Genomic DNA, 57671 nt, shown 5'->3' on the forward strand with positions numbered 1-57671 from the left:
TAAAATTGAAATCCGTTTAATCGAAAAACCGCTGTAACTAACTATATTTCAAATATTTCAAAGAGAAATTTTAGATTTTAATGGGACAGCAATGAAATGGTTTATCTTTTTGCTTGGGTTGAGCATCTCTAACTCAGGCCTTTGTCAAGGCATATTCCATCTCAAAACAGACAAACCGCTGTCTATGAAGTTCGAGGTGGTAAACAATGTCGTGTTGGTGCCTGTTAAAATAAATGGCATTTCTTTTTCCTTCCTGCTGGACACCGGCGTCAAGGAGACTATCCTATTTGCTCACGCTGACGACTCGCTGTACCTACACAACCAGAATAAAATGCGGTTCCATGGCATCGGCATAGAAGAGGGGATTGACGGCATCTTATCCACCGGGAATCTAGTAGACGTAGGTGATATAGCGGTAGACTCCCTTCATTGGATCTACGTTGTGCAGGCAGCAGCACTGGACATATCCAGCGATATCGGTGTGGCAATTAATGGTATCCTGGGGTCGAAGTTTTTCAAAAGCTTTGCGGTGAAGTTCGACTATCCCAAACGCCGTCTGACACTATACCCTCCGGGCTATGACTACGACGATGTGATCAAGAAATATAAAGCTGCTCCTTTGGAGTTGGAAAACGACCGCCCCTATATTCAGGCAGATATGCGTAGCGGCGATCTTTGGATAAGCGGTAAAATGTTGGTCGACCTCGGTAATACGGACCCGCTGATGTTATTTCCGTTTCTACTGCCGGGATTCTCGGTTAAGTCTCCATTCGTCGAGGAGTACATTGGGCGGGGGTTCAACGGCGCTATCCACGGTAAAAGAAATAGAATAAAAAGTGTGATGCTCCAAGATTTCACATTAAATTACCCCATCGTTGCTTACCCCGACTCTAACGCCGTTTTTATGAGTAAGCTCGCCAAAGGCCGGATCGGTTCCATTGGCAGCCAGCTGCTCCAACGTTTTCACTTGTTGATTGACTATCATCGGGAGACACTGTATCTAAAGAAAAACCGGAACTTCGCTAAGCCATTTCTGCTGAACATGGCGGGAATAGACATCAAACACGATGGGATGGTATGGTCGAAAGAGGCTGTTACGGCTCCGCCGAAACAGGACAAAAATGACCCTCTGCTTGGCGGCACGGATCGGGGCGTCACCATCAACCTGTCAAACCACGGCCTGCAATACAGCTTTGTCCTCCGTCCTGTGTACAGAGTTGTCGGCGTGCGTCAGAATTCTCCCGCCGAGAAGGCAGGCGTAGCGGTAGGGGACGAGCTGCTCAGAATAAACGGCACCGCTGCGGGCAAGCTATCGTTGTCAAAGATTATGTCTAAGCTACAGTCGCATCCCGGCGACATCCTTCGCCTGACATTACAGCGGGGCGACAACGTTTACCAGACGAGGTTTCAGCTGGTCGACCCAATTCCATACGCGCAATAGTGCTTTGAACAATAAAAAAGATGCAGTCTCTTATGCAGTGACCGAAGCATATGAGACTGCATCTGCTATTTAATTATTCCTGATTCTCCGTCCTGTTAAGGAAAACGAACTGCCCATCGAACACGTCAAGCTGTATAACGGAGTCTTTTGACACTTTCCCTGCGAGTATCTCCTTGGAAAGTTCGTTTAGAATACGCTTTTGAATCACCCGTTTCAGGGGCCGTGCGCCGTACACAGGGTCGTAGCCCAACTGTCCCAGCCAATCGAGGGCATCCTCGCTGGCAGAAAGAGATATGTTCTGCTCGGAAAGCTGCCGTTGCACGCGCTGGAACTGCATACGCACGATATCTCCGATCTCATCCCTGCTAAGCGGCGTAAACATAATGACTTCGTCGATACGGTTCAGGAACTCCGGTCTAATAGATTTCTGCAGGAGTTCAAAGACCTCATCTTTTGTTTTTGCGATCACTTCATCTTTATTCATATCGTCTAACCGGGAAAAGTTTTCCTGGATGATATGTGATCCGGTGTTAGATGTCATGATAATGATCGTATTTTTAAAGTTCACTACTCTACCTTTGTTATCGGTAAGATGCCCGTCATCCAACACCTGCAATAAGATGTTAAAAACGTCGGGATGCGCCTTTTCGATTTCATCTAAAAGCACCACGGAATAGGGTCTGCGGCGCACCGCTTCGGTAAGCTGTCCACCTTCATCATAACCCACGTATCCCGGAGGCGCACCGATAAGTCTCGATACCGCGTGGCGCTCCTGGTACTCGGACATGTCTATCCGCACCATTGCCTGTTCATCGTCAAAGAGGAATTCGGCGAGAGCTTTTGCTAACTCTGTCTTACCAACTCCCGTCGTGCCGAGAAAGATGAACGATCCTATAGGGCGCTTTGCATCACTTAGTCCAGCGCGGGAACGGCGTATAGCATCGGAAATAGCTTCAATAGCTTCTTCTTGTCCGGCGACCCTCTTATGCAGTTCTTCTTCGAGATGCAGCAGTTTCTCCCGTTCTGATTGAACCATCTTGCTCACCGGAATACCGGTCCAGCGGGATACTACGTCGGCAATGTCTTCGGACGTAACTTCCTCTTTTAGCATCCTATTATCCTGTTGCTTCTCGGCCAGCTCTGCTTTCAGCCGTTCGACTTTATCCTGCGCTTCTTTGATCTTGCCGTAACGAAGCTCCGCCACCTTTCCGTAATCTCCGGCGCGCTCCGCCTGATCAGCTTCCAACTTATAGTCTTCAATATGCTGGATTTCCTGATTCACTTCGTCCACAAGGCTCTTCTCAGACTGCCATGCAGCTTTCAGGGAGTCCCGTTCGCTGGACAGGTTGGCGATGGTCTCCGATAACTCAGCCACTTTTCTGTCGTCGTTTTCACGTTTGATCGCTTCCCGCTCTATTTCCAGCTGCATGATACGGCGTTCCAATTCATCAACGGCTTCCGGAACCGAATCCATCTCCAGCCGCAACTTCGATGCTGCCTCATCAATCAGGTCGATAGCCTTGTCAGGCAAGAAGCGGTCGGTAATATAACGCTGTGATAGCTCGACCGCTGCAATAATAGACTCGTCCAAAATACGTACCTTATGATGTGTTTCGTAACGTTCCTTTAAGCCGCGCAGGATTGAAATGGCATCCTGTGTATCGGGCTCATCCACCATCACCTTTTGGAAGCGGCGTTCAAGGGCCTTGTCTTTTTCGAAATATTTCTGATACTCATTTAAAGTCGTCGCTCCGATGGCGCGAAGCTCACCCCGGGCGAGCGCCGGCTTAAGAATGTTGGCGGCATCCATGGCACCTTCACCTCCGCCGGCACCAACCAGCGTATGGATTTCGTCAATAAATAAGATGATCTCACCACTGCTATCCGAAACCTCCTTAACTACCGCCTTCAAACGCTCCTCAAACTCGCCTTTATATTTGGCACCGGCTATCAGTGCACCCATATCCAGTGAATACACCACCTTTGTTTTCAGATTTTCCGGGGCGTCTCCTTTGATGATACGGTACGCAATTCCCTCGGCGATAGCTGTCTTTCCTACTCCGGGCTCACCAACGAGAATAGGATTGTTCTTCGTACGCCGCGAGAGTATCTGCATGACGCGTCGTATTTCTTCATCGCGGCCGATCACCGGATCCAGCTTGCCCGACGACGCATAATCGTTCAGGTTACGTGCATATTTTCCGAGCGCATTGTAGGTTGCCTCGGCATTTTGATCGGTGACGCGGTTGTTACCCCGAAGCTCTTTAATAGCGAGCTTGAGGTCCTTGTCATTTACACCCTGGTCTTTTAACAGTGACGCTGTTTTATCACTGGCTGAGAGCAGACCGAGCAACAAGTGCTCAATCGAGACAAACTCGTCGTTAAACTCTTTTAGGTAAGACTGCGCTTTCTGTAAGACCGCCGCGGTGGCATTACCGATATAGATATTGCTCCCGCTGACCTTCGGAAGAGATGCTATGTGTTTGTCTACTTCCGCCGAGAGATACCCCACGTTTACGTTTAACTTTTTAAGCAAGTGGGCTACGACGTTCTCATCGACCGTCAACAGGGCCTTCAAAAGATGCGCTGGCTCAATCGCCTGGTGCTGGTTTCCCAACGCAATTTCAGAAGCCTTTTGTATGGCCTCCTGTGCTTTGATTGTATAGTTGTTAAAATTCATTGTAAATATCTTTATATTAATGTATTAATATGATGTCCAATATGTTCTGATTCGTTACTTCGATAACAATTTAAATGCCTTTTTGATTTACTGGGCAGTTTCGGAAATTTTGGCATCTGCACTTTGCTGATAAACGACAAAATAGCAGTTATCGCTCTTTTTTACTGATTTTCAGGCAGATTTTAAAGGCAGCCGTATTTTCTGAATATTTTATTTGCAAATTAAGTTGTTGCTTGCGATATTTGCATCACAGAAAAAGAATCAGGTTATCTGTACATAAAGCCTCCTTAGCTCAGCTGGTAGAGCAACTGACTTGTAATCAGTAGGTCATTGGTTCGATCCCGATAGGAGGCTCAAATTTGAAAAGCGGCTAAAAAAGCCGCTTTTTTCATAATCTATTTTTTGCTAAGAGGCGTTGCGGAACATCCGCCGTTCGGAGCTTCGATTTGTAAAGGGCCCAGCAACCCCTGGCTTCTAACTTCTCATTTCTCATTTCTCACTTCTGATTTCTCACTTCTGATTTCTCACTTCTAACTTCTAACATCCAAGGGATCATCCGATTATTAACACAATAATAAATGAAATACAAAGAAATACAGCATTTTTTTGACCAGCAGAGACCTCAAACAAACTGACCAAGGACATTTAAGCAACTCAAAGTTTGGTTTTGTAAAATGACCGTGGTCATTTTACAAAACGAACGTTCCATTTTTTATTTGACCACGGTCATTTTGGGGCATATAGGCACAAAAAAAAACCGGCATCTTCCGATGCCGGCCCAATGGATTAATCCATCGAAGGACGGTCACACGTTTCAAAAAGAAGATTCGCCGTTCTCTTCGGGATAAACGCCAGCCAGCAGAGGACCATAACGCCCGTCGGCGCTGTCAGATGGATTTCCAATCTTCTTAATGGATATATTCTTCATTTTTTTTCTAAAATATTATAGTTAAACATGCAGTTACGGACATCATTTCACTTCCTAACGACGAGTTCTTTTCGTAAACGTTTTCCAACTCCTTGTATGCCTGTCTGTCTCCTACCCGCGATACGGACGAAGATACGATGTCCTTTGAAAGTGTATGTCCAAAATGTCCTCAAATGTCCTCAAATGTCCTCAAATGTCCAAAATTGGTATACATGTCCGTCAATGCTGAGGCGAACATGGGATCTACTTAAGCAGCATCGCTTCTTTATGGTGTAGCAGCTGTTGCACAGTAGGGGATGTGTTCCGCAGAAAAGTTTCGTGATGCGGACTGGGCAACATGATCTTGTAGCTGCGCCCCGCTATCTCAATAAAGAATAGCGCGCCATGTTCGCGCCCCAGCTCATCGATAAGAAGCGTGTATTTTTCAGCAGGAGCCGAGAGCAATTTATGCTCCTTTAATAATTTTAATAGCCTTTCCATACTTAAAACGTTCCCGGATCTTCTCCTTCCTGAAGCACTAAGGTAGCTGTATTCGTGTGTGTACGCAGGCGATTGCTGATACTCGATTTGAAAAGGCTCTCGAGGAAAGTCTTATTGCGTTTTACGACGCAGAGTAAATCCACCCGGTGTGTGTTAATGTAATTATTGAGTGTATTTTCAATAGATTGATCGAAGTCAAGAAAGACAAACTCCAGTCTCTCATCGCTGAATCGCTTCTGCCACCGGTCGGCCATGGCTATAATCTCAATGTTTTTATCCTTATGAACATGCACGCACTTCACCTTTACACCGAATTTTATCGCAATAGCTATTATTTCCGTTAATGCGGACTCATCCCGCTCACGGAACAATGTGGTAAATAGTATTTCTTTAATACCCTGATATTTAGCCTCCTTCGGAACAGAAAGAACGGGAATTTTAACACCGCGGATAACTCCCAGTGTATTAGAACCAAAAATCTTATCCATAATACCTTCGGCCCGATTTGTCCCCATAACGACCAGGCTTATTTTCTCCTTTTCGATGATGCGCTGCACATTTACCACGACAGACCCTTCCTCAAAGAGAAACGTAATCGGAACGTCAGACCGGTCTTGCTCCTGCGCGATCTGTCGCAAAGAAGCGGTGTGTTTTTTAAAATGCTCAAATTGGTGCAGTTCATAATTTTCGTAAACTTCCGGAACAAGTTCCGGTTGTCCGGCATGCGTGGACGATAGAACGGGCTGCATATAGGTGTTCAGCACATATAGTTCTGCATCCATTTCTTTAGCCAGGTGCAGCGCATAAACAAATGCATTGTCTGCCGCCGCCGAGAAATCCGTTGGAAATAATATCTTTCTCATAACCGAAAATTAAGTTATTTAAATTTACTCATTTTCCGACGTATAAACAACCAAAATGACATAAATCATTTTTCGTACATCCGTGTAGCGTTTGTTGCAGCATGCCCGTTTTTTAATGAAAAAAAGTATATGGCGAAATTCTAGTTCTGCTGTTCTGGTATTTTGGAGATTATTTCGTTAATTGGTGTACAGAACAGACGATTATAAGTGAAGATTGTTCATAAAATCTGGAAGAGAGAGCAGCCGATGACCTTACGAAGGGCCTTGGAGGACTGCGTTTTGGACAAAACAGAACGGGGAAAATCGTTTATATACAAAAAATATTATGGCTATGTTATGGCCGTTGTGCTTCGTTACATTTCATTGGAAATGGAAGCAGAAGAAGCGGTCAACGAAAGCTTCGTTAAGGTTTTCAGAAAAATCGGTACGTTCGACATGCATGCAGAAGAAGATATTCTGGAAAAAACTTTTCGATCGTGGCTCGCGCGGATTGCCGTTAACACCTCCATTGACCTGTTAAGGGCAAAGAAGCCAACCAGCTTCTTTGAAGATACCGCCGAGGACGAACTAAAATCGCATGCGACCGTATTGGCTGACAGGTTAGATGCAGAGGATATTCTTAAGCTGCTGGAGAGAATACCCGATATCCAACGCTCCATATTCAACCTGTTTGAGATCGAGGGATATTCACACGAAGAGATCGGAGAGATGCTTAATATACCGGAAAGTACCTCAAGAACGTACCTTACACGGGCGAAGCAACGGCTTCGGAAATTGTATTTGGAAGAGTTTAGTATTTCGCAGAACATACTTTCTTAGTTGCGGACAAACATGAAAAAGGATAACACAGGAGAGCTAATTGATGTCATCAGACAAGTACTGAAGGAGGACCGGGAGCTGCCTTACAAAGAGGGGGCCTGGGAGAACTTCCGTCATAAGTATGTCCCGTCGAAGGGCAGGCGTCTTTCTCCAGTATGGCGGGCGGCAGCGGCTATGGCCGTTGTGGCATTGGGTGCACTAACCACCTATCAGCTCGCTACAAACGATAGCCCGCGATCCACATCTCCTGGAACACAGACGGAGCATCGACTATCTTCCCACGGTCGGCCAGCTGCTCCCGACCACACCAATAGAGAAGCACTAGACGGAGCGGACGGTCCGCAGGAAGACGCTAAAACGCAGCAGTTGCTTGCGCAACGGCCGTTCGAAACGATGTCCGACCGCGAGCAGGTTAGTGAAATGAAGCGCGCGTATATACACCATGAGCTTGCTAAAATGCAGCTTGCAGAGGTGACCACGGCTATCCGGCCGGAGAGCGGGTCGCGAGCCCCCCTTATGACATCTGCCCCACCTCGCGCAACATCGATAGGGGGAGATGCGCCGGTGGCCGTGTTCCGCAACGAGTTAGGAGATCAATTTGCCCTCGCCCAGAAAGCGACACCAGATGCCGCAGGGCGGGGGGATGTGGAGCAAAATATCCGTCCGAGGAAGTTAAACCTCTCCAGAAAACTCGAACTTGGCGCTTTCCTGAGCCCGTCTACCACCGAACGGAATTTCAACGTAGGGGGAGGGGTACTGTTCGCCTATCAACTTAACGATAAGCTGGCCCTGCGGACAGGTGCATCATTCAACCAGTACGAAGTGGGGATGTTGGCTTCCGAGGTTAATGTCGGTGGCCCGGAAATGCACACGCCGAATGCACCGGGAGGAGGAGCATCATTGATATCGAAAGATGTTCCTTATCGGGCCAACTCATTGCTGATGCCGGACTTAAACTCGGTTACGGGAAAAGTGCAGACGTTAGACATACCACTGGAACTACGGTATAATCTTTCAAGGCAGCTGTATGCGACCGGGGGATTATCCTATGCAGTAGTACTTTCTCAGGAGCGCCTTAACCACTATACCGAATATACGGATGCCCCCATCTACTCCAGTGCTTCCGACTCGAACGCACCGACCAACAGCCCGGTAAATACGGTGAGCACCACTGTGGCGGCTTCGGAAAACAACGTTAATACCAACGGGTTCGGCGGGTTTGTAAACTTCTCCATCGGTCGGAAGACACAGTTAGGTAAGTCGGTAAAACTCTCCGTTGAACCTTTCGTTAAACTGCCCGTAGGCCAATTCAAAAGAGCGGACATGAACTACACCAACGGAGGAGTGAAGATCATCACCCATTTCTGACGCGACGGGCCGATTATTATAAACGGTCTATACGGATCCAACCCATGCCGGCTGCTATAGCGCCCTGCACGCCTGGGTCTCCGTCCTCGAATACCAAACAGTCTTTCGGGTCCACGCCGAGGTGCTGTGCGGCCAACAGAAAAGGCTGAGGAGAGGGCTTACCCTCCGGCGTATCTCCGGCGCATACCAGTGTCTCAAACTTACCTGCAACATCGATGACCTCTAAGGTGATTGCCAGCGTACTCCGCGAGCCGCCCGAAACAATGCCGATTTTCTTTTTTCCAACATTTGCAAACAAATGGGCTAATACATAGTCAATCGGTTTGGTCTCCCGTATGAAACGTTCGATAAATATGGCAGACTTCCTTTTAGCAAAGGGATGTATGTCGAGCGGTACGGCATAACGCCTTCCTATTTCTTCTGCGACGGCCACCGTTGGCCAACCGGCTAACTCCTCGATAATCTGCTCGTCGAGCACAATCCCGTATTCGGCAGCGGTGGCCACATATGCGGCTTTATGTGCGGGCATATTATCGGCAAGCGTGCCGTCTACATCGTACAGTAATGCCTGAAACGGTTCGGATTTTTCTTGTAAAATTTGAAATTTTCGCTGTGACTCTGGACTCATCCGGCAAAAATAAAAAATCCCGGCTAAAGTCCGGGATCTTTTATTTCCGTTGTTTTCTCCGTTCTTTCTCCTTCATTATGAGTGCAAGCTCGCGGCCGGTCTGTCCGCCGACGGATGTATTCTCCTGAGCCCTCCGGAACAGGTATGGCATGACTGCCTTAACCGGGCCATAGGGCATGTATTTCGCAACGTTGAAGCCCGACGCCGCAAGATTAAAGGATAGGTTATCCGACATCCCGAGCAATTGAGCAAAGAAAATATGCTCATTTTTGGGCGAAATGCCGCGCGAAACCATTTCTTCGGCCAACAATTTTGAGCTTTCCTCATTGTGTGTTCCTGCCATCAGTCCGATACGGTTAATATGATCGAGGCAAAAGCGGATAGCTTCATTGTAATCGTCGTCCGACGCCTGTTTAGTGGGCTGAATGGGCGAGACGTATCCCTTTTCGGCGGCCCGTTCACGCTCGATTTCCATATAGGCTCCTCGTACGACCTTGGCGCCCAGGTAGAAATTCTGCGTCTGTGCATACGCAAAATCCGCCTTTAGCGAGGCTAGTTTATCCGTCCGGTAAAGCTGATAGGTATTGTACACGATAACCTGTGTCTGGTTATATTTTTCCATCATCTCGCGGGCAAGGTCGTCTATAGTATCCTGAATCCAGGAATGTTCAGCGTCGACCAACACCTTAATGCCAGCGTCATGACAAGCCCTACAAATCCGGTCGACACGATTGTACAGCCGCTGGAATTCCGCTTTCTCCTCGGCCGTAAACGGTTGCTTTGCATCCGATTTGGCCAGCAGATCAAACCGCCCGAGTCCAGTAGGCTTAAAAACGCAGAACGATATCAACTTTTCCTGTTTTGCATACGCTACCGTACGCAAAATTTCCTCACACGTTTGATCGAAACTATCTTCCGACTCCTCGCCTTCCACCGAATAGTCTAAGATTGTCGTAACACCGCCCAACCCGAGCTCTTTAATCGCGGGCGCACATCCAGATATGGACTCGCCTCCACAAAACTGCTTGTAAATTGTATTGCGGATGATACCCTGAATGGGCAAACCTATATTTAACGCAAAAGTGGTTATGGGGGTTCCGATTTTTATCAATGTGTTGCTGGCGACCATTTTAAAGAGCCAATAGGCTTTTTCGAGGTCTTTGTCGCTCTTGTTCCGAAAAGCTATTTCCGTATTATTAAAATCCAGTCTGAGCTGGCTGTTAGCAGAAATCATATGTTCAAAAATTAATGGCCAAAATTAAATATTTATTTTGAATAGCGTTATATTTACAAACTGCTAGAGGGCATTTATTTGAAAAAGATGCAAACGTTTTCATTAGAAGGAGAGTATATTCAATTAATTCAGTTATTGAAGGCTATGAACTGGGTAGAACATGGCGCGATGGCCCAGTGGGTCGTCGAAGAGGGGCTTGTGAAGTACAACGGACAAGTCGACTACCGCAAGCGGCTGAAAGTCAGGGTCGGTGATATCATTGAATTCGACGGGCAGCAGGTTAAAATTATTTAAAACACAACATGACAAAACAACTACCAAGCCTTGGTTACTCCGTATACTTCGAGAAGGATCTTGCCTCCTTGGAAACATTTATCGGGCAGCGGTCTTACTCACAGCTGCTGATACTGGTCGACCGGAACACCAACGACCACTGTCTCCCCATTTTACAGGCAGCGCTCCCCAACCTTACGGATTATGATGTTATCGAGGTAGACCCTGGAGAGGAAAACAAGAATATCGATTTTTGTATCGGCGTATGGAAAACGATGCTCGATTTTGGTGCCGACCGAAAGGCCCTGATGATCAATCTAGGCGGCGGAGTCGTTACCGACATGGGTGGATTCGCAGCCTCTACGTATAAGCGGGGGATCGACTTCATTCAGGTTCCTACAACGCTGCTATCGCAGGTTGACGCCTCGGTAGGGGGAAAGACAGGCATAGACCTGGATAATGTCAAAAACATCATCGGCACGTTCGCGCAGCCACAGGCTGTTTTTATCAGCTCCGATTTTCTAAAAACACTGGACGATAGACAACTACGATCTGGATTCGCAGAAGTCATTAAGCATGGTCTTATCCGTGACAGAGAACTGTTTTTGGAAACACAGACGCTTGATCTGGATAAGGATGACTTAGACGACATTATTTTCCGTTCGGTGTCAATCAAAAATGAAGTTGTCACACAGGACCCTACGGAGAAAGGCCTTCGGAAGATATTAAACTTCGGACATACGATCGGGCACGCCATCGAAGGGTACTCCATGCTGCACGATGAGAATCCGCTTTTGCATGGCGAGGCTATCGCCGCCGGAATGATCTGCGAGGCATATCTTTCGAAAGCAGTAAACGGACTTACCGAACAAGATCTCCAACAGGTGATCCAAGCGTTTGACAGCCGGTTTGAGCGCTACAACTTTTCGCGCGATATCTATGGCGAACTGCTTCTGCTGATGCAAAACGACAAAAAGAATGAATCCAATAAAGTCGGGTTCGCTTTGTTATCAGAAATCGGAAAGTGCGACTACAATTGCTATGTGGACGAAAAGTTAATAACGGAGAGCCTGGACTATTATCTAAACTTAAAATAAACAACATGAAGCACTGGTCATTTCTTATCGGTTTATCCTGTCTGTTCTTTTCCGTTTCTGTCCAAGGTCAGCCTAACGTATTAATATTTACGAAGACGACAGGGTTCCGTCACGAAAGTATTCCAAAGGGCGTGGAGACCGTACGCCGGCTTCTTCGTACCGAGCAAATCAGGTCCGTACATTCGGAGGATGCAACGTACTTCTGCGCAGATAGTCTTGCCAAATTTCAGGCCGTCATCTTCCTGAGCACAACAGGCGACATCCTAAACGCGGAGCAAAAGCGTGCATTTCAGACGTTTATTCGTTCGGGCAAAGGGTTTGTCGGGATACATGCGGCATCCGATACTGAGTTTAACTGGCCTTGGTATGGACAGCTGGTGGGCGGCTATTTCGCAAGACATCCTGAAGTACAGGACGCAAAATTGGAAGTAGTGGATAACGCGCATGCGTCGACACAGCACCTGCCGAACGTATGGATACATAGAGATGAATGGTACGACTTTAAAAATGTGCAGCCCGGGCTGCACATCCTGATGACATTAGACGAAAAAAGCTATAAGGGCGGGGGCATGGGCAATTTCCACCCGATTGCCTGGTATCGGGAGTTCGATGGCGGCCGCACCTTTTATACAGGGCTGGGACATACGAACGAATCCTATGATGTCGAGAACTTCCAAAAACACCTGATCGGAGGTATCAAATACGCGCTGGGGTTACACTAATATTCCCTTCATAATGAAATAAAAAGCTGAATCTGAACGGGTTCAGCTTTTTTGTTGAAAAAAGTTTAAAGGATATTTTTAATTCGCAAACGATTCCGTAACTTAGGTGTGACAAGACTATTGCTAACATTTGTAAACTAAACAACTATGACGTAAACGACATTTACCTATGTGCGCTATTATGCGAGAAAATCAATCTAATCACGTAAATTTTGTAGACAGACTCCTATGACGTAAAAAAAATTTACCTATCTACACGATTTTGGGAAGAGTCAGTCTAAACAAGTAAACTAAATTGTAAACTAAACATCTATGACGTAAACAACATTTACCTTATGTGCACTATTGTGCGAAAAAGTCAATCTAATCAAGTAAACTAAATTGTAAACCTTTTTTCAGCTTCAGACCATGAAAAAAACTATTTTTTTTTCTGGCAGATATTCTTTTGCCCCAAAAAAACAGCTGAGCCGCACCCTGTGGGTCTCAGGAGCCGTGCTTCTTCTCGGGAATAGCACGCTAGCTAACCACCTTATTTTTAATCATGATCCCTTGATTATGGCGGCCCACCGGCAGCAGGAAGTTATCGTACGCGGTACGGTGGTCGACGCCGGCACCAAAACACCTTTGGCCGGTGTGACCGTCAAAATTGCAGGGAAGACCACGGCGACGTCTACAAATCAAGACGGTAGTTTTGAGATCAAAGCAGCCGTTAACGACGTGCTTGAGGTCAGCTTCATCGGCTATCAGACCAGTACCACCACGGTGGCTTCGAACACCACCGTGGTGCAGATCGACCTTCAGGCCGACAACAGCAGCCTGGAAGAGGTTGTTGTCACAGGATATGGAGCACAGCGCAGGAAAGATCTTACCGGATCCGTCGCCGTCGTCAACGTGGATCAGCTGAAGAGCCAACCCGCGGCATCAGCAGTAGAAGCATTGCAAGGACGCGCAACGGGCGTACAGATCGTCAACGATGGCGCCCCTGGATCGACACCTCAGATCAAAATACGGGGATACAGTACAATCAACAACAACGAGCCGTTATATGTCATTGACGGCGTGCCATTTGAAGGAAAGCTCAGCTGGCTAAACCAGAACGACATCGAGTCCATGCAGGTGCTCAAGGACGCCTCGGCAGCATCCATCTACGGTTCCCGCGCCAATAACGGTGTCGTCATTATCACCACAAAAACAGGCAGACAGGGAAAACCTCAGATATCGTTTGACTCCTATGTAGGTCTTCAGACCCCCCGTTACAACACGTTCCCTAAAATGATGACGCCGCAGCAGGTATACGATCTGAACAATAGGCTGAACGGAACAAACCTGACGTTGCCGGATTATCTACTAGCTGGCGAGATCGGCCGGGAGGACATCGACGACATCACTCCGGCAGACTACGACATGTCCAGATATAACTATTCCAGGGATCCCGCTACGTTCTACCAGATCACCAAAGCAAACAAGGCCGGAACTGACTGGTTTAGGGAACTGTCGCAGAACGCTCCGACACAAAGCTACCAGCTGAGTGCCACAGGCGGCGGCGAAAATGCCACGTACGCAATGTCTGCCGGACACCTAAAACAAGAGGGTGCCATTATCCATTCAGGGTTCGAACGTTTTAACGTGCGGGCCAATACGCAATTCAAAGCGTTTAACGGGAAACTCCGCCTGGGTGAAAATCTACAATACGGTTACACAAAAGGTTTCGGCGTAGGCGTAAACCCCAACACGGCGGGCGGCTACATGGAAGAAGGAAGTATCCTCGGCTTTGCATTCCGAATCCAGAACATCATCCCCGTTTATGACGAAGGTGGCAACTTTGCCGGCTCCAAAGGCGGATGGGGAAACGGACAGAACCCCGTGGCTATGGCCTACCGTGGGAAGGACGACGTCAATAAAAGCAATATGTTTTTTGGAAATGCCTATGCCGAGTACGATCTAATTGAAGGCCTGACACTGAGAACCAGTTTCGGTATAAAATATGAAAACTATACCGGAATGGATATCACCTATCCGAATCCTGAGTTTTCAGAAGGGTCGTTTAACAACAGTCTCCGTGAATACGCCGGCTATAACACGGAGTGGACATGGACAAATACGCTAAACTGGAAGAAAGTCATCGATAAGCACAATCTGAACATTCTCGCCGGTACGGAAGCTATAGACAACCGCTCCCGCGATCTTTCCGCAAACCGGAACGGATTTTTTATCTTGAACAGTCTCGATTACTTTTATCTGAACGCCGGTACGACCAATTTCGGAAACACCGGAACCGGTGCCTTAGGAGCCTTGTTTTCAATCTTCGGAAAAGTAGACTATAGCTTTGACGACCGCTATATCCTTAGCGCTACGGTACGTCGGGACGGATCATCCAACTTCGGTCAGAACAACAGATTCGGGGTGTTCCCCGGCATCAGTGGCGCGTGGCGGTTGTCGAATGAAGAGTTCCTTAAGTCGGTTAACTGGATCGCAGACCTGAAGCTTCGTGCGGGGTACGGGATTACAGGTAATCAGCGCATTCCTTCTTTTCAGTACATGAACCGATATGCTTCCATCATCAACGAGTCGTCGTACCCGATTAACGGGCCGGTCAAAACCGGAATCTGGCAACGATCGTATGCCAACCCCGACGTGAAATGGGAGCAGGTCAATGCACTAAACTTAGGTATCGACTTCACGCTATTCAACGGCGATTTCGATGGTGCCTTCGACTACTACGATAAGAAAACAAAAGACATGTTGTTCCGCGTTCCTTTGCCGGCGGCAGCCGTCGGTCGCGCAGAGTCGCCTTACGTCAATGTGGGCAACATGCGTAACAGAGGGGTTGAGCTATCGCTCGGCTATCACTACGGACAGCGGCAACAGAAGCCTTTCACATTGGATCTTACGGGAACAATTTCCCGAAATGTCAATACCGTGGAAGCGCTGGCTCCCTCGGTGTCTTCGCAGATATATGGAAACTTCCGTAGTATGCAAACGACCATCCTCAAGCCCGGGGAGCAATTCGGCGCGTTCTACGGATACCGCGTCGCGGGAATTTATCAAAGCGATGCGGATGTATCGGGATCGCCATCGTACGACGGCGCGCGGCCCGGTGGACTTAAATTTGCCGATATCAACGGAGACGGGGTGATAAACGATGCCGACAGGACAATAATCGGCTCTCCTCATCCTGATTTCATTTACTCGCTGGCTGTGAATGCCGCGTATAAAAACTTCGACCTTTCTATGTTCTTTTATGGATCCCAGGGAAATCAAGTATACGACGCGACCCGCTATTTCACGGACTTCAGTGTCTTCTCCGGACAGAAAAGTGCGCGTCTCCTTGACGCATGGAGCCCCACCAATACCGGAAGCGATGTGCCATCGCCGACCGTCAATGCGTCTGCTTTTGAATACGCCTCGTCGTCTTACTATATACAGGATGCAAGCTTTTTGAAGCTAAGAAATGTGCAGATAGGGTATAACCTGCCCGTACAAAATGTGTTCGGACAGAATACCTCGGTAAGCAGGCTCCGCTTCTACCTGGGGGTAGCGAACGTGTTTACGATCACGAAATACGATGGACTGGATCCCGAAGTGACCGCAACGCCAAGTGATTATCCGGCATTAGGCGTGGACTTTGGTGTTTACCCTCAAGCCCGTCAATATACGTTCGGCGTTAGTTTAGGCTTTTAACTTTAACAAAACGGATTATGAAAAAGAAAAATATCTATATAATGCTGGCTGCAGCAAATATATTATTCGGTAGTTGTGGAAAGGAATTTTTGGAAAAAAATCCCCAGGGCGAATTACCTCAGGACCAGATACGGAATAATGAGGGCGTAGAAGCTATTTTGCTGGGCGCATACGGTATATTAAACGGCAATGTAAGTGGTACGTGGGGGAATTATGCCTCCGCGCCGAGCCAGTGGCTATTTGGAGAGGTCGCAGCGGATAATGCGCACAAAGGTTCTGAAGAAACAGACCAACCGAACATGAACCTGATCGAGCTGCTGCGCCCCAACCCGGCGAATGACAATCTCTCAACAATGTGGCAGATCTACTACGAAGGGGTTATGCGCTGCAATGCCACAATCCGGGTATTGAAAGAAGATCAGGCGGGACAGCCTACCATCAGCGCCGCCCGCGCCGTCGAGATCGAAGCTGAAGCAAAGATGTTGAGAGGACATTATTACTTCTATCTTTGGCGTATCTTCCGTAACATCCCCTGGATAGACGAGAACACCTCGCTCGACGATGCGAAGGTGGTAAAAAACGACACCGATATCTATCCAAAGATTATCGAAGACATAAAATTTGCATCGGAAAACCTACCTGTATCAAAGATCAACGGAGAGAAAGGGCGCATGGATAGATACATTGCCAAAGCGTACCTGGGCAAACTGTATCTATACGAAAAGAAGTTCGAGCTTGCGCTTCCGCTTTTCCAGGAGGTTATCGCAGGCAAAGACATCACGGCAATGCCCTTCGAGAACAACTTTAACGTAGAGACGGAAGACGGCCCTGAGGCACTCATGGTGTCGAAGCATGCCATTAACCCCAACGGTTCTGGTGACAACGCGAATGTGGGAGATATGCTTAGCGGTTTATATGGGACATCACCAGTCGGATGCTGTGGTTTTTATCAGCCTTCGATAGATCTCGTGAATGCCTATAGGGTAGACGAAAACGGCCTGCCATACCTGGACGGCTCCTACAGAACAAACCCCTATAAGTCGGACGCAGGCCTGGAAGGAGCTGCCAAAACAAACTACAAAGTGGATCAGTCGTTACGGGTAGATCCCCGTCTGGATTACACTGTTGGGCGTCGCGGCGTTCCTTATCTTGACTACGGCATTATGCCCGGCGATGCCTGGATCCGCTCGTCGAGCTATGCAGGGCCCTTCGTGGGTATCAAGACAATGATCTATCGAAGCCAGTTTGCGTCGCACGCCGTTCCCGGTGAGGCGTACATAACAGGACTCGACGTAAATATCATGCGCCTTGCCGATGTGATATTGATGGCCGCCGAGTGTGCAGTGGAACTGGGCGACCTCAACATGGCACTGACCTATGTTAATGCCGTCCGTGCGCGGGCATCGAAGCTGCCTCATAAACAGATCGACGGGAAAGATGCCGCCAACTACCAGGTGAAACCATACCCGGTTTTTCCCAATCCGGAATATGCGCGTAATGCCGTGCGTATGGAAAGACGATTGGAACTCGCTCTGGAAGGGCACCGCTTTTTCGATCTGGTACGGTGGGGTATAGCAAAGCAGACAATAGAAAGCTACTCTTCATTTGAAGGCTCTTTATTACCTGCATTTAAAGGCATTGTATTCAATCCGCATAACGCGTATTTTCCAATTCCGCAGATCGAAATAGATAGAAGCAGCGGCACGCTGCAGCAAAATACGGGGTATAATTAATACCGCCTTTTTGAAGACCGAAAGCTCCTGCCGCTCTGTTGGTTCCGGCAAACAGAGGAGGCAGGAGTTTTTTTAGTTCCTTACCGGCAACAAGCATCTATCCCATAGCGTAGTTGTGGCCTTTTTTGTACATTTACAGGATGAAACGGATCCTTGCTTTATTTGTGCTCTCGGTGGCCCCTTACATTCTTCAGGCGCAACCTGTGGACATGACTCCCTTGAAGCGCGAATTTGAGTTGTCGCCAGTGTTAGCGAAGCACTTTTACGGCTTCTGCTTATACGACCTGGATAGCAACAGATTTCTATTAGGAATAAATGAAGGAAAGTACTTCACGCCGGCATCAAACACCAAAACCTTTACATTATTTGCCGCCCTTAAATACCTTGGCGATTCTATTCCCGGGCTTCACTACGTAGAACGGGGAGACTCCCTAATTTTCTGGGGGACAGGCGATCCGACTTTTCTACATAGTAAACTGGAGTCTGGGAAGGTGTTTCAATTTCTGAAACAAAGCAACAAGAAATTATTTTATAGCACTGAATCACAATCAGATGAGCCCTTTTACAGAAAGGGATGGTCTATCGAGGATTATCAGGAATACTACCAGCCGGAAGTGCGTACATTCCCGATATACGGCAACGTCGTTACATTTAAAGAACGGGGAGGAAGCCTCGCCGTCACGCCATCGTATTTCGAGGAGTTTATAAAGACATCGGATAACGGAAACGCGGAAGCATTTACGCTGACCCGTGCATTCGATACCAATACCTTCTTCAAAAGCCGGGCCGTTCCGCCGCGCGGATATGTAAATGAGAAGCCCTTTAAAAACGATGTCGCACTCTTTATCCGGCTACTTCGGGATACGCTAAAAAAAGAGATCCAGACGATAAGCTATGGAAAGCCATCTACCTACAGCACCGTTTATAGTAATGACACGAGAACGGTACTCCGGGAAATGATGCTTCCAAGCGATAACTTTTTAGCGGAGCAGCTTCATATGATGATCGCGCTGCAGCGTTATGGGAAATTCAGCACGGCACAGCTGCGGAAGGAAATGGACGCGGCTTATTTTTCCAGTTTTACGGACCCTATTGTGCTCGAAGACGCCTCAGGCCTGTCGACTTATAATAAAGTCAGCCCGCGCAGCATGGTCGAACTTCTGCTATTATTAAAAGGGATGGTAGCCACCGTGGAAGAACTCCGCCATTTTTTTCCGGCCGGAGGTGTCGACGGCACCTTAAAGCGCGCGTATTCACTCAATAACGGCGAACCGTTCGTCTGGGCAAAGACGGGGACTATCAGTTCGGTACACAACCAAAGTGGTTTTATCAAAACCCGATCGGGGAAAAATTTAGCCTTTTCCTTTCTCAATACCAATTTCCTCGGATCCGAACGTCCGATTCGTCAGGAGATGGTCCGTATCATCACTTTTATACGGGAACATTATTAGCTAACGGAGCCGCTACCTGTTGTGACAGACGACATATGCTTCAACGGGGATGAATATAGGTACGGTCAAACATTTAGAAATGGTTTCAATTTTTACTTAACATTACTATATTCGCTTCGATTATGCAGGTCATCCGGAAAAACGACAAACGACTGATTCGTTCTTGGTCCATGTACGACTGGGCTAATTCGGCCTACAATTTGGTAATCACGTCCACAATCTTTCCAGCTTACTACACCGCCATAACCACCACGGAGGAGCGTGGCGACGTCGTTGTCTTTTTTGGGGTGGAGGTCATCAATACCGCATTATCCAATTTTACGCTGGCGTTGGCCTACCTGATTATGGCGGTCTGCTTGCCGTTCTTATCGGCTTACGCCGACGTGCAGGGCAGGAAAAAGCAAATGATGATGTTTTTCACCTACTTCGGAGCCTTCTCGTGCATGGGGCTGTTTTTCTTTAAACTGGAGACGCTAGAGCTGGGCATTATCCTTTTCGGAATGGCAGCAATGGGCTACATAGGTGGTGTATTGTTCAATAATTCATACCTACCCGAGATCGCTACGCCCGACAGACAAGATAAGGTCAGCGCGCAGGGATTCGCGTACGGGTATGTCGGCTGTGTTACGCTACAGATTATTTGCCTTATTTTTATCCTGAAGCCGGACTGGTTCGGTATCACGGACGGCTCTTTCGGACCGAGGCTGTCCTTTTTATTGGTAGGCTTATGGTGGGCAGGTTTTTCCAACATCCCCTTTAGGGCCCTGCCAAATAACAGGCGGTCAGAAATACGCGCGGCTAAGAACCTCGTTAGAACCGTTGTTATCGAGTTTAAAATTGTACTTCGGAAGATCAAGAGACTACAACGCATCCGCCGTTTTCTGCCAGCTTACTTTTTTTACGCCGCAGGAGTGCAGACCGTTATGATTGTTGCCGCCGCATTCGGGGCTAAAGAGCTTCAGCTGGAAAGTTCCAAACTTATCATTACGATTCTGTTGATTCAGCTCGTTGCGATACTCGGCGCCATCCTGATGTCCAGACTGTCTTCCGTATTCGGAAATATTAAAGTGCTGATTTCAGTGGTTTTGGTATGGCTGGGTATATGTGTGGCGTCATTCTACATTACGACGGAAATCCAGTTTTACATTCTTGCCTGTATAGTGGGGCTGGTTATGGGCGGCATCCAGTCGCTTTCCAGATCGACGTATTCTAAGCTTCTTCCTGAAAATGTAAGCGACACGGCGTCGTTCTTCAGTTTTTACGATGTGACGGAAAAACTGGCCATCGTTATGGGGCTTGTGTCCTTTGCCCTGATTGAACAATTGTCGCATAACATCCGTTACTCGGCATTGTTCTTGTCTGTATTTTTTATTATCGGAGGCAGTCTGCTTCTTCGGATGCTTCGATTCAACAAAGCCTTGACACCATGAATGTAGAACTTTTTATTCCCTGTTTTATAGACCAGCTGTATCCGGAGACAGCATTTAATACGATCAAGCTATTAAAAAAAGCCGGGTGTAACGTGGTTTATAATCCGAAACAGACCTGCTGCGGGCAACCGGCATATAACGCTGGTTTTTGGAACGAAGCCAAGCAGATCGGACTAAAGTTTCTGACGGATTTCTCGGAGGATTGCTATATCGTGTCGCCCTCGGCCTCATGTACGGGCATGGTAAAAAATGGATACGACGACCTATTTACCAACTCGACCGAACACAACCGCTGCCGGAACATACAATCCAACATCTATGAACTTAGTGATTTTTTGGTAAATGTGCTTAAAAAAGATTATTTTGGGGCGGAGTTGGTCGGTACCGCGGTTTATCACGATTCGTGTTCAGGCCTCAGGGAGTGCAACATCAGGGACGAGCCCCGGCAGTTGTTGGCCCATGTGGGTGGACTTGAGGTTCTTCCTATGCGCGACCAGGACGTATGCTGCGGCTTTGGAGGTACTTTTGCCGTGAAGTTCGAAGGGATATCGGCGGCTATGGCCGAGCAGAAAGTACAAAATGCATTAGCGGTAAAAGCCGACTATATTATATCGACGGACAGCTCCTGCCTGCTACAGCTGCAGGCCTATATTGACAGACAACAACTTCCCATAAAGACAAAACACATCGCAGATGTGTTAACGTCGGGGTGGGCAAATATTTAATAAAAGCTAACATATGAACGCAAGAAGAACTTTTTTAAAACAGCTAGGCCTAGCTGCGGCAGGCGTAGCGCTAGCTCCATCCGTAGAGGTGTTTGCAGCAAAAAAAACATGGTTTGACATCTCTTTGGCAGAGTGGTCTCTACATAAGACGCTCTTCAAGGGCGACTTAAAGAATATTGACTTCCCCGAATTAGCTGCGAAGAAGTTTGGCATTTACGGCGTCGAGTACGTGAACCAGTTCTTTAAAGATAAAGCGAAAGATATGACCTACTTAAAGGACTTGAACAACCGGGCGAAGGATAATGGTGTAACGAACGTACTCATCATGATCGACGGTGAAGGAAATTTGGGCGACGAAGACAATGCGAAGCGCGCCAAGGCCGTCGAAAACCACTACAAATGGATTGACGCAGCGTCGTTTCTTGGCTGTAAGTCTATTCGCGTAAATGCGGCAGGCAATGGCGATCCTGAGGACGTAAAGTCACGCGTCATAGAGAGCTTAAGCACATTGGCAGAATACGGCCGGAAGGATAAAATTAATGTCATTGTCGAAAACCACGGCGGCATCTCTTCACATGGCGATTGGCTTGCAGATGTTTTGAAGAAAGTAAACAAGAAGAACTGCGGAAGCCTTCCGGACTTCGGGAACTTCTATGAGTACGACCGCTATCAGGGTGTAAGCGATCTGATGCCATTTGCCAAAGGGGTGAGCGCAAAGTCCCACGATTTCGACGCCAATGGCAATGAAACACAGATAGACTACGAGCGGATGATGAAAATCGTCAAAGAGGCGGGATTTAAAGGCTATATCGGAATAGAATACGAGGGGTCCAAGCTCTCGGAAGTAGACGGTATCCTTGCTACCAAAAAACTGTTGGAGCGATTCAAAAATAGCTAATACTACTTGGGTCCAGCATACAACAACAGTGTTCTGCGAAGAGACTGTGGAAAGCGTCTTTCCGCAGAACACAATAAAACCAATTGACAGACAGTGTTCGCTGCCTACCCGCGTCGCGCTAATGCCTGACATCTAAATTATGTATCCACGAATAACTAACAACTAACAATATGATTGAACAAAAAGATGAACTTTTAGTGAACCATCTCGCCAAGCAGGGCGTAGACGATAAAATGGTAATGGGACACCCTGCAGGGCTGTTCGTACTCTTTTTCACCGAGATGTGGGAACGCTTTAGTTACTACGGTATGCGGGCTCTGCTCACGCTGTTTTTGGTAAGTTCGCTCGCCGATGGGGGGTGGGAATGGACAAGAGCTGACGCATTGAAACTTTATGGCTGGTATACGGGATTGGTCTATTTAACTCCGATAATCGGAGGTATCATCGCCGATAGGCTTATGGGATTCCGTAAAGCCATCTTTGTTGGAGCGCTGATCATGACCTTAGGTCATGCCTCCATGGCGATGGAGGGCTTTTCCCAAAGCTTCTTTTTCTTGGGGCTAGCACTCATGATTATTGGCAACGGCTTGTTTAAACCCAACATTTCTTCGATGGTAGGGCAGATATATCCTGATAACTCTGCAAAAAAAGACGCCGGGTATACGATTTTTTACATGGGAATCAACTCGGGAGCGTTTTTAGGGATGCTGTTGTGCGGGTATATCGGCGAGAAGGAAGGGTGGCATTTAGGATTTGGTTTAGCTGGTATATTCATGTTTTTCGGAATGCTTCAGTTCTACTTTGCGAGAAAATATTTCGGCAGGATTGGTGAGGCTCCAAAAGAAGCCGGTACCGTCGAGCAAACGACCACTGAGGATGACGCTGATGCCATACCGGAGCACGTACGAAGAGATCGACTGATTGTTATCGGTGTGCTGATCCTGTTTAGCACGTTCTTTTGGTTAGCCTTTGAGCAGGCCGGAGGCTCAATGAACATATTTGCCGCCGACTACACACAGCGGGTGCTCACGGGAAATGCAGCAATCACCTTTAAATGGGTAGACGCCGCTTTAACACTCTTCCCTTTAATTATCCTCACAAGTGTGCTGTTCGGACTCTCAAAAAAATTGCTTAGCACGTATCCCAAAACCATTATATGTACTTTTATTAGTATGATCATCATATGGGTCTTAGGGGTGTGGAAGATTCAGCGTGAGTTTACAGCTTTGGAGACAGAGGTCGCAGCATCATGGTTTCAGATATTGAATTCGTTTTTTATCATCACGTTAGCAACAGTATTCAGTAAGATCTGGGAGAAAGTATGGAACCCATCGGGCCCGATCAAGTTTGCACTTGCCTTACTTTTGTTGGGGACAGGTTTTGCTGCGCTGGCTTACGGCTGTAAGGATATTCCTCAAGGTGCGCAAACGGCCTCTGTGAGTATGGTTTGGCTCATCCTGGCGTACTTCTTCCATACGACAGGGGAGTTGTGTCTATCACCGGTAGGTCTATCTTATGTTTCTAAACTGTCGCCGAAAAAACTTTTAGGATTGATTTTCGGTCTTTGGTTTGCATCATCAGCAATCGCAAATTTTGCGGGAAGCATGTTGGGCTCTACCATAGATTATATCAGTACCCAATATTCCATGGCTCACTTTTTTGGCATCTTCGCCGTCATACCCGGCGCGGTTGCCGTCATTCTGATCCTTCTTTCGCCTAAACTTAAAAAAATGATGCACGGTATCAACTAAGACGAAAAAAGACGAAAACAGGAAATGCTCGTAAAGATGTTACGAGCATTTTTTGTTTGTCAGCCCTAAATTTTCGTGGATTTGCTTAATTTTGGCAATCTAAAATTAAGCGTATGAGAGAAAATTCTTCGGCTTCGCCTGTTCGTGAAGCGAATGAACATCGGGTTTTGGGGCATCCGGCAGGTCTGTTTATTGTCTTTTTTACAGAAATGTGGGAGCGTTTTTCCTTTTACGGGATGCGGGTGCTGCTTATACAATTTCTTACTGCCTCCGTTATAGGCGCGAACCCCGGATGGGGGTGGACTGCCGAACAGGCGGGCGCTTTATACGGTACTTATGCGATGCTTCTTTACATCACACCGATCTTCGGTGGTGTCATCGCTGACAAATACATCGGCTCCCGTGCCGCAGTAATCATTGGGGCGGCCATCATGACCTTGGGCCATGCGTCAATGGCATTCGATTCCTCACTTATGTTTTTTATCGGACTGGGCTGCCTGGTGGTAGGAACCGGCTTTTTCAAGCCAAATATGCCGGCAATCCTTGGGGAAATGTACAAATTGCTGCCGGAGAAAAAGGACAGTGCATACACGATTTTCTATATGGGTGTCAACGCAGGTGCATTCTTTGGGATGATGCTGTGCGGATATCTTGCCGAGACGCAGGGGTGGCACTGGGGGTTTGGACTAGCGGGAGTGTTTATGCTTTTGGGAACGATACAATTTTGGCTGGCGGGCCCGCTTTTGGGGACGCTGGGGATTCTTGATAAATCCAAGCAGGGGACAGCCGATTCTGCAGGAGCCAGTCTGGAGCCGGGAGAGACAAAGCACAACCCTTTTACTACGTTAGATGTCGTCCTTATGATCGTTGTGGGCATCGTCGGATTGGTCTACGCCTTCAACGATCCACTGTCGAAAAACAACGTCCTTGACGTCTTCGCCTTCCTGGATACGCCGTCCTTACGCGGCCAAAATATTATGGTTATTGGCGCGCTGATTCTTTTTCTGGTGCTCATCGTAAACAGAATACGCCGCTACGCCAAGGTGGTGCGTGACAGGATGTACGGCGTGATTCTCTTAGCCGTTTTTCTGATCTTCTTTTTCATGAGCTTCGAGCAAGGCGCCACCTCGTTGGTCCTCGTTGCGCGCGACTATATCGATCGAGAGCTGACGGGAGGCAGCCTGATAGCTTTTAACGTGGTCAATACGCTCCTGACGGTTGTCCCGCTGATCATTATCTCCTGGGTATTGATTAAGCTGGCGATAGCCACATGGACAAAAATTGCGCTGTCCAATATTATTCTATTCCTTTGCTTTGTTTTGATCTGGGCTGCAGGGATATGGATGTTGTATAACGAGTTTACGGCCGAGATCTCCGCCATAAAAGTTTCGTGGTTTTCGACGCTCAACTCGTTTTTTATCATCGCATTGGCGTCGTCCGTATCTAAGATCTGGGAGTCCAAATATAACCCTCCGGCAGCCATGAAATATGGCTACGGCCTCATCTTGGTGGCGATAGGCTACCTGATTATTGCCTGTGGCTCGATAGGCGCAGGATCCGGCGTCAAAGTGTCGATGATCTTTCTCGTATTAACCTATCTGTTTCACACGCTCGGCGAGCTGTTTATTTCTCCGGTAGGCCTTTCATATGTATCGAAGCTTGTGCCTGCCCGCATGCTGGCTTTTATGTTCGGTATGTGGTATCTGGCAATTGCTATCGCCCAGAAACTGGCCGCGATATTAGGAGGGCAGGTAGAAACCATCCAGGAAAATTATTCGCTGAGCCACTTTTTCTTCCTATTTACCGCGATTCCCGCCATCGGCGGAGTTTTGGTCATGGCACTTAACCCATTGATCAAAAAACTCATGCACGGCATAAAATAAACAACTACATCAAGAAACACAATTCGTATAAATGTCAAAGCAGATTACACTAGAAGATATTCAGAACTTCGAAGGAAAATATCCAAAACAGCTGTGGTACCTCTTCCTTGTGGAGATGTGGGAACGCTTCTGTTTTTACGGTATGCGTGGCGTACTTGCTATATTTATGGTCGACCAGCTACTCCTAACGGAAAAAGACGCCAATTTAAAATACGGAGCTATACAGGCATTTGTCTACGCATTTACTTTCGTGGGCGGTATCTTCGCGGACAAAATACTTGGTTTCAAACGGTCCTTGACCTTCGGGGCGGTCCTGATGGTTTTAGGAAATGGGTTGATCGCCATCGATCCTCATCAATTTTTTTATTTTGGAATAGCATTGACCATCATTGGAACCGGTTTTTTTAAGCCTAACATTTCGTCGATGGTGGGCGACCTTTATAGAGAGGGCGACTCCCGGCGGGATGCGGGCTTCGGTGTGTTTTATTCGGGTATTAATGTCGGAGCTCTTTTAGGCGGCGCGCTATGTGTATGGCTGGGCAAGGAGCATTCATGGAACCTCGCCTTTCTGGCGGCAGCCATCGTCATGCTCATTGGCCTCCTTATCTTTACGTTTACCAAAAAGCATCTCGGCCCGATCGGAAACAGTCCGCTGGTACATCTTTCAAAAGCTGCAAAGATACGCCGTGAAGTGATGGTGTATGCAGGAGCGCTCATCTGCATTCCGCTGATCTTCATCATGGTAAACAATACCCGCTATACAGACCTATTCATGTATATCGTAGGTCCGCTGGCTTTGGTATACTTCCTTTTCCAGCTTTTGCGGGAAAAGGAGAGAAGCGTTAGGCAACAGTTGATTGCGGCCCTAATACTAATCCTTTTTTCGATCTTGTTTTTTGCCATCTTCGAACAGGCCGGCGGCTCGCTCGCACTATTTGCGAACAACAACTTACAACACGATCTATTGTTTTTTCAGATCGATCCCAACGTGGTGAATAACGGGGCAAACTCGCTTTTCGTTATCGTGTTCAGTCCGCTACTCGGATTGCTGTGGCTGGCACTGGCCAAGAAAAAATTAGAACCGAATACGGTTGTCAAGTTCGGATTAGGCTTTCTCTTTTTAGCTATCGGCTATTATATTTTCTTTGGAACGCGGCTATTCGCCGACGCCACGGGGAAGACCTCTCTTGAAGTCTTCACGTTGGCATACCTGGCGGTAACGATTGGCGAGCTCTGCCTGTCTCCGATCGGACTGTCTATGATTACGAAGCTATCGCCGAGACACTTAGGCGGAATGATGATGGGATTGTGGTTTCTGGCGAGTGCTTACGGTCAGTATGTGGCTGGCCTGCTCGGGGCGGGGATGTCGTCGCCCGACGAGAATGCTTCGCTTTTTGACAAGTTAATCGCGTATACGGACGGCTATCAGCAGCTTGCGATATACTCGCTCGTAGCAGGTGTGGTTCTTGTGGTTCTTTCGCCAGCCGTCAGAAAGCTGATGAACGGCGTAAGCTGATTCCGCCTTTTCGTGGTGCCAGCATATAGCCCCCAATTAAAATAGGTAACGCGTTCTCTTTTTTGTATCTTTATCCTTAATAGGTTTAATTTTATAGCCCGTGGCCGACAGCTTAGTCATCATTCCAACGTATAACGAAAAAGAAAATATCGAGAAGATCATTCGGACGGTCTTTTCGCTTGCGGTTCCTTTCGACATTCTTGTCGTCGATGACGGCTCGCCGGACGGAACAGCAGCAATAGTAAAAAACCTTCAGAACGAATATGGCGGGCAACTTTTTATAGAGGAGCGGAAGGGTAAGCTCGGCCTCGGAACGGCTTATCTACACGGCTTTCAATGGGCTCTTGGGCGCCACTACGGTTATATTTTTGAAATGGACGCCGATTTCAGTCACAATCCGCTGGATCTGATCCGGCTCAGGGAGGCCTGCCTAAAAGGGGCGGACATGGCGGTAGGTTCGCGGTATATCAAAGGGGTAAATGTTGTAAACTGGCCCATGAGCCGGGTCCTTATGTCCTATTTTGCATCGGTATACGTGCGGTTTATTATGCGGATAAAGGTACAGGACGCCACAGCCGGATTCGTTTGCTTCTCGAGAAAAGTGCTGGAAAAAATTCCACTTGAGCAGATTAGGTTCGTGGGATATGCTTTCCAGATCGAGATGAAATTTAAGGCTCTTCAATATGGCTTCCGGATTGAGGAAGTCCCTATTATTTTTACAGACCGTACAGAAGGCGTTTCAAAGATGAGCACACGTATCTTTCGGGAAGCGTTCTTTGGAGTCATCCAGCTAAAGGTAGAAAGCTGGTTTAAAAAGTATAATTAATTCTATTGGCTTACGTTAAAGAAATATGATGAACGAGTATCTTGATCCGAATCCGGAAAGATTGAATCCTGTCGACAAAGACATCGAAAGAGCGCTCCGTCCACAGGTCTTTGAGGATTTTACGGGGCAGGAGAAAATATTGGAAAATCTGTCGATCTTTGTCAAGGCGGCTAAACTACGGGGGGAGGCGCTCGACCATGTTCTTCTACACGGCCCTCCGGGGCTGGGGAAGACGACTCTTTCCCATATTATCGCCAACGAGATGGGGGTGAACATTAAAATTACCTCGGGGCCGGTCCTCGACAAACCCGGCGACCTGGCAGGGCTTTTGACCAACCTCGAAGAGGGAGACGTACTCTTTATCGACGAGATTCACAGATTAAGTCCGCTCGTCGAAGAATACCTGTATTCCGCGATGGAAGATTTTAAAATCGACATCATGCTTGAAACAGGACCAAACGCCCGCTCTGTTCAGATCTCCCTTAACCCGTTCACGTTGATAGGTGCAACCACGCGGTCGGGCTTATTGACATCGCCCCTCCGGGCACGTTTCGGAATTAACTCCAGGCTGCAATATTACGACGCGAAGTTGCTGACAACCATTGTATTGCGATCGGCTACCATCTTACAAACGCCGATCAGCGAAGAAGGTGCCTACGAAATTGCGCGGCGGAGCCGGGGCACCCCCCGTATAGCAAATGCACTGCTGCGCAGGACGCGCGACTTTGCCCAAATAAAAGGAAACGGTTCTATCGACAAAGCCATAGCGCAATATGCGCTGAACGCCCTGAATGTGGACGAACATGGCCTGGACGAAATGGACAACCGCATCTTAGCTACAATCATTGATAAGTTTAAAGGGGGGCCGGTCGGACTTAAAACGATCGCGACCGCGGTAGGTGAAGATGAAGGAACAATCGAAGAGGTCTATGAGCCCTTTCTTATACAGGAGGGGTATCTCATGCGTACATCCAGAGGCAGAGAGTGCACCGATCTGGCTTACCGGCATTTGGGAAAAGTCAATCTCAATAAAGGGAATACGTTGTTTTAGCAGCGGCGGTCCGTTTCGCCGATCGGATTGACACCGCGTGAAGCGGCCCGCTATCATCCGGCGCCCTGAGCCGGCGGGCGTATCCTTTTTAACACGCGCTGCGCACGGCTGGTCAAAGCGGGCGTAGGGGTTGTGTTTAGCAGGAAATGTATCTGCGCCGCCAATTCATCCCTGACCCAGTCATGGCGGCTGCTTAAATTACTTAAGATATCAAGGCAGTTTACCACTACTGCAACAGGACATGACGGATCAATAAGCCACTGAAAGCATTGTTCGATCCATACGGCCTCCTGCGCTTGTGTGTAAGGGATCGTGTTGCGGCGATCCGTGGAAGCCATACCGATCTTGGTGAAGCTACGTATGGCGCTCCAATTTTTTTGCTCTCCCAGGCGTGTGGTCAGGTCGCCGAAGACAGACGGTATCTGCTCAGGTGCGTTCAATAGCACATGCTCCAGCATCCATGCTGCCCGGAACGCCACTTGCCTGTCTGTATGAAACGCATACCCGAGAAGGGCATCAAGGGTTAGGCCATGCTGCTGTATAAAAATAAGATTGAATTCGGCCGGCTTGAACCGGCGTATATCTTCTTTGAAGAAGTGTGTCCATCGTGCGTGCTTATCCTTCTCCATAAAACTTCGGATTAAAGTTGACCAAAAACAGCTGCTGCGTCGCCCGTGTGATAGCGGTATACAGCCAACGTAAAAACTCGGTATTTAACATATCGTCGTTCATGTAGCCCTGGTCGATAAACACGCACGGCCATTGTCCCCCCTGCGCCTTATGGCAGGTAACGGCGTATGCAAATTTTATCTGTAGGGCATTGTAATAAGGATCCTTCTTTATGGCCTCCAGCCGGTCTTTTTTCGTCGATATATCATTGTAATCTAGAGCTATAGACTCATACAGTTTTTGCTGCTGTTCATATGGAAGGTTAGGCGAGTCGACGTAAATGCTGTCGAGGAGGACGCGGCATACAACCGGTTCGGGTTCGTCGTTGTCCATAAACTCCAGGGAGATATCGGCAAAACGGAATCCGTGCTGCTCATGTACGTTGCTGACTTTCCTGACTTTTGCCAGGTCGCCGTTGGCTATAAAGCCCGTGCTCTTTTCGTCGTGCTGCTGTAACCAGTAGTAATTGTTCCGGACCACCATGATAAAGTCGCCTCCGGTGATCTCCTCTTCCCGGAACAAGATCTGATTACGTATATGCTGGTTGTACATGTTTGCCGAGCGGTTTGATCGGCAGATAACCATCGTGTTTTCTATTCCAAACCGGTCATAGCTGTAATGAAGTCCCTCGATAAGCCGATCGCCGTTCATCCGGAAAATATCCTTGAATCCCTGCGTGTGAAACTGCGGAAAAGCAAGCGCATCGTCCTGGTTTTCAAGATCGATATCGTCTCGCACACGCGTCGCATTAAATAAAATACCCGATTCGCGGTGCTGACGCACAACTTCCCGCAGCTCGTACGAATAGGTGTGCAAATGGTATTTGGACGACAGGTAACCGACATCCAGGGCTGGGCTTTGGATCATGCCTACCGGGGGGAGCTGCGCGCTGTCGCCGACGAACATCAGACAACAGCTATTTCCGGACTGTACGAATCGGATTAAGTCGTCGAGCAGACTATTCGAAAAAAGATCCGCATTGTTGTCGGATATCATAGAGGCCTCATCGACAATAAACAACGTATTCTCATGTACATTATCCGCTAATGTAAAGTCGAGGTCTACCGTCGAAGCCGACTTCTTGCGGTATATTTTTTTGTGAATGGTAAATGCCTTTTTCCCGGAGTAGTGGTTCATAACCTTTGCTGCACGGCCAGTAGGTGCCAATAGCACCGTTCTTTTGCCCAAGGCAGGAAGTGTCTTTACCAAGGCGCTGATTATCGTTGTCTTTCCGGTACCGGCGTATCCCTTCAGCACAAAACAGGACGAGGATCGAAACGTAGTCAGAAAGCCTTCCAGCAGCTCAAACACCTGTAACTGTTGCCGCGTGGGCTGCCAATCAAACTGTCCGATAAGCAGGTTTCGAATATGCATGGCCAAAGTTATTCAAAAGGTTGGTCAAATCAATTTGAAAAGCTAATTTTGTTTACTTAAAAGGATACCACCAACCGCTGGCAATATGAGCAAGAAGTACACGTCGAAGAATTTCCATTTACACTATATACCGCAATATACGCTGTTAATAAAAACAGATTTCCTGGTCGACACTCTGCTTGTGCTGGACGAAAGCAATCATGTACAGGTGCTCTATTCGTATCCCGCGAACCAGCCTGATGGGGATGCCATAAAACTTCTCGGTCTTCCGTTTCAACATATATTTATCAACGTCCCTGTCCAGAGCCTGGTGTTCATTCCCGACGATGTATTCGACGACAACGATAAACCGCTGTACCAGGAGTTTTTGCTGGATGAGCAGCCGGCAAGAACATACGAGTATCGGATACCGAACTTCGATATCATGGCTTGTTATCAGTTTGACCTACTATTGTACAACCGTTGGCGTGCCATCTTTCCAAACGCAAAATTTGTCGCCGACTTCCAGTGGATATTGGGTGGTGTACAGTCTCACATTCCGCTTCAGGGCGAAGTAGTTGGCACACATTTCAGAAATACCCAGCTGGAACTTTTTGTCTTTAAGAATGGCGCATTTCAAATGTATAACATCTTCGATATCGATAATGAAAACGACCTCCATTACTTTATGTTAACGACCTTTAAGGCATTGGGCCTTTCGGCCCCGGTGCAGAAAATCCTGGTGTCGGGAATAGCACAAAATCATAGCTATGCCGAGGCATTACATCGCTTTTCCGAAAAGGTAGAGTTCATGAAAGCAAAGACGCCAATGTATGTAAGCGATGAGGAGATACGAAAAGATGTGGATTCTTTTAATCTTATGCTTGATTATCCGTTATGCGTATCATAGGAGGACATCTTGGCGGACAGCGTCTGACACCGCCATCCAGCCTGCCGGTCCGACCGACAACGGACATCGCGAAGGAAGCTTTGTTTAATATCTTAGAAAACCGGCTGGATATTGAGAACTGTACCTGTCTCGACCTTTTTACGGGCACGGGCAACATCAGCTTCGAGCTGTCGTCGCGGGGAGCAGTCGCTATTGATGCTGTGGACATTCATTTTAAATGCGTACAGTATATCAAAGAAACTGCTAAAAAACTGAATATAAATAATATACAAGCAAGAAAAGCAGACGTGCTTAAATTTATTTCTGCCTGCCGGACTTCTTATGATTTAATTTTTGCAGATCCTCCATACGATCTTCCGCAACTGCCGGGGCTAGCTAATGACATATGGAAGGCGGGCATACTGAACGCCGGTGGCATAATGGTTATTGAGCATCCGTCAACACGCGGCATGGCCGATTCGCCTATCTGGGTTGAAACAAGAAAGTATGGTTACTCTTCCTTTAGCTTTTATCAAAACGATCACTAAACATCGACACTCATGAAAATTGCCGTTTTTGCCGGTTCATTTGATCCTTTCACTATTGCACACGAAGATCTTGTGCTACGGGGACTAAGCTTATTTGACAAAATAATTGTGGCGGTCGGCGTCAACAGCGCAAAAAAAGGGCTGTTGCCCCACCATATACGGGAGCAGGCTATACGGGAGGTGTTTCAATCAAACGAAAGGGTAGAAGTCAGGCAATTTTCAGGACTCACGGTATCGTTTTGTGAACAGGTGGGTGCCAGCTACATGTTGCGGGGCCTCCGTAACACGAATGATTTCGAGTTTGAGAATGCGATCGCCCAGAATAACGCACAGCTATCACCGGCAGTAGAAACTTATTTCCTTATGGCGAAATCGGGCTTAGCTCATATATCGTCCACAATCGTCCGCGACATCCTCGGCAATGGTGGCGACGTATCGGCATTGGTTCCCCGCTCGCTGTTGCCCTATCTATCTGCAGGAGAAGACTAGGTCCGCCCCACCTTTACCTTTTTTCCTTTTATTTTCTGGCCGTTGGCCAGTTTAATAACGGCCGCCGCGATGGTCCTATCGATTGCCACAAACGCCTCGCGGTCTTTTACCTCAATTAAGCCGATCTGGTCTTTTTGTACGTCCGGTAGGTTAAGTAAGAAACCAACGATATCGATCTTATTGATTTTGTCTTTTTTACCGCCGGTCAGATAAAGTGTAGCAAACGGAGAGTTTGGCGGGAGTGGATAGTCGCCTTCCAACGAAATGGATTGCGTGTCGGAGGACAGGTAGGGATATTCCTCTTCGGGCTTGAGGATGACAAATACTTCTCCGGTGGCCTGCATACGGGCCGTTCTACCGTTACGGTGTATAAAAGCGTCTTCCGTATAAGGCAGCTGATAATGAATAATGACATCGACATGCGGTATATCCAATCCGCGTGCAGCCAGGTCTGTGGTGATCAAAATACGGTTTGAGTCGTTCCTGAATTTGAGCAATGCCAACTCACGATCACTCTGTTCAAGTCCGCCGTGAAACAGATCATGAATAACGCCTCTGTCATCGAGCAGGTCGCTGATGTGATCGACCGCGTCGCGATGGTTACAGAATACGATTGTTTTCTTTTCTCCATTGATACATAACAAAGAGAAAAGTGCCTTAAGCTTATGCTGTGCAGGTGCAATAACTTTCTTAATGAATAGGCGGGGAGCTGCTGCGCGGTTGTCGGAAAAATCGACAGTGACAAAATTTCTTATCCCCGTGAACGCCGGAATTTCTGTCATTTTCGTTGCCGACGTCAAAATCCGGTTTGCTAAGCCACTTAGCTGCTCCACAAGGTATACCATTTGCCCATGAAAACCAAATTCGAGCGATTTGTCAAACTCATCAAGCACCAAGGTATGAATCGAAGAATAGTCGACATGCGCACGTTCGAAGTGGTACATCAGGCGTCCGGGGGTACCGATCAGTACCGCCGGCGGATGCGTCAATTTCCTTTTCTCTGCCTTGGTGTCGTTTCCGCCATATACACATACTGTTCTGTGGGCGGGGAGCGCTTTCCGCACGACCTGTTCAATCTGCAAGGCCAGTTCGCGCGTAGGAACAACAATGACCGCCTGCACCGTGTCCGTGTCGGGCGACAGTAGCTTTCCCAACAGAAGCGTAAAGGCCAGGGTTTTTCCGGTTCCGGTAGGTGAATGAAGCACGAAGTCCTTGCCGGACTCGTATTGTTCCAATACGGCGCGCTGCATGTCGTTGAGGTCGGCGATCTGCAGCCGCTGTAAAATCTGTTGTTGTTCCATTGACCAAAGATACGCATTAATCGCGGAAATGAATATCCATGCTAAAACGTTAAAGAACGTTAAAACAGATTAGACAAATCTTCCTGGCATAAGAGTTGATATGATATTAGTAATTCATAATTTAGGTTAATAATTGGTTAGTTAGTAGAAAGGCTTCAATCTCCCCGGTTGAAGCCTTTTTTAATATGTGGGTATCCGGACACTCAAGCCAACTACTTCCATAAGGATAGGGAAAGCTGGTCGCTTCACAAATAAAGGGGTGCCAGTAGAACGGCACCCCTTTAACAGAAAACTCTTGGAGTAGATTAGAAGTAAAACTGTACGCCTATACTAGGAGCCAATGAGTTTGCATTTAATCCAAAGGTATTTGTCGTCCTGTCTAAAGTTTTATTCTTGTCAGATTCAAAATATAAACCCCTGACTTTTAGCTCGATTCCTACTTTGCTTGTGGGAAAGAAGGCAAAACCGGGAGCCAGTTCGACACCGTATCTCTCAAATTTAGCTTCGCTCTCGATGTTAGTTGTCGTGGTAGTTTTTCCCCATGCCATCGGTACGGATAATTGGGAGAAAAACCTAAACTGTCCATCGCCAATATAATTTCTTACGAAAGGAGCTACCTGGAAAGCATTCGACTCTTGCGTAAAATCAGGATCGCCGGCCCTTTCCGTTTTGTTCCAGCTGTATCCTATACCTGTCCCAACAGCCCAGTTGTCGCTCACGAAGTAGCCCGCTGTCGGATTGATAGAGAAAGAATTCCCTTTGTTATCTGTATCTTTCACTTTAGAGGTTTCAAAGCCTACTTGTCCACCTACAATAAATTTACCCTTCTCTGTCTGTGCTTGAGAAGCGAAGGTTAATGCTGTTACAGCTGTTAGAGTTAAGAATAATTTTTTCATAATGCTTGAATAAATGTTTATTAAAAAATATTGACTTTTCGTCAATTATATTCAGACCGTTCAATATATATGCCAACTAAGAGGGAAGTTTGTCATTAAAATGTTTGTTTCGTCAACTATTTAATATTCAACAAGTTTACTATTACGTATAAAAAAAGCAGATTATTTAGCGTGACAATACGGCAATCGGGCTGCCATACTATGACAGTCGTCTAATTGGTATAGCAGTTGATGATGTAGATTTGTCAGTGGCACGGATGTCTGTATGGGGTGCGAGTTTTGATTGGCAGCGCCGATGATACAGTCGGCAATAGCGGGGTGCGCAAGGAGAGAAGGTAGCATGTAAAAAAGGGAAACCGATGGCTTCCCTTTATATTGGCAGGATGATAACCCCGCTGTGGTTTCTATTTTTATATATAGTTATTCGAAGTATTCTTTGATACGTTCAAAAAACGACTTTTCGCTCTTGCCTGGCTGTGGTTTGAAATTAGCCGAGTTTTTCAGCTTCTCCAATAGCGAACGTTCCTCCGGAGAAACAACCTTGGGTGTCCAGACGTTCACGTACACCAACTGATCGCCCTTGTGGTAGGAGTTTACTTCGGGAACACCTTTTCCTTTCAGGCGTAATATTTTACCTCCTTGTGTTCCGGGATCAATCTTTATCTTCGCCTTACCGTCTATCGTAGGAATCTCTACGCTGGTTCCGAGCGCTGCATCTGCAAAATTAATATATAGGTCGTAAATTACATTGATACCGTCCCGTTTCAATGTTTCGTGCGGTACCTCTTCGACGAGAATAATCAGATCGCCCGGTATACCTCCGCGGGGGGCCGCATTACCTTTTCCGCTCATGGATAATTGCATTCCTTCGCTGACGCCCGCTGGAATATTAATGGCAATTGTTTCCTCACCTCTTTCGAGTCCTTCGCCCTTACACGACGTACATTTTGACGTAATCTCCACGCCTTCGCCGTTACAGGTAGGACAGGTGCTGGTGGTCTGCATCTGACCAAGTATCGTATTCGTTACGCGACGGACCGACCCGGACCCGCCACAGGTACTACAGGTATGGTAAGAAGCTTTATCTTTAGCGCCCGTTCCGCCACACGTACGGCAGTGCACCTGTTTGTTTACCTTTACCTTCTTTTCAACACCTTTGGCTATTTCTTCCAACGTAAGTTTCACCTTGATACGGAGATTTGTTCCCCGTTGTACACGGCGTCCGCCGCCACGGGATCCACCTCCGAAGAAGCTTTCAAACGGACTTCCTCCACCGAAAATATCACCGAACTGGCTGAAAATGTCATCCATGTTCATGCCTCCGCCTCCAAAGCCGGCACCTGAGTTTCCTGCGTGACCGAACTGGTCATAGCGTTGACGCTTCTCGGGGTTACTTAATATTTCATATGCTTCTGCGGCTTGTTTAAATTTCTCTTCCGCATCCTTATCGTCAGGATTTTTATCCGGGTGGTATTTGATCGCCAGCTTACGGTAGGCTGATTTTATCTCCGAAGCGTCTGCTGTCCTCGAAACCCCCAAAATATCATAATAATCTCTCTTAGCCATCTTCTTATTGACCTATTACTACCTTTGCAAACCGGATAACCTTATCATTCAGGAAATATCCTTTTTCAACTACATCTATCACCTTGTTCTTCATATCTTCCGAAGGTGCAGGAATCGCCGTAATAGCTTCTTGATATTCAGGATCGAACGGTTGACCGATAACATCCTCCATCTCTTTCAATCCTTCCTGCGCGAGTGTTTTCTTGAACTTCTGGCTGACCAGCTCCACGCCCTGTTTTACGGATTCGATTTCCTGCGCGGTCTGCATGGCACCCAATGCTCTGTCCAGATCGTCCAAAATGGGCAGAAGTTTACCCAACACGTCCTTACTGGCCGACTGAATAAGTTCAACGCGTTCTTTTGATGTTCTTTTCTTATAGTTATCGAACTCAGCAAACAGACGTGTATACTTGTCGTTCGCGAGTGCCAGTTCTTGCTGTAAACGCTGCTCTATGCTTTCTTCCGAATTTTCAACTTCTTGCTCCGCAGGCTGGTCGGCCTGGTTTAGATTTTCATCCTGAATATTGTTTTCCTGTTCGTTCATCATTTCTTAATATATACCTACGTTATACCTTTCGTCAAGGGTTCAATAATATTGCCAGTATGCCACAAACCGACACCCTGTCAGTTCATCCGCAGATAAACCATCAAAATGTCGGCTTTGAGGATTTTATGTCAGTACGCTAAATAGTAACGTTGTCGTACAACGCCGTGTCGGCTGTCTTGATGATCCTGGCGGGCATATTTTTGATAATCTGATAATCGTGCGTCGCCATTAGGACCGCCGTTCCTGCCGACGCGATGTCCCGCAGCAACAACACAATCTCTTCTGAGGTCGCAGGATCCAGGTTCCCGGTGGGCTCATCCGCCAAAATAATTTCCGGGTTATTAAGCAACGCACGGGCGATAACGACGCGCTGCTGCTCACCTCCAGAAAGCTCATGAGGCATCTTGCGAAGCTTCGAGCGCAGCCCAACTTTCTCAAGCACATCGAGCATCCGGCTCTCAATTAGCCCCCGTTCCGTCCATCCCGTGGCCTTTAACGCGAACTCGAGGTTCTTCTCTACCGTACGGTCGTTTAATAAATGAAAATCCTGGAACACAATGCCCAGTTTCCGACGAAGATAAGGGACATCGTTCTCATGCAGCTTTTTCAGATCAAATCCTGCAACCATACCTTCACCGCTACCGATATATAAATCGCCGTAAATAATCTTTAGCAAGCTACTCTTTCCGGTGCCGGACTGACCGATCAGGTAAATAAATTCGCCCTGACTGATATCCAGATTAACGTGAGAAAGAACCAGATGTTTCTGTTGATAAATATCTACGTTTTTTAATTTAATAACCGTGTTTTCTACCATAGTATACGTCTATACGTCAATTTTCTTTATCTGACCAAAAGGCATTTCCTTTACGATCCGCATAATGTAATCAGCTTTATCTCCGAGACCTATTTTCTCCAAGGACTTATCGGGCCTGTCCACCCGAAAATATGCTAGCAAGGTAAACGCTTCGTCCCTCAACTGTACGTAGTCAGGGATTTTCGCCACACCTTTTACTTTAATAACATACATTGAACAAAGTTAAACTTTTTTGTCAAACCAGCCACGTTTAAATTACTTATCCGCGGCATGAGCAAAAAGAAAGCGGAGAACATCTACACCATCTGCATAATCTGTCAGACCGGGACACTGGCTGTTACCTAAAGAAAACGTTGGAATAGCGGTTTCTATTGTTGCTTCCGTAACTAAACATTGAATATGCCCGGCGTCGGCGGACAGCCGTGAAGCCGCCGCATCCAAATTTTCGTACTCTTCGAAAAAGACGACACCTAAAGGGGAAGCCATTCGGGGATCTTCTTTCAAGAGCAGGAATCCGTTGTCGAAATGCCGGTCTTTATTGATTAAATAGATAGATTTGTTGTAGTCGTAATTATTGCGGTACTTGTGATGGTTGCCAACGTCGCTGAAACCTTCTATAGCTTCGAAAAAACGGGACATATCATATCCCTGGGGCACAAGAAGTTTAGAGACAGACCTGCAGCCTAAGCCGAAATAGTCGAAGATATCGTATCCAAGCCGCGTCAGTGCCTCTTTGTCTTCTTCGCCGGTCAACAACGCCACCGAATTCCTATTTTTCCGTATGATATGGGGCTTCTTTCCAAAATAGTATTCAAAGTAACGCGAGCTGTTGGTACTTCCGGTTGCAATAATGAGGTCGAAGTCCGAAAGGCGTTCTACAAGCTGGATTTTCTGAGCAAAGGCGGGGGCGATCTGCACCAGCTTCTCTAACACAAAAGTAGTCAGACCGGCGTCGTCTGACGATACCTTAATCTGTGCATGGAAGCCGGACAGCAGTACGCACATGATGTCGTGAAACCCTACCAGCGGGACGTTCCCCGCTAAAATCAGACCGACCACGCGCGCCGACGAGATATCGGGATACGAGGATAACCAGCTTTCAAGTTTTTCTTCCGTTAGGTTTTCACATATCGCTCGCACCTGTTTACGAACGTTATCTGGAGTATACCAGGGATTTTTAACCGCTGCTATGGCTAACCTGTCGCCGATTTCCCTGCTGTCGGAAAGCAAAAAATCACCGAGGGCAACAAAAGCCTCTATTCGTTGTTTCTTTGTCAAAATGTTTCTATTTAGAATGGTTCTGATATTTTTTTCAAGTATCTTTGCGTGTCTATAAGAAATTACTACTAACTTTGTATAGTATTGAAAATATAGACGGGACAAAATTAGGTTATTTATTATAATTGTGAGGTTATAAATGGCAATTAAAATTACGGATGAGTGTATAAATTGTGGAGCATGCGAGCCCGAATGCCCAAACAATGCGATATATGACGCGGGTGTAAGCTGGAAGTTTTCGGATGGAACAGCTTTAGACGGAGTTATCGATTTTGGCGACGGAGTGACGTTGGACGCCAATGCACCGCAGGAAGCAATTTCCAACGAGGTTTACTATATAGTGTCAGATAAGTGTACGGAGTGTGTAGGTTTTCACGACGAACCGCAATGTGCGGCCGTATGCCCGGTAGACTGTTGCGTGGAAGATGAAGAAGTTGTGGAGACAGAGGAAGAACTTTTAGCTAAAAAGGCATGGTTGCATGCGGAGTAAAAGCCTGAACTGTTTAAGATAGACAAAACACTGCCAAAAGCGGTGTTTTTTTTGCATATAACGTATTTAATACAGTATCCGATTTGGGATACAGGCCGTTTTTTCTATTTTTGTTTCTTTAAGAAACAAAAAACACAATTAAATGCTAAAAAAACAAGTAGGTGTTATTACCCTTTTTACTGTTTCGATCGCCATTATTCTTACCTTAATCTATGAATTTAACTGGTTTTCCATCCATCCTGATTTTATGATGGTTGTCCGGTGGGTCGTCGCGGCAGTTTTAACGTTAAACGCCGTTGCCCGCAAAAATCTAACGACCTGGATACTGACCTGCTTGGTTCTGGGAGTCTTCGTCGGACTCGACTTTCCGGATCTGGCCCGCGCCATGCAGCCGCTCTCCCAGGGTTTTATTAAACTCGTAAAAACAATCGTTGGCCCAATTCTCTTTGCCACGCTGGTTTACGGTATTGCGGGCCATTCTGATCTGAAATCCGTAGGTCGCATGGCATGGAAGTCTATGCTGTATTTTTTCTGCGCAACGTCCTGTGCTATTTTCATAGGGCTGATTGTCATTAATATTACGCAGGCGGGGGTAGGAGTGGATGTGGCACATATGCCGCACGAGGAACTCCCTGCGATGTCTACGATTGCCGACGCTGACCAAAAGGCCTTGGAGCATATCGCTCCGCAAGCACATGGCGTATATAAGTTTAACGCATTTATCCGGGACACATTCCCCGAAAATATCGTCAAAGCAGTATATGAAAACAAAGTGTTGCAAATTGTGGTATTCGGCGTGATTTTCGGCATAGGCCTCGCCCTTGTAGAGGAGAAAAAGCGGAAACCGCTGGTCGACTTCACGGAGAGCTTGTCTGAAGCGATGTTCAAATTCACGAACATCGTCATGCTGTTCGCTCCGATAGGCGTTGGGGCAGCAATGGCCTATACGGTGGGACATCTTGGCGTCGATATCCTGAAAAACCTCTTCATGCTTCTCGGCAGCCTATACCTTGCACTTCTTTTATTTCTTTCGTGTATTCTGCTGCCTATTGCCCTGTTTCTTAAAGTCCCTATCCGTCAGTTTATCCACGCAATAAAGGAACCTGTCTCTATCGCTTTTGCTACAACGAGTTCCGATGCGGCACTGCCAAAAGCGATGAATGCCATGGAAAAGTTCGGCGTGCCCAGAAAGATAGTCTCGTTCGTTATTCCAACGGGCTATAGCTTTAACCTCGACGGTACCTCGTTATACCTTTCCTTGGCATCTATATTCGTCGCACAGGCCGCAGGCATACCGCTGTCCATCGGGCAGCAGTTATTAATCGCGTTTACGCTGATGATTACTTCGAAGGGTGTAGCCGCCGTGCCTAGAGCCTCGTTGATCGTTCTGATTGCCACTGCGGATCAGTTCGGGCTGCCGACATTCGTTATTGCCGCTATTCTAGGTATTGACGAGCTCATGGATATGGCGAGAACGTCGGTCAATGTTATCGGGAACTGCCTTGCTACGGTTGTCGTCGCTAAATGGGAAGGTGAGTTTGATGAAGAAGCGCCTTTTAAGATGGACGATACTTCCGAGGTATAGACGTGCCCAACGAGCTGGGGCAATATTTTATATAAAAATAACAAATCGCTCATAAAAAAAGCTGTATAATTCTATACAGCTTTTTTTATGAGGTACGCTCTTCCGTGGTGCAAACGAAGAAAGAATCTACGACTGGTTTATCGTAGGAGAAGCGCAGCTATTGGTAACCTAGCAGCTTCATGACCTGTTTGGAGTTCTGCTCTTCGCCGAACACCTCGTAGTTGAAAGTTTCGTCGCGGTTCCGGCGTACAAGTACATGTTTAGGCGAAGGTAACAGACAGTGGTGAATGCCACCGTAGCCGCTTAATACATCCTGGTAGGCTCCGGTATGAAAGAATCCTAAATACTGTACTTTTCTGGTTTTCGGCATGAACACGGAATTCATATGAGCTTCCTGATTGTAATAATCCTGTCCATCGCATGTGATACCGCCAAGATTCACCCGCTCATACTCCGAGTCCCAGTTGTTGATAGGCAATAGAATATACTTCTGGTTTAACGCCCAAACGTCAGGTAGATTTGTGATAAACGAACCATCAATCATAAACCACTTTTCCCGATCGTTCTGCTGTTTCCGTCCGAGCACCTTATATAATATTCCGGAAGCCTCAGCCACCGTATATTTTCCAAACTCCGTTATAATATCCGGTTCCATCACTTCGTGGTGCGCACAGATCTGTTTGATGCGGTTAACAATCTCATTAACCATGTATTCGTAATCAAAGTCGTGGACCAGCGAATCCTTAAAAGGCATACCTCCACCGATGTCGAGGGTATCGAGCTCAGGATTCACCTTTTTAAATTTACAATATAACGTGACGTATTTCTCCAATTCATTCCAGTAGTAGGGGGTATCGGAGATTCCGGAATTAATGAAAAAATGCAAAAGCTTAACCTGGAAATTCGGGTTGTTTGCAATTTTATTATTGTAGAAGTCGATGACGTCTTCCATACGGATGCCCAGACGCGATGTATAAAACTGGGAGTCGGGCTGTTCTTCCGACGCGACACGGATACCTAACGCACAGGGCTCGTCCAATTCAATTTCATCGTCGTAGAGATTGAATTCCTCCTTGTTATCAAGTACCGGTATAATATTTTTATACCCGTCGTGGATCATATCGATGATATACTGCTTGTACTGATATGTCTTGAAGCCGTTGCAGATTACGGTGATATCTTTCGTCACTGTGCCCGCACGCTCCAGGGAGTCGATCATCGGCATGTCAAAAGCCGAGGATGTTTCCAAATGTATATCGTTCTTGAGCGCTTCCTCCACGATATGTTTAAAGTGGGAGGACTTCGTACAGTAACAGTATTTATAAGTGCCGCGGTAGTCGTGTTTCAATATAGCGGTCTGAAACAATATCTTCGCCTGCTGAATTTTTTTACTGACAATAGGTAGGTAGGTAAAACGCAAGGGCGTGCCATACGTCTCTATCATTTCCATCAAATTCAAATCGTGGAAGTACAATTCGTCGTCGATAATTTCGAATCCGTCTTGCGGAAAACCAACACTTAAGTCAAGAAATTCCTGATAGCTTTGCATTTTTTATTATTTTTGGCAAAGATATACTTTCAGAATGAATACCTAACTATCAGGGTTTATATTTTTCCAATTCATTATCAGAAAGTTATAAAAATTACGAAATAATTACATGGCTAATTTTATCCAACAGGCGTTAGTAGCGCAAACCACCCAGGCAATTAAAGCTATCTATGGTACCGAATTCCCTGCTTCGCAGATCACCTTACAGGAAACGCGCAAGGAGTTTGAAGGACATATTACGGTAGTTGTATTTCCCGTGACGCGTGTTTCCAGGAAATCGCCCGAACAAACCGGGACTGATATCGGAAACTGGCTACAGGAAAACATGCCCGATATCGCAGGCTTCAATGTGATCAAGGGTTTCCTGAACATAAGTTTATCCGATAGCTATTGGATAGGAGTTGCCAATCAACAGCTGCTGGATGATAAATTCGGCATCTATCCGTCCAATGGAAAGAAGCTAATGGTGGAATACAGCTCGCCAAACACGAATAAGCCGTTGCACCTGGGCCATATACGGAATAATCTGCTCGGCTATTCGGTAGCTGAAATTTTAAAGGCTTACGGCTACGAAGTCGTAAAAGCCAATCTGGTTAACGACCGGGGAATACATATCTGTAAATCCATGTTGGCCTGGAAAAAATTCGGCAACGGCGAAACACCGGCTTCCACAGGCTTAAAGGGCGACCATCTGGTAGGCAAATATTACGTGGTCTTCGACAAAGCGTATAAAAAGGAAATCGAGCATCTGAAAGCGCAGGGCTCTTCTGAGGAGGAAGCTAAACGAAATGCGCCACTTATGCAGGAAGCACAGCGGATGCTACAGCGCTGGGAGGCTGGAGATGCAGAAGTCCTCGAACTGTGGAAGACCATGAACGGATGGGTATACGCCGGCTTTGAGACAACGTACAGACAGCTTGGCGTAGACTTTGATAAGTTTTACTACGAGTCGGACACTTATTTGTTAGGTAAGGATATTATTCAGGAGGGGCTCGACAAAGGGGTTTTCTTCAAGAAAGAAGACAATTCGGTATGGATCGACCTCACGGACGAAGGACTCGATCAGAAGCTGGTACTTCGCGGCGACGGCACGTCGGTGTATATCACGCAGGATCTGGGGACGGCACAGCTCAAATACGATGAGTTCAAAATGGATGAGTCTATTTACGTTGTAGGAAATGAGCAGGACTATCATTTCAAGGTGCTATTTCTTATTTTGAAAAAGCTTGGAAAACCTTGGGCCGACGGCCTGTTCCATTTGTCCTACGGCATGGTTGATCTTCCTTCTGGAAAGATGAAATCGCGGGAAGGAACAGTGGTTGATGCCGACGATCTCATGAACGAAATGCTGGAAACCGCAAAGGCCCGTACCGAAGAGCTTGGAAAGACCGAGGGCCTCACGGAAGAGGAGAAAGCTGCCTTGTACAATATTATCGGAATGGGTGCCCTGAAGTACTTTCTACTGAAGGTCGACCCCAAGAAACGGCTGTTATTTGACCCTGCTGAATCAGTAGACTTCCAAGGCCATACCGGACCATTTATACAATACACGCACGCGCGCATCAAATCGGTGTTACGTAAAGCTTCTTTCAACAAGGAAACAGCTGTCGGCAACCCGGAACGGTTGTCGCCGTACGAACAGGATCTTATCCAGTCCTTGGCAAACTACCCACTGGTATTGGAGGCGTCGGCTGCGGAATTTTCGCCGGCCCAGCTTGCAAATTATGCATACGAAGTCGCTAAACTGTATAATAAATTTTACCACGAGGAAACCATCCTAAAAGCAGAAGACGAGGAAGTTAGAAACTTCCGCTTACACCTGTCTGCATCTGCCGCCCGTGTCATTTCAGAAAGTATGCGTTTATTAGGCATACAGGTACCAGAACGTATGTAAAATGAGGAATTATAAAGTAGGTTTAATCGGATTCTCCATTGGGGGGCACGTCTTTCACGCGCCCTTTATCGCCGGCAACAGACAACTCTCCTTATACAAGGTAACGGCTCGCAGGCCTGAACAGCAGAAATTGTTGCGCGAGCGCTATCCGGAGGCCATAGCTGTAGCGCATGCAGACCATATCATCAACGATGCCGACATAGATCTCGTCGTCATAGCCACTTCAAACGATGTCCATTTCGCGCTCGCCAGGCAGGCGCTCGAAGCAGGGAAACATGTCGTAGTGGAAAAGCCCTTCACCAATACGACGGCCGAAGCCGATGCGTTAATTGCTCTAGCCCGTAAGAAGGGACTACTACTCACCGTACATCACAATGCGCGTTTTCATTCTGATTTTAAAACCGTAAAACGGATAATAGGCGAGGGAGTGTTAGGCCCTCTGGTCAATTACGAAGCACGCTACGACAGATTCCGGAACTTTCTGCGGATAGGAGCATGGCGCGAAGAAGACCTGCCCGGCTCAGGGATACACTACGACCTAGGCGCCCATTTAGTAGATCAGGCACTGCAGCTATTCGGCCGGCCGGAATGGATATTCGCGGACTTACGGAAGCAGCGTGACGGAGCCAAGGCGGTAGACGACTTTGAGTTTATTCTAAGTTATCCACTGCTCAAGGTATCTTTGAAAGGACAGATGTTAGCCAAGGAACCCACCGCACGGTATGCCCTATACGGTTGGAACGGTTCCTTCGTAAAACCCGGTATCGACCCGCAAGAGGCAAAACTGCGGGAGGGTGCATTTCCGCATGAGGATCCAGACTGGGGGTTAGAGGATCCTTCAAGTTTTGGGCGGCTTTCGCTGCTCAAAGACGGGACGGACATCCATGAGGCTGTCGTCAGCGAGCGGGGAAGCGGACCCGACTTTTATGCGAATGTCGTAGCGGCATTAAACGGGGGCGATCTCCTTGTCACAGCTGAGCAGGCCCGCGATGTCATCCGCGTATTAGAAGCGGCAGAAGAATCGTGGGAGAAAAAGTGTGCAATCCGCCTGACGCACGAGTTAATCGCTTACTGATGTCTTACGATGCCATTATTATAGGAGGAGGCGCTTGCGGATTAATGTGCGCCACGCAGGCCGGCTTGCTGGGAAAGCATACGTTGCTCCTTGAACGCAATGACAAAGTGGGCGCTAAAATCCTGATTTCGGGCGGAGGGCGATGTAATTTTACCAATCTGGGCACATCGGTCGCTAAGTTTGTGTCCGAAAATCCGAAATTTCTTCATTCGGCACTGTCGCTGTGGACCGTCGCCGATACCATGCATTTCTTCAGCGCATATGGAAACATTGTCGGTGAGGAGAAGACGCTGGGACAGCTCTTTCCGAAGTCCAATAAAGCAAAAGATATCGTATCGGTATTTACGCGTCTACTATATGAGACCGGACAGGACATCTGGCTGAATACGGATGTCAAATCGATCGATAAAGAAGGAGATCACTACGTGGTTAAAGCCGATCGTGAAGGAAAAGAACAGCGCTTATCCTGCCCAAAAGTAGTTATTGCTACGGGGGGACTGCCGGTGGCCAAACTCGGCGCTTCCGACTTCGCCCTGCGCGTTGCCCGACATTTCGGCTTGTCAATCGTCCCTACCGCACCTGCTCTCGTGCCGCTGACCATCACAGGGAAAGACGCGGCGTGGTACGCCACGCTGGCTGGAAATTCGGTGTTTGCCCGTGTGTACAATACGAAGATTTCCTTCGAGGAAAACATCCTCTTCACACACTGGGGGCTCAGCGGGCCCGCAATATTGCAGATATCTTCTTACTGGCGGGCAGGAGAGACCTTTACCATAGACCTGCTCCCCCGGTTTAACCTCACGGAGATCATTAAACAGGAACGCGGCCTTGGAGGTAAGCGGACCGTGGGACAGCTGTTGCAGGACTATTTTCCCCGAAGGCTGGTCGACGGCCTTAAAAAATTTCTGCCGACCGACGTAAAAGTCGCTTCACTAAGTAAGTCCGACGCCGCGCTGGTTGCGCAGACAATCCACCATTTTGAGGTGAAACCCGCAGGGGACAAAGGCTACGATAAGGCAGAAGTCATGCGGGGCGGCATCTCTACCGAGGAGCTGGATTCCCGTACATTGGCGGCAAAAAAGCATCCGGGGCTTTACTTTGGAGGAGAGGCGGTTGATATCACCGGCTGGCTGGGAGGCTATAACTTTCAGTGGGCATGGGCCGCCGGTTATATGATTGCACAGGACCTATAGCCCATAGCCATCTTCTTAGCTCCATAAAGAGCACGCATTAGATTCATAGAAAAATAGTACCTTTGCAACTGAAGCAAACCGGTTCTATCGCTGGCCTGTGCTACAGGAAAGAGGAAAGTCCGGGCAACGCAGAGCAACACGCTTCCTAACGGGAAGGCTCTCACTCCGGTGTGAGACAGAAAGTGCCACAGAAAATATACCGCCTACCACGTAGGTAAGGGTGAAAACGTGAGGTAAGAGCTCACGGTCTTACATGGCGACATGTATTACGGTAAACCTCGTGTGTTGAAAGACCAAATAGGTTGCGGACGTTGGGGGCTGCTCGTCCTCTGCTATCTGATAGCATCCGCAATGGGTAGGTTGATTGAGCTTGCGTGTGAATGCAAGCCTAGATAAATGATAGAAGCCCGAAAGGGTACAGAACCCGGCTTACAAGGTTTGCTTCTTTTTTGTATTTTGTTCGGGTATTTGCTAATTTGTTTCACTATTACCAATAGAAAAATATATGACAACAATCCTGATTATCGACGATGAACGCCCTATAAGAAGTTCCCTTCGTGATATATTAGAGTATGAAGACTACAAGGTGATCGATGTGGATAACGGCCCCGAAGGGCTGGATATCCTGAAGAAAGAAAAGATTGATTTAGTTCTCTGCGATATCAAGATGAACAAGATGGACGGTATGGAAGTGCTGACAGCTGCTCAGGACATCGGCGATACCCCCTTTATCATGATATCAGGTCATGGTAATATTGAAACTGCCGTTGAGGCCGCGCGTAGAGGAGCCTACGATTTTCTGGAAAAACCGCTGGATCTAAACAGACTGCTGATTACCGTGCGTAACGCCCTTGAAAAAGGGGTGCTGGTAAAGGAAACCAAAGTTCTAAAAAAGAAAGTCTCCAAGACAAAGGAGATCCTGGGCGAGTCATCGGGCATCAATCTGATTAAAGAGACGATTGACCGTGTAGCACCGACGGACGCCCGCGTTCTTATTACTGGAGAGAATGGTTCGGGAAAAGAGCTGGTGGCGCGCTGGCTACACGAGAAATCCAACCGTTCGAGCGCCGCACTGGTAGAGGTAAACTGTGCCGCTATCCCCTCGGAGCTTATTGAATCCGAGCTTTTCGGACACGAGAAGGGTTCATTTACATCTGCCGTCAAACAGCGGATAGGTAAATTTGAGCAGGCGAACGGAGGTACATTATTCCTCGATGAGATCGGTGACATGAGTTTGTCGGCCCAGGCAAAAGTGCTTCGGGCGCTGCAGGAAAACAAGATAACGCGGGTTGGGGGCGAAAAAGAAATTGACGTAAATGTTCGCGTAATTGCAGCAACGAACAAGGATCTGCTGAAAGAAATCGATGCGGGCAATTTCCGCATGGACCTTTACCACCGTTTAAGCGTTATCCTGATTCATGTACCCTCGCTTAATGAGAGAGCAGATGATATTCCGATCATTGCGGCGAGCTTCTGTGAAGAGATATGTGGCGACTACAATATACCGACAAAAGAAATTACAGCTGATGCCATGCAGGCGCTACAGGCGTTGCCATGGACGGGGAATATTCGCGAACTCAGAAACATGATCGAGCGGCTCGTAATTTTGAGCGATAAGAAGATTACGGAAAGAGAAGTAAATCTCTACGCCAATCCATCGAACCATGCCGCCGCACGTACAGTCGGCGAACATCCTTCAGGACAGGCTTTTGATTTCGACAGGTTTGAATCTTTCCAGGATTTTAAAGATCATGCGGAAAAAGAATACATTAACTTCAAGCTGGATAAAAACGGCTGGAATGTATCCAAGACTGCGGACGAGATCGGCATACAGAGAAGCCACTTATATCATAAAATTGAAAAATTCGGTTTAAAGAGGGCCGACTAATTTCCGACGCTAGGCGTTGGTAAACAGATTGCCGCCTGGAAGCTATACGCATTCAGGCGGCAATCGGCATTATAACCTTCCTAGTCGTTAAATTTGCGTTTTTGTCTTCTATATAAGACAATGATGACGACCACCAATAAAATTGCTCCGAGTATGATGGCAGCTGTGGGTGAAGTTTCCTGTCCAGCCGATGCAATATGTCTTGGAGTTGCCTGCGCGGCAAACGATAAATAACTTAGTAGAATTAAAATCCCCGCTTTTCTCATAACTTAACGTACTTAATTTATAATTGAGTAATATAACAATTTCACTGCCAACTTTCAAGACAACAAGTGCCTGTGGGGCTTATTTTTTAGTTAAAAAGTGTTAAATTTAACAAATATCTACTTACAGGTTGTTTTCTGCCGTTAAACACTCGACGGACCGGGTCTTGCAGCTTCAGCCCCTAAAAACCGCTATTCGTTTTTAAGCAAGCTGTAAATCAGTTCTCTTGCCTCTCGAAGGACGCGATCCGCTTTTGCCGGCGGCAGCTGCAGATGTTCGAGAAACGCCGGCATATCCAACAGATCCCGCACCAAAATACACTCATGTTTCAACAGTACCGCTTTCTCCGTCTTATCCAGCGTCGTCAGACAGGTCACGGGATAAAGCCCCGTATCGTCGACCCGCAGCTTGAGACACGTCTCAGCGGGATAGTCCCATGCAAGCAGGTTTAACTTGTAAAATTCGCCGAAACGTTTTGAGTCCGAAGTGAAGTACGCATTGGTTACCAGCCACCCGTCGGTGAAGTGACGCTGCCCATTAAAAAAAGAAAAAGGCAGTCCGCAAACGTCCTTTACCCTGGACATAAAGTACATCGGTGTCGTTACCGAAATCTTAGCGTCAACGTCGTTTCGGAATTTACATTCAATCGCAAGCATCTCCCCGGCTTTTGCCGCCACAACATCAATTTCGTGGGTGACGGCATGCCCCTGTACCGTCTGGCCCGTAGACGTCTCATAGCCTTCGTCGGCAAAAAGTTTAGCGATCCACCGCTCGAAGTAGAACCCTTCCGGCCCCAGTTCCCGGAGTGCCTTCTTCAACGAATATCGTGCAGCGTAGGAATCCCGATGCTGTCGCAAGCAGGCGAATGCCAGTTCATAAAGCTCCCGTGTAGAGATACCATCGTAAAGACGGTCTTGAATGTTATCATATACAAGCTCAACCTCTTCGGCCGTGGCCCCGGACCTGGCCAACGAGTGGCGCAGGCTATTTCCGTTAAAGGGCACAAGCTCTCCAGAATATTTCTTTACGCGCATAGGTTAGTGTTTACGTACAAAAAATAGCCTTTTTTCGGTGAATATGCAAAACATTTTGTGCGAGGCGTTGTTTTTTATTAAAACGAAGGTCATGAGCATATTTGAACTAGCAACAAATAAGATAAAAGAAAAGATCGATGAAGCGTGTGAACACGGGGAGATCTCAAACTCGGAACGTCTGTTGTCGGTTATTGCCGGCGGGCTGATTGTCGGCTTTAGTGCCAAGCGCATCATAAAACACCCCGTAGCTTCATTTTCCGGATTAACTCTTGGGGGCGCGCTTGTTGTGCGCGGCATCACAGGCAAGTGTCCTGTGAAAGGGGCGGTTGAAGGACAAAAAGAGGAGGTCACGGTAATAGAACATCACTACGTGGTCGAATAACGATTAAAGCAGAAATCTAGGTTTGTTATTAATATTGAAGCTGAGCTGTTTCCGACGGTTCAGCTTTCTTTTTGGCCGGAAAAATTACTAGTTTTGACGCTATAGAACGATTGAGCAATGAAAAAACTGGTAGTATTTACGGGAGCGGGAATGTCAGCCGAAAGCGGACTGGGAACATTTCGGGGAGCAGGAGGGCTCTGGGAAGGGTACAAGATAGAGGAAGTGGCTACTCCCCAGGCGTGGAGGACAAATCCGCGACTGGTGCTGGAGTTTTACAATATACGTCGTAAGCAGTGCATCGCCGCGCAGCCCAACGCTGCCCACTATTTCTTAAAAGAGCTCGAGACGAGCTATGACGTCCGTATTATCACGCAGAATATCGACGACCTGCACGAGCGCGCCGGCAGCAGAAATGTCCTCCACCTCCATGGCGAAATCAGGAAAGCCCAATCTTCTTTAAATCCACGCTTCGTCTATGGCATGCGCTCGGACGAGATTAATATTGGCGACACCTGCGAGCTCGGGTCGCAGCTACGGCCCCATGTGGTCTGGTTCGGCGAAGCCGTTCCCAACCTCGAAAAGGCAATCGCAATAACAAAGGAAGCGGATATTTTTGTTGTAATAGGAACGTCATTACAGGTTTATCCTGCCGCCAGTCTGCTTCACGAAGTGAACGACGATTGCAAGGTATATGTAATTGACCCTCATGCAGACCAACTCTCGGTCCCGGAAGGTATCGTCAAGATTGCAGAAAGTGCAACCACGGGCATACACAAGCTACATGAACTATTGGCCAAATAAAATTCGGATGAAAAACATATTTAATTGGCTATCAACGGGTTGAAACAGTTACATTAACAATGGATTCTTCAGTGGGCAACCGAGGCTACCTAAGCAGGTTGCAGCGCGCAAAATTAAATTTGGCAATTAAAAATAAAAAACTATAACACACTTATAAACAAATAGATACAACCTCTACATAAACTTGCTACTCATATCTATTGTAAGCATCCAAGAATGATTTTCGCATACTATTAAAGATTTCAAGCACCTGATCAATAAACGCCTCATCCAATAGTTCGAACACGCCGTTTACGCCATCGAGCACATCGGTCTCGGCGAGCTTAAAAGTCTGTTCAAGTATACCCTGTTCGAACTTGATGATAAATTTTTGGTTCATAGCAAAGATCGAAATCTTACATTCGGGGTGGGGTAGTTCAGCTACAATACGCATATAACAACTAGCTATAGTAAATAAAAAGGCCTTGCATGTTGCAAAGCCTTCGAATTTACAGTAAAATATTGGTTAAACCAACCCTTGAGATACCATAGCGGATGCAACCTTTATAAAGCCGCCTATGTTTGCGCCTTTTAGGTAGTTGATATAACCATCGGCTTCTTTTCCGTATTTGAGACAGGTCTTATGGATGTTTTCCATAATTGCTTTTAGACGGCTGTCCACCTTGTCGGTGTTCCATTGTTGACCAATCCAGTTTTGCGACATCTCGAGGCCAGATACCGCCACACCTCCAGCATTGGCTGCCTTACCGGGAGCAAAATAAATTTTGGAGTTATGGAACACCTTAATTGCTTCGGCCGTTGATGGCATGTTAGCACCTTCAGCGACGCAGATGCAGCCGTTTTCAACAAGCCGTTGCGCATCGCTTTCATCGAGTTCGTTCTGCGTCGCGCAGGGGAGTGCTATATCACATTCGAAATGCCATGGCTTTCGATCCGTATAAAAAGCAGCAGCGTGGTACTTCTCTGTATATTTTGCCAGATCCCGGCCTAAACTCTTCACGAACGACAACTTTTCTGGCGAAAAACCCTCCGGATCATGCAATGTACCCGAGCTATTGGAGAGCGTTATTACCTTGCCACCCAGGCGCATTGTTTTTTCCGCTGCGTAGTACGCGACATTCCCAGCCCCCGAAATGGCAACAGCCTTCCCGGCAATGTTCATGTCCGCGTTTTCGAGAATACACTGCACAAAATATAGCAGTCCGTAACCCGTCGCCTCCGGCCGGATGTAGGAACCTCCCCAGTATTTTCCTTTACCGGTGAGTACTCCCGTAAAGTTGTTCTGTATGCGTTTATATTGGCCAAAGAGAAACCCGACTTCACGCTCACCGACACCGATATCGCCGGCAGGAACATCGGTTTCCGCGCCGATATGCCGGTATAATTCCGTCATAAAGCTTTGACAGAAACGCATAATCTCCATATCCGATTTACCCTTCGGATCAAAATCAGAACCGCCTTTTCCGCCACCCAACGGAATCCCGGTCAAACTGTTCTTAAAGACCTGTTCGAACGCAAGAAACTTCAGAATACTCAGATTGACCGTGGGAGAGAAACGCAATCCGCCTTTGTACGGCCCAATGGCGCTATTCATCTGTACGCGGTAGCCGCGGTTTATCTGCACCTCGTTGTTGTCGTCCAGCCACGTCACCCGGAAAGAAACAACCCGTTCCGGCTCCGCGATGCGTTCTAAAACCCGCAGCGCGTTCCAATCCGGATGCTTTTCGTTTATATAAGGAATCAGGTCTTCAGCAACCTCGGTTACCGCTTGCAGAAACTCCGGCTCGTTAGGATTTCGTTTTTCCACATACTTGATAAAATCTTTAAAGTTCAGCGACATTTGATAAAAATTTTGGTTTAGACATAGACTTATATTGCGAATGTATTAATTTCTACTGGATATTCTAGCATCGCAACACTTCATTATCAGTTTTTGTTACACTGACGTATGACGGCACGTTGGGCCTGAAACCGCGGAATCGCGCTAGCAAATCTGTCGTTCAAAGTATCTTATAATTTATATTATGTTAAATAAGGTATTTTTGATATGCCCTATTACAAAATAAAAAGACGGTTCCTGAAAAGGAAACGTCTTTTTATTTTGTACCAACCGATCGGTTTTTTAAGCTACATTTTCAATCATTAACGCGCCGACGGTCAGATTGGTGCGGGGATCAATCAGAATCGCTCTGGAATTCTCCGCAAAATCCTGTTGCAGATCAAATACAACTTCTGTAGCCGCTTTAATTTCTACTTTTCCTATATCGTTTAGCTGCAGCTCATCAGTGGCTATCTTTTGTTGGGTGTTGACATCGAATTTATAAAGTACCTCCGTGATTTTAACTTTAGTGATGGCACTGTGATTCTGCAGCAGATAGATCTGCGACGTGTCTAACGATTTATTATCGAACCAGCAGATATTTGCTTCGAAGTTGCGCGCAGACAATGCTGGATTCTCGGCGGAAACCAGTATATCGCCGCGCGAGATATCGATATCGTCAGCTAAATGTACAATAACGGACTGGCCGCTATGTGCTTCCTCAAGTGCTGTCTCAGCGAATTCTACTGCCTTAATCGCGCTACGCACACCGCTGGGCAATACCACCACGGGAGCCCCAACCTTTAACCCCTCTCCGATCACACGGCCTGCATAGCCGCGGTAGTCGTGCAGATCATCGGTTTGTGGCCTTACGACCCATTGTACCGGAAATCTCCACGGCTGCTGGCCGTTTTCTTCAATCTCAACGGTTTCAAGGTAGTCGAGCAGCGAGTATCCCTCATACCAGCTCATATGGATAGATTTGTGTACGATATTGTCTCCTTTTAATGCTGACACCGGTATAAAATCGACATCCTCCAGTCCCAGTTTTTCTGCCAGTGCCTGATAATCCGTCTTAATATTCTCGAATACAGCCTGCTCATAGTCAACCATGTCCATTTTATTGACGCAGACCAACACTTTTTTCAGGGAGAGCAGCTTTGCTAGAAAAGAGTGCCGTTTGGTCTGTTCTATTACCCCCTTCCGTGCATCGATTAAGATGATAATAAGCTCGGAGTTGGAAGCGCCCGTTACCATATTCCTGGTATACTGAATATGTCCCGGCGCGTCTGCAATGATGAATTTCCGATTTTCCGTCTGAAAATATTTATACGCCACGTCGATCGTTATCCCCTGCTCCCGCTCGGCTTTAAGTCCATCCGTTAAAATGGCCAGATCAACCGTCCCATCATTATTTTTTCTGTTTGCTTTCTTTATCGCCTCTAACTGATCATCCAGAATTGAGTCGGTATCGTATAATAGACGACCTATTAAGGTGCTTTTACCGTCGTCTACGGATCCTGCTGTTATAAATTTCAATATATTCATGCTATCGCATATTTGTGGTAACTGCCTACTCCTATTTTAAAAATACCCTTGTTTTTTCCGCTCTTCCATCGCTGCCTCCGACACCTTGTCGTCCATCCTGGCCCCACGTTCACTTACCGTGGAAGCTTTGATTTCAGCGATGATATCGTCAAGTTCCGTAGCCTCAGAATCTACAGCAGCTGTACACGTCATATCACCTACTGTTCTGAATCTTACAGACTTATATTCAACAATATCCTCGCCGTCAATATTTAGAAAAGGCGCCGTGGCCATCCATTGGCCATTTCTCAAAACAACCTCCCTGTGGTGACTGAAATATATGGATGGTAGCGCTATCCGTTCACGCTTTATATAATTCCATACATCGAGTTCCGTCCAATTGGATATGGGAAAAACACGTACATTTTCACCTTTATGTATTTTTCCGTTAAATATGTTCCAGAGCTCGGGACGCTGACGTTTAGGATCCCATTGTCCGAATTCATCGCGCACGGAGAAAATCCGTTCCTTCGCACGGGCCTTTTCTTCGTCCCGCCTCGCTCCTCCTATACACGCATCAAACCCGTACTTTTCTATCGTATCCAACAGCGTCACGGTTTGTAACGCATTACGGCTCGCATTCTTTCCCTTCTGTTCAACCGCTTTTCCCTGGTCAATGCTTTCCTGTACCAGACCGACGATCAGCCGTTCTCCGATTTGCTCGACTAACCAGTCCCTAAATTCAATTGTCTCTGGAAAGTTATGCCCTGTATCAATATGCACCAGCGGAAAGGGGAACTTACCAGGTCGAAATGCTTTTTTTGCGAGGTGGACCAACGTTATGGAATCTTTCCCTCCTGAAAACAACAAGGCTGGGTTTTCAAATTGGCCGGCTACCTCTCTTAGAATGTATATTGCCTCAGCTTCTAAATGATCTAAATAATCCATTCTCTATTTATTTCGTTGTAACATGTAAACCACACTCTTTTTTGCTTTTATCTTCCCACCACCAGCGCCCCGCTCTAAAGTCCTCGCCCGGATGGATGGCGCGCGTGCACGGCTGGCAGCCGATACTCGGAAAGCCTTTGTCGTGTAATGGATTATACGGTACTCCCCGGCTCTTTAGAAAGTCTTCAACATCTGCCAACGTCCAATGGTACAAGGGATGTACTTTTATGATGCCGTTGGCCTCGTCCCATTCCACCATATCCATCCCCTCCCGATTAGGCGATTGTTCTGCCCGTATACCGGTAATCCATACCTTGAATCCTTTAATCGCCCGTTTCAGCGGCTCAATTTTCCGGATATAACAACATTCCTTCCGGTCATCGACTGAGTTATAGAAACTTGATGGACCTTTTCGGGATACCATCTCTTCTACCGCGTGGGTATCGGGATAATACGCTTTGATGACGAGCTTATATTTTTCCAGTGTCCTATTCCATACATAATATGTTTCGGGGAACAGCCTGCCCGTCTCGAGCGTAAAAATGGATGCTTCGCTCCCGCTTTCGGCTATAAAATGCGTAATAACCTGGTCTTCAATACCAAAAGAGGTCGAAAACACTGCGTCCCTACCAAATTTTAACTGCACATAACGGATAATATCGATGGCGTCTAAGTGCTGTATATCTTGTTTAATTTGGGCTATCATACCGTTTCGTCTCTAAAATCGTTTTTGTATGCTTATTAAGTGCCTGTATCTTTTCCTTCATATCGCCTTTCATTTCATCACGAAGCTGGCTCATCAGATCCAACGTCTCATCGATTTCATCGGGCAGCAGCTCATGGAGAAACTCCTTGAGCCGCTTGGCGATTGTCGGGGACTTTCCATTGGTTGAGATCCCTATCTTGAGATTACCTTTGCGCACAACGGAACCTAGATAAAAATCGCATAGGTCGGGCTTATCCGCCACATTCAATAACACGTTATTTTTCGTCGCCAGTTTCCGGATGTGCGCGTTTAATGTGGGATTGTTCGTAGCCAAAACAATAAGATCTATTCCCTCTATGTCGGTGTCGGCAAATGCCCGTTCCGAGGTACGGATAGTGTCTTTGCCGCGCACGAATGCGCGTACCTCTTCGTCAATACGTTCGGCAACAAGATGAATGTTGGCGTTCGGCGAATTTGTGAGCATAGCCTGCAGCTTCTCCAGACCTACAGGACCAGCACCGACCAATAGCGTCTGTATCTGTGCCAGCTTTACATATATGGGAAACAGCTCATTCATTTTAAACCATTATAGCCTGTATGCTTTTCTTTACTTTTTCAAAGTCCTGATGCTTCGCAACCACCTCGCCTAGTACGATGACGGCAGGCACACCGATCAGGTTCTTTT

51 protein-coding genes, 1 tRNA gene and 1 other RNA gene (1 of these 53 running past the window's edge) are annotated in these 57671 nt (G+C 47.1%); 30 read left to right on the top strand and 23 right to left on the bottom strand.

The genetic code is table 11. The features are described 5' to 3' along the window. Positions 1-91 precede the first annotated feature (91 nt). Positions 92-1441 carry a PDZ domain-containing protein gene (locus tag BC792_RS09840; RefSeq protein WP_148908837.1) on the top strand — a complete coding sequence of 450 codons (1350 nt, stop codon included), beginning with the start codon at positions 92-94 and terminating at the stop codon, positions 1439-1441. A gap of 73 nt (positions 1442-1514) precedes the next feature. On the opposite strand, the gene clpB is transcribed toward BC792_RS09840, so the two are convergent. Continuing rightward, positions 1515-4121, bottom strand: coding sequence for an ATP-dependent chaperone ClpB (gene clpB, locus BC792_RS09845; protein ID WP_148908838.1), 2607 nt, complete (start codon positions 4119-4121; stop codon positions 1515-1517). A 281-nt stretch (positions 4122-4402) separates the two neighbouring features. Here clpB and BC792_RS09850 point away from each other — a divergent pair. Then, positions 4403-4475: transfer RNA gene (locus BC792_RS09850), tRNA-Thr, on the top strand. Positions 4476-5292: 817 nt separating this feature from the next. On the opposite strand, the gene BC792_RS09855 is transcribed toward BC792_RS09850, so the two are convergent. Continuing rightward, complete coding sequence (locus BC792_RS09855; RefSeq protein WP_148908839.1) at positions 5293-5529, bottom strand: hypothetical protein; 237 nt, start codon at positions 5527-5529, stop codon at positions 5293-5295. 2 nt (positions 5530-5531) lie between these two features. Next, positions 5532-6392 carry a universal stress protein gene (locus BC792_RS09860; RefSeq protein ID WP_148908840.1) on the bottom strand — a complete coding sequence of 287 codons (861 nt, stop codon included), beginning with the start codon at positions 6390-6392 and terminating at the stop codon, positions 5532-5534. A gap of 207 nt (positions 6393-6599) precedes the next feature. Between BC792_RS09860 and BC792_RS09865 the strand changes: the two genes are divergently transcribed. Next, the gene (locus BC792_RS09865) at positions 6600-7211 is read left to right on the top strand and encodes an RNA polymerase sigma factor (protein WP_148908841.1); all 612 of its coding nucleotides are present in this window, start codon (positions 6600-6602) and stop codon (positions 7209-7211) included. Positions 7212-7223: 12 nt separating this feature from the next. Beyond that, a complete protein-coding gene (locus BC792_RS09870) occupies positions 7224-8579 on the top strand; it encodes an outer membrane beta-barrel protein (RefSeq protein ID WP_148908842.1) in 1356 nt (451 codons plus the stop codon). Positions 8580-8595: 16 nt separating this feature from the next. Here the strand turns inward: BC792_RS09870 and BC792_RS09875 are convergent, their stop codons facing one another. Together BC792_RS09875 and BC792_RS09880 are read right to left on the bottom strand one after the other, a co-directional pair. Then, positions 8596-9207 (bottom strand): HAD family hydrolase, encoded by a 612-nt coding sequence (locus BC792_RS09875; RefSeq protein WP_148908843.1) that lies wholly within the window; start codon positions 9205-9207, stop codon positions 8596-8598. Positions 9208-9247: 40 nt separating this feature from the next. Next, positions 9248-10441 (bottom strand): proline dehydrogenase family protein, encoded by a 1194-nt coding sequence (locus BC792_RS09880; protein WP_148908844.1) that lies wholly within the window; start codon positions 10439-10441, stop codon positions 9248-9250. Positions 10442-10528: 87 nt separating this feature from the next. Here BC792_RS09880 and BC792_RS09885 point away from each other — a divergent pair, with 87 nt between their 5' ends. The 14 genes from BC792_RS09885 (at position 10529) to ruvB (ending at position 29478) form a co-directional block, all read left to right on the top strand. Then, positions 10529-10735, top strand: a complete 207-nt coding sequence (locus tag BC792_RS09885) for an RNA-binding S4 domain-containing protein (protein WP_148908845.1) — start codon at positions 10529-10531, stop codon at positions 10733-10735. An 8-nt stretch (positions 10736-10743) separates the two neighbouring features. Further along, complete coding sequence (aroB, locus tag BC792_RS09890; RefSeq protein WP_148908846.1) at positions 10744-11811, top strand: 3-dehydroquinate synthase; 1068 nt, start codon at positions 10744-10746, stop codon at positions 11809-11811. A gap of 5 nt (positions 11812-11816) precedes the next feature. Next, positions 11817-12533 carry a ThuA domain-containing protein gene (locus tag BC792_RS09895; protein WP_148908847.1) on the top strand — a complete coding sequence of 239 codons (717 nt, stop codon included), beginning with the start codon at positions 11817-11819 and terminating at the stop codon, positions 12531-12533. A gap of 408 nt (positions 12534-12941) precedes the next feature. After that, positions 12942-16214 carry a SusC/RagA family TonB-linked outer membrane protein gene (locus tag BC792_RS09900; RefSeq protein ID WP_148908848.1) on the top strand — a complete coding sequence of 1091 codons (3273 nt, stop codon included), beginning with the start codon at positions 12942-12944 and terminating at the stop codon, positions 16212-16214. A gap of 17 nt (positions 16215-16231) precedes the next feature. Continuing rightward, positions 16232-17947 (top strand): RagB/SusD family nutrient uptake outer membrane protein, encoded by a 1716-nt coding sequence (locus BC792_RS09905; protein WP_148908849.1) that lies wholly within the window; start codon positions 16232-16234, stop codon positions 17945-17947. A 140-nt stretch (positions 17948-18087) separates the two neighbouring features. Beyond that, a complete protein-coding gene (locus BC792_RS09910) occupies positions 18088-19398 on the top strand; it encodes a D-alanyl-D-alanine carboxypeptidase/D-alanyl-D-alanine-endopeptidase (protein ID WP_148908850.1) in 1311 nt (436 codons plus the stop codon). Between the two features lie 122 nt (positions 19399-19520). Next, the gene (locus BC792_RS09915) at positions 19521-20828 is read left to right on the top strand and encodes an MFS transporter (RefSeq protein ID WP_148908851.1); all 1308 of its coding nucleotides are present in this window, start codon (positions 19521-19523) and stop codon (positions 20826-20828) included. Next, positions 20825-21553, top strand: a complete 729-nt coding sequence (locus tag BC792_RS09920) for a (Fe-S)-binding protein (protein ID WP_148908852.1) — start codon at positions 20825-20827, stop codon at positions 21551-21553. Before BC792_RS09915 ends, BC792_RS09920 begins: the two co-directional genes overlap by 4 nt. Positions 21554-21566: 13 nt before the next feature. Beyond that, positions 21567-22451 (top strand): sugar phosphate isomerase/epimerase family protein, encoded by an 885-nt coding sequence (locus tag BC792_RS09925; protein WP_148908853.1) that lies wholly within the window; start codon positions 21567-21569, stop codon positions 22449-22451. A 170-nt stretch (positions 22452-22621) separates the two neighbouring features. After that, positions 22622-24202: a peptide MFS transporter gene (locus BC792_RS09930; RefSeq protein WP_148908854.1), complete on the top strand. Its 1581-nt coding sequence runs from the start codon at positions 22622-22624 to the stop codon at positions 24200-24202. A 113-nt stretch (positions 24203-24315) separates the two neighbouring features. Further along, positions 24316-26085, top strand: coding sequence for a peptide MFS transporter (locus BC792_RS09935; RefSeq protein ID WP_148908855.1), 1770 nt, complete (start codon positions 24316-24318; stop codon positions 26083-26085). A 31-nt stretch (positions 26086-26116) separates the two neighbouring features. Continuing rightward, positions 26117-27601 (top strand): peptide MFS transporter, encoded by a 1485-nt coding sequence (locus BC792_RS09940; RefSeq protein WP_148908856.1) that lies wholly within the window; start codon positions 26117-26119, stop codon positions 27599-27601. Positions 27602-27701: 100 nt separating this feature from the next. Further along, a complete protein-coding gene (locus tag BC792_RS09945) occupies positions 27702-28427 on the top strand; it encodes a polyprenol monophosphomannose synthase (RefSeq protein ID WP_148908857.1) in 726 nt (241 codons plus the stop codon). Positions 28428-28455: 28 nt separating this feature from the next. Next, positions 28456-29478, top strand: coding sequence for a Holliday junction branch migration DNA helicase RuvB (gene ruvB, locus BC792_RS09950; protein ID WP_148908949.1), 1023 nt, complete (start codon positions 28456-28458; stop codon positions 29476-29478). A gap of 53 nt (positions 29479-29531) precedes the next feature. Here ruvB and BC792_RS09955 read toward each other — a convergent pair whose 3' ends face one another. Next, positions 29532-30107, bottom strand: a complete 576-nt coding sequence (locus BC792_RS09955) for a hypothetical protein (protein WP_148908858.1) — start codon at positions 30105-30107, stop codon at positions 29532-29534. After that, complete coding sequence (locus BC792_RS09960; protein ID WP_148908859.1) at positions 30094-31521, bottom strand: ATP-dependent DNA helicase; 1428 nt, start codon at positions 31519-31521, stop codon at positions 30094-30096. The genes BC792_RS09955 and BC792_RS09960 overlap by 14 nt, the downstream gene beginning before the upstream one ends. A gap of 85 nt (positions 31522-31606) precedes the next feature. Here BC792_RS09960 and BC792_RS09965 point away from each other — a divergent pair, with 85 nt between their 5' ends. The 3 genes from BC792_RS09965 to coaD are packed head-to-tail and all read left to right on the top strand — an operon-like array spanning position 31607 to position 33426. Further along, on the top strand, positions 31607-32410 hold the full coding sequence (locus BC792_RS09965; protein ID WP_148908860.1) for a DUF3822 family protein: 804 nt from the start codon (positions 31607-31609) through the stop codon (positions 32408-32410). Next, entirely contained in the window at positions 32398-32937 is a 540-nt protein-coding gene (locus BC792_RS09970; protein WP_148908861.1) for an RsmD family RNA methyltransferase, read from the top strand. Before BC792_RS09965 ends, BC792_RS09970 begins: the two co-directional genes overlap by 13 nt. A 12-nt stretch (positions 32938-32949) precedes the next feature. Beyond that, positions 32950-33426, top strand: coding sequence for a pantetheine-phosphate adenylyltransferase (gene coaD / locus BC792_RS09975; protein WP_148908862.1), 477 nt, complete (start codon positions 32950-32952; stop codon positions 33424-33426). Here the strand turns inward: coaD and BC792_RS09980 are convergent. The 7 genes from BC792_RS09980 to BC792_RS10010 all read right to left on the bottom strand — a co-directional run bounded on the left by BC792_RS09980 (position 33423) and on the right by BC792_RS10010 (position 39831). Next, positions 33423-34727 (bottom strand): DEAD/DEAH box helicase, encoded by a 1305-nt coding sequence (locus tag BC792_RS09980; RefSeq protein WP_148908863.1) that lies wholly within the window; start codon positions 34725-34727, stop codon positions 33423-33425. The two genes, coaD and BC792_RS09980, sit on opposite strands and share 4 nt — an antisense overlap. 305 nt (positions 34728-35032) lie before the next feature. Further along, complete coding sequence (locus BC792_RS09985; protein ID WP_148908864.1) at positions 35033-35623, bottom strand: outer membrane beta-barrel protein; 591 nt, start codon at positions 35621-35623, stop codon at positions 35033-35035. Between the two features lie 420 nt (positions 35624-36043). Beyond that, a complete protein-coding gene (gene dnaJ, locus BC792_RS09990) occupies positions 36044-37189 on the bottom strand; it encodes a molecular chaperone DnaJ (protein ID WP_148908865.1) in 1146 nt (381 codons plus the stop codon). Positions 37190-37193: 4 nt separating this feature from the next. After that, on the bottom strand, positions 37194-37736 hold the full coding sequence (locus BC792_RS09995; protein ID WP_317131711.1) for a nucleotide exchange factor GrpE: 543 nt from the start codon (positions 37734-37736) through the stop codon (positions 37194-37196). A gap of 136 nt (positions 37737-37872) precedes the next feature. Next, a complete protein-coding gene (locus BC792_RS10000; RefSeq protein ID WP_148908866.1) occupies positions 37873-38553 on the bottom strand; it encodes a cell division ATP-binding protein FtsE in 681 nt (226 codons plus the stop codon). A 9-nt stretch (positions 38554-38562) separates the two neighbouring features. Beyond that, positions 38563-38766: a fructose-6-phosphate aldolase gene (locus BC792_RS10005; protein WP_148908867.1), complete on the bottom strand. Its 204-nt coding sequence runs from the start codon at positions 38764-38766 to the stop codon at positions 38563-38565. A 42-nt stretch (positions 38767-38808) separates the two neighbouring features. Beyond that, a complete protein-coding gene (locus tag BC792_RS10010; RefSeq protein ID WP_148908868.1) occupies positions 38809-39831 on the bottom strand; it encodes an acyl-CoA reductase in 1023 nt (340 codons plus the stop codon). A gap of 139 nt (positions 39832-39970) precedes the next feature. On the opposite strand from BC792_RS10010, the gene BC792_RS10015 reads away from it, so the two are divergent. Together BC792_RS10015 and BC792_RS10020 are read left to right on the top strand one after the other, a co-directional pair. Next, positions 39971-40321, top strand: a complete 351-nt coding sequence (locus tag BC792_RS10015; RefSeq protein WP_148908869.1) for a 4Fe-4S dicluster domain-containing protein — start codon at positions 39971-39973, stop codon at positions 40319-40321. Positions 40322-40463: 142 nt separating this feature from the next. Next, a complete protein-coding gene (locus tag BC792_RS10020) occupies positions 40464-41906 on the top strand; it encodes a dicarboxylate/amino acid:cation symporter (protein WP_148908870.1) in 1443 nt (480 codons plus the stop codon). A gap of 157 nt (positions 41907-42063) precedes the next feature. On the opposite strand, the gene BC792_RS10025 is transcribed toward BC792_RS10020, so the two are convergent. Continuing rightward, positions 42064-43455, bottom strand: a complete 1392-nt coding sequence (locus BC792_RS10025; protein ID WP_148908871.1) for an arginine decarboxylase — start codon at positions 43453-43455, stop codon at positions 42064-42066. 109 nt (positions 43456-43564) lie between these two features. Here BC792_RS10025 and argS point away from each other — a divergent pair, with 109 nt between their 5' ends. The 5 genes from argS to BC792_RS10050 all read left to right on the top strand — a co-directional run bounded on the left by argS (position 43565) and on the right by BC792_RS10050 (position 49505). After that, the gene (argS, locus tag BC792_RS10030) at positions 43565-45349 is read left to right on the top strand and encodes an arginine--tRNA ligase (RefSeq protein WP_148908872.1); all 1785 of its coding nucleotides are present in this window, start codon (positions 43565-43567) and stop codon (positions 45347-45349) included. 1 nt (position 45350) lies between these two features. After that, positions 45351-46424, top strand: a complete 1074-nt coding sequence (locus BC792_RS10035) for a Gfo/Idh/MocA family oxidoreductase (RefSeq protein WP_148908873.1) — start codon at positions 45351-45353, stop codon at positions 46422-46424. After that, the gene (locus BC792_RS10040) at positions 46424-47617 is read left to right on the top strand and encodes a BaiN/RdsA family NAD(P)/FAD-dependent oxidoreductase (protein WP_148908874.1); all 1194 of its coding nucleotides are present in this window, start codon (positions 46424-46426) and stop codon (positions 47615-47617) included. Before BC792_RS10035 ends, BC792_RS10040 begins: the two co-directional genes overlap by 1 nt. 71 nt (positions 47618-47688) lie before the next feature. After that, an RNA gene (gene rnpB, locus BC792_RS10045) (RNase P RNA component class A) lies at positions 47689-48065 on the top strand. 57 nt (positions 48066-48122) lie between these two features. Beyond that, positions 48123-49505 carry a sigma-54-dependent transcriptional regulator gene (locus BC792_RS10050; protein WP_148908875.1) on the top strand — a complete coding sequence of 461 codons (1383 nt, stop codon included), beginning with the start codon at positions 48123-48125 and terminating at the stop codon, positions 49503-49505. A 455-nt stretch (positions 49506-49960) separates the two neighbouring features. Here BC792_RS10050 and BC792_RS10060 read toward each other — a convergent pair whose 3' ends face one another. After that, a complete protein-coding gene (locus BC792_RS10060; protein WP_148908877.1) occupies positions 49961-50803 on the bottom strand; it encodes an ATP cone domain-containing protein in 843 nt (280 codons plus the stop codon). A 91-nt stretch (positions 50804-50894) separates the two neighbouring features. On the opposite strand from BC792_RS10060, the gene BC792_RS10065 reads away from it, so the two are divergent. After that, positions 50895-51185: a YgaP family membrane protein gene (locus BC792_RS10065; protein ID WP_246154972.1), complete on the top strand. Its 291-nt coding sequence runs from the start codon at positions 50895-50897 to the stop codon at positions 51183-51185. Positions 51186-51302: 117 nt separating this feature from the next. Next, entirely contained in the window at positions 51303-51986 is a 684-nt protein-coding gene (locus BC792_RS10070) for an SIR2 family NAD-dependent protein deacylase (RefSeq protein ID WP_148908879.1), read from the top strand. A 187-nt stretch (positions 51987-52173) separates the two neighbouring features. Here the strand turns inward: BC792_RS10070 and BC792_RS10075 are convergent, their stop codons facing one another. The 7 genes from BC792_RS10075 to cobA all read right to left on the bottom strand — a co-directional run. Continuing rightward, complete coding sequence (locus BC792_RS10075) at positions 52174-52365, bottom strand: hypothetical protein (RefSeq protein ID WP_317131712.1); 192 nt, start codon at positions 52363-52365, stop codon at positions 52174-52176. Between the two features lie 126 nt (positions 52366-52491). Continuing rightward, positions 52492-53826 (bottom strand): NADP-specific glutamate dehydrogenase, encoded by a 1335-nt coding sequence (gene gdhA, locus BC792_RS10080; RefSeq protein WP_148908881.1) that lies wholly within the window; start codon positions 53824-53826, stop codon positions 52492-52494. 282 nt (positions 53827-54108) lie between these two features. Further along, positions 54109-55353 carry a sulfate adenylyltransferase subunit 1 gene (locus tag BC792_RS10085; RefSeq protein WP_148908882.1) on the bottom strand — a complete coding sequence of 415 codons (1245 nt, stop codon included), beginning with the start codon at positions 55351-55353 and terminating at the stop codon, positions 54109-54111. Between the two features lie 36 nt (positions 55354-55389). After that, positions 55390-56280, bottom strand: coding sequence for a sulfate adenylyltransferase subunit CysD (gene cysD, locus BC792_RS10090; protein WP_148908883.1), 891 nt, complete (start codon positions 56278-56280; stop codon positions 55390-55392). A 7-nt stretch (positions 56281-56287) separates the two neighbouring features. Then, positions 56288-56986 (bottom strand): phosphoadenylyl-sulfate reductase, encoded by a 699-nt coding sequence (locus tag BC792_RS10095; RefSeq protein ID WP_148908884.1) that lies wholly within the window; start codon positions 56984-56986, stop codon positions 56288-56290. After that, positions 56970-57563 (bottom strand): precorrin-2 dehydrogenase/sirohydrochlorin ferrochelatase family protein, encoded by a 594-nt coding sequence (locus BC792_RS10100; RefSeq protein WP_148908885.1) that lies wholly within the window; start codon positions 57561-57563, stop codon positions 56970-56972. The genes BC792_RS10095 and BC792_RS10100 overlap by 17 nt, the downstream gene beginning before the upstream one ends. 1 nt (position 57564) lies before the next feature. Continuing rightward, on the bottom strand, positions 57565-57671 hold the final stretch of the coding sequence (cobA, locus tag BC792_RS10105; RefSeq protein WP_148908886.1) for a uroporphyrinogen-III C-methyltransferase. Its footprint extends 658 nt past the window's final position; only the last 107 of its 765 coding nucleotides appear in the window; the start codon falls outside the window, past its right edge; its stop codon occupies positions 57565-57567.

Source organism: Sphingobacterium allocomposti (genome assembly GCF_008124885.1).
In the GTDB taxonomy this organism is placed as follows: domain Bacteria; phylum Bacteroidota; class Bacteroidia; order Sphingobacteriales; family Sphingobacteriaceae; genus Sphingobacterium; species Sphingobacterium allocomposti.

Bases quoted from the DNA above. Each gene is read 5' to 3' on its own strand.
- BC792_RS09960 (WP_148908859.1), bottom strand. From the start codon at position 31,521: ATGCATATTCGAAACCTGCTTATCGGACAGTTTGATTGGCAGCCCACG.
- BC792_RS09900 (WP_148908848.1), top strand. From the start codon at position 12,942: ATGAAAAAAACTATTTTTTTTTCTGGCAGATATTCTTTTGCCCCAAAA.
- BC792_RS10020 (WP_148908870.1), top strand. From the start codon at position 40,464: ATGCTAAAAAAACAAGTAGGTGTTATTACCCTTTTTACTGTTTCGATC.
- BC792_RS09910 (WP_148908850.1), top strand. From the start codon at position 18,088: ATGAAACGGATCCTTGCTTTATTTGTGCTCTCGGTGGCCCCTTACATT.
- argS (WP_148908872.1), top strand. From the start codon at position 43,565: ATGGCTAATTTTATCCAACAGGCGTTAGTAGCGCAAACCACCCAGGCA.
- coaD (WP_148908862.1), top strand. From the start codon at position 32,950: ATGAAAATTGCCGTTTTTGCCGGTTCATTTGATCCTTTCACTATTGCA.
- BC792_RS09855 (WP_148908839.1), bottom strand. From the start codon at position 5,529: ATGGAAAGGCTATTAAAATTATTAAAGGAGCATAAATTGCTCTCGGCT.
- BC792_RS10075 (WP_317131712.1), bottom strand. From the start codon at position 52,365: ATGAACCAAAAATTTATCATCAAGTTCGAACAGGGTATACTTGAACAG.
- BC792_RS10095 (WP_148908884.1), bottom strand. From the start codon at position 56,986: ATGATAGCCCAAATTAAACAAGATATACAGCACTTAGACGCCATCGAT.
- BC792_RS09880 (WP_148908844.1), bottom strand. From the start codon at position 10,441: ATGATTTCTGCTAACAGCCAGCTCAGACTGGATTTTAATAATACGGAA.
- BC792_RS10070 (WP_148908879.1), top strand. From the start codon at position 51,303: ATGAAAAAACTGGTAGTATTTACGGGAGCGGGAATGTCAGCCGAAAGC.
- BC792_RS09995 (WP_317131711.1), bottom strand. From the start codon at position 37,736: ATGATGAACGAACAGGAAAACAATATTCAGGATGAAAATCTAAACCAG.
- BC792_RS09915 (WP_148908851.1), top strand. From the start codon at position 19,521: ATGCAGGTCATCCGGAAAAACGACAAACGACTGATTCGTTCTTGGTCC.
- clpB (WP_148908838.1), bottom strand. From the start codon at position 4,121: ATGAATTTTAACAACTATACAATCAAAGCACAGGAGGCCATACAAAAG.
- BC792_RS09895 (WP_148908847.1), top strand. From the start codon at position 11,817: ATGAAGCACTGGTCATTTCTTATCGGTTTATCCTGTCTGTTCTTTTCC.
- BC792_RS09980 (WP_148908863.1), bottom strand. From the start codon at position 34,727: ATGGAACAACAACAGATTTTACAGCGGCTGCAGATCGCCGACCTCAAC.
- BC792_RS09885 (WP_148908845.1), top strand. From the start codon at position 10,529: ATGCAAACGTTTTCATTAGAAGGAGAGTATATTCAATTAATTCAGTTA.
- BC792_RS09935 (WP_148908855.1), top strand. From the start codon at position 24,316: ATGAGAGAAAATTCTTCGGCTTCGCCTGTTCGTGAAGCGAATGAACAT.
- BC792_RS09930 (WP_148908854.1), top strand. From the start codon at position 22,622: ATGATTGAACAAAAAGATGAACTTTTAGTGAACCATCTCGCCAAGCAG.
- BC792_RS09925 (WP_148908853.1), top strand. From the start codon at position 21,567: ATGAACGCAAGAAGAACTTTTTTAAAACAGCTAGGCCTAGCTGCGGCA.
- BC792_RS09965 (WP_148908860.1), top strand. From the start codon at position 31,607: ATGAGCAAGAAGTACACGTCGAAGAATTTCCATTTACACTATATACCG.
- dnaJ (WP_148908865.1), bottom strand. From the start codon at position 37,189: ATGGCTAAGAGAGATTATTATGATATTTTGGGGGTTTCGAGGACAGCA.
- BC792_RS10005 (WP_148908867.1), bottom strand. From the start codon at position 38,766: ATGTATGTTATTAAAGTAAAAGGTGTGGCGAAAATCCCTGACTACGTA.
- aroB (WP_148908846.1), top strand. From the start codon at position 10,744: ATGACAAAACAACTACCAAGCCTTGGTTACTCCGTATACTTCGAGAAG.
- BC792_RS09870 (WP_148908842.1), top strand. From the start codon at position 7,224: ATGAAAAAGGATAACACAGGAGAGCTAATTGATGTCATCAGACAAGTA.
- BC792_RS09920 (WP_148908852.1), top strand. From the start codon at position 20,825: ATGAATGTAGAACTTTTTATTCCCTGTTTTATAGACCAGCTGTATCCG.
- cysD (WP_148908883.1), bottom strand. From the start codon at position 56,280: ATGGATTATTTAGATCATTTAGAAGCTGAGGCAATATACATTCTAAGA.
- BC792_RS09875 (WP_148908843.1), bottom strand. From the start codon at position 9,207: ATGAGTCCAGAGTCACAGCGAAAATTTCAAATTTTACAAGAAAAATCC.
- BC792_RS10025 (WP_148908871.1), bottom strand. From the start codon at position 43,455: ATGCAAAGCTATCAGGAATTTCTTGACTTAAGTGTTGGTTTTCCGCAA.
- BC792_RS09955 (WP_148908858.1), bottom strand. From the start codon at position 30,107: ATGGAGAAGGATAAGCACGCACGATGGACACACTTCTTCAAAGAAGAT.
- BC792_RS09940 (WP_148908856.1), top strand. From the start codon at position 26,117: ATGTCAAAGCAGATTACACTAGAAGATATTCAGAACTTCGAAGGAAAA.
- BC792_RS10060 (WP_148908877.1), bottom strand. From the start codon at position 50,803: ATGCGCGTAAAGAAATATTCTGGAGAGCTTGTGCCCTTTAACGGAAAT.
- BC792_RS10000 (WP_148908866.1), bottom strand. From the start codon at position 38,553: ATGGTAGAAAACACGGTTATTAAATTAAAAAACGTAGATATTTATCAA.
- gdhA (WP_148908881.1), bottom strand. From the start codon at position 53,826: ATGTCGCTGAACTTTAAAGATTTTATCAAGTATGTGGAAAAACGAAAT.
- BC792_RS10065 (WP_246154972.1), top strand. From the start codon at position 50,895: ATGAGCATATTTGAACTAGCAACAAATAAGATAAAAGAAAAGATCGAT.
- BC792_RS09985 (WP_148908864.1), bottom strand. From the start codon at position 35,623: ATGAAAAAATTATTCTTAACTCTAACAGCTGTAACAGCATTAACCTTC.
- BC792_RS10085 (WP_148908882.1), bottom strand. From the start codon at position 55,353: ATGAATATATTGAAATTTATAACAGCAGGATCCGTAGACGACGGTAAA.
- BC792_RS09970 (WP_148908861.1), top strand. From the start codon at position 32,398: ATGCGTATCATAGGAGGACATCTTGGCGGACAGCGTCTGACACCGCCA.
- BC792_RS09860 (WP_148908840.1), bottom strand. From the start codon at position 6,392: ATGAGAAAGATATTATTTCCAACGGATTTCTCGGCGGCGGCAGACAAT.
- BC792_RS09840 (WP_148908837.1), top strand. From the start codon at position 92: ATGAAATGGTTTATCTTTTTGCTTGGGTTGAGCATCTCTAACTCAGGC.
- BC792_RS09905 (WP_148908849.1), top strand. From the start codon at position 16,232: ATGAAAAAGAAAAATATCTATATAATGCTGGCTGCAGCAAATATATTA.
- BC792_RS10040 (WP_148908874.1), top strand. From the start codon at position 46,424: ATGTCTTACGATGCCATTATTATAGGAGGAGGCGCTTGCGGATTAATG.
- BC792_RS10100 (WP_148908885.1), bottom strand. From the start codon at position 57,563: ATGAATGAGCTGTTTCCCATATATGTAAAGCTGGCACAGATACAGACG.
- BC792_RS10050 (WP_148908875.1), top strand. From the start codon at position 48,123: ATGACAACAATCCTGATTATCGACGATGAACGCCCTATAAGAAGTTCC.
- BC792_RS10035 (WP_148908873.1), top strand. From the start codon at position 45,351: ATGAGGAATTATAAAGTAGGTTTAATCGGATTCTCCATTGGGGGGCAC.
- ruvB (WP_148908949.1), top strand. From the start codon at position 28,456: ATGAACGAGTATCTTGATCCGAATCCGGAAAGATTGAATCCTGTCGAC.
- BC792_RS10015 (WP_148908869.1), top strand. From the start codon at position 39,971: ATGGCAATTAAAATTACGGATGAGTGTATAAATTGTGGAGCATGCGAG.